This window comes from Deferribacter desulfuricans SSM1 (assembly GCF_000010985.1).
Classification (GTDB): Bacteria; Chrysiogenota; Deferribacteres; order Deferribacterales; family Deferribacteraceae; genus Deferribacter; species Deferribacter desulfuricans.
The window spans coordinates 760515-818185 of record NC_013939.1 but is presented as its reverse complement, the minus strand read 5'-3'; the positions used below and the strand labels follow the sequence as shown (position 1 = coordinate 818185).

General features: G+C 30.7%; 52 protein-coding genes, 1 tRNA gene and 1 other RNA gene (2 of these 54 cut by a window edge). 25 read left to right on the top strand and 29 right to left on the bottom strand.

Annotated elements, in window-relative coordinates:
* On the bottom strand, positions 1-362 hold the 5' portion of the coding sequence (locus DEFDS_RS04125) for a hypothetical protein (RefSeq protein WP_013007544.1). It extends 124 nt beyond the left edge of the window; 362 of the gene's 486 nt are visible here — the first part of the coding sequence; it begins with the start codon at positions 360-362; its stop codon lies beyond the left edge, outside the window.
* Between the two features lie 45 nt (positions 363-407).
* On the opposite strand from DEFDS_RS04125, the gene DEFDS_RS04120 reads away from it, so the two are divergent.
* A complete protein-coding gene (locus tag DEFDS_RS04120; RefSeq protein WP_013007543.1) occupies positions 408-1313 on the top strand; it encodes a lytic murein transglycosylase in 906 nt (301 codons plus the stop codon).
* On the opposite strand, the gene rnpB is transcribed toward DEFDS_RS04120, so the two are convergent.
* Positions 1307-1710, bottom strand: an RNA gene (gene rnpB, locus DEFDS_RS12765) — RNase P RNA component class A. The genes DEFDS_RS04120 and rnpB overlap by 7 nt on opposite strands.
* A 16-nt stretch (positions 1711-1726) precedes the next feature.
* On the bottom strand, positions 1727-2368 hold the full coding sequence (locus DEFDS_RS04115) for an endonuclease III domain-containing protein (RefSeq protein ID WP_013007542.1): 642 nt from the start codon (positions 2366-2368) through the stop codon (positions 1727-1729).
* A gap of 37 nt (positions 2369-2405) precedes the next feature.
* Between DEFDS_RS04115 and DEFDS_RS04110 the strand changes: the two genes are divergently transcribed.
* Both DEFDS_RS04110 and DEFDS_RS04105 read left to right on the top strand, forming a co-directional pair.
* On the top strand, positions 2406-2762 hold the full coding sequence (locus tag DEFDS_RS04110; RefSeq protein ID WP_041223606.1) for a hypothetical protein: 357 nt from the start codon (positions 2406-2408) through the stop codon (positions 2760-2762).
* 35 nt (positions 2763-2797) lie between these two features.
* Positions 2798-3025 (top strand): hypothetical protein, encoded by a 228-nt coding sequence (locus DEFDS_RS04105; RefSeq protein WP_041223605.1) that lies wholly within the window; start codon positions 2798-2800, stop codon positions 3023-3025.
* Positions 3026-3109: 84 nt separating this feature from the next.
* Here the strand turns inward: DEFDS_RS04105 and DEFDS_RS04100 are convergent, their stop codons facing one another.
* Positions 3110-3952 carry a DMT family transporter gene (locus tag DEFDS_RS04100; protein ID WP_013007541.1) on the bottom strand — a complete coding sequence of 281 codons (843 nt, stop codon included), beginning with the start codon at positions 3950-3952 and terminating at the stop codon, positions 3110-3112.
* A gap of 244 nt (positions 3953-4196) precedes the next feature.
* Here DEFDS_RS04100 and DEFDS_RS04095 point away from each other — a divergent pair, with 244 nt between their 5' ends.
* Positions 4197-5507: a citrate (Si)-synthase gene (locus tag DEFDS_RS04095; RefSeq protein ID WP_013007540.1), complete on the top strand. Its 1311-nt coding sequence runs from the start codon at positions 4197-4199 to the stop codon at positions 5505-5507.
* A 261-nt stretch (positions 5508-5768) separates the two neighbouring features.
* Here DEFDS_RS04095 and DEFDS_RS04090 read toward each other — a convergent pair whose 3' ends face one another.
* Genes DEFDS_RS04090 through ccsA form a run of 6 tightly spaced genes read right to left on the bottom strand, consistent with a single transcriptional unit; the run spans position 5769 to position 11178 of the window.
* Complete coding sequence (locus DEFDS_RS04090; protein WP_013007539.1) at positions 5769-6521, bottom strand: DUF815 domain-containing protein; 753 nt, start codon at positions 6519-6521, stop codon at positions 5769-5771.
* Entirely contained in the window at positions 6521-7486 is a 966-nt protein-coding gene (gene hemB / locus DEFDS_RS04085) for a porphobilinogen synthase (protein WP_013007538.1), read from the bottom strand. Before hemB ends, DEFDS_RS04090 begins: the two co-directional genes overlap by 1 nt.
* A gap of 1 nt (position 7487) precedes the next feature.
* Positions 7488-8210, bottom strand: coding sequence for a uroporphyrinogen-III synthase (locus DEFDS_RS04080; protein ID WP_013007537.1), 723 nt, complete (start codon positions 8208-8210; stop codon positions 7488-7490).
* Positions 8203-9120, bottom strand: a complete 918-nt coding sequence (gene hemC, locus DEFDS_RS04075; protein WP_013007536.1) for a hydroxymethylbilane synthase — start codon at positions 9118-9120, stop codon at positions 8203-8205. The genes DEFDS_RS04080 and hemC overlap by 8 nt, the downstream gene beginning before the upstream one ends.
* Before the next feature lie 2 nt (positions 9121-9122).
* Positions 9123-10388 carry a glutamyl-tRNA reductase gene (hemA, locus tag DEFDS_RS04070; protein WP_013007535.1) on the bottom strand — a complete coding sequence of 422 codons (1266 nt, stop codon included), beginning with the start codon at positions 10386-10388 and terminating at the stop codon, positions 9123-9125.
* Between the two features lies 1 nt (position 10389).
* Entirely contained in the window at positions 10390-11178 is a 789-nt protein-coding gene (gene ccsA, locus DEFDS_RS04065) for a cytochrome c biogenesis protein CcsA (protein WP_013007534.1), read from the bottom strand.
* A gap of 85 nt (positions 11179-11263) precedes the next feature.
* On the opposite strand from ccsA, the gene DEFDS_RS04060 reads away from it, so the two are divergent.
* The 12 genes from DEFDS_RS04060 to DEFDS_RS12570 all read left to right on the top strand — a co-directional run bounded on the left by DEFDS_RS04060 (position 11264) and on the right by DEFDS_RS12570 (position 24345).
* A complete protein-coding gene (locus DEFDS_RS04060; RefSeq protein ID WP_013007533.1) occupies positions 11264-12565 on the top strand; it encodes an MATE family efflux transporter in 1302 nt (433 codons plus the stop codon).
* Entirely contained in the window at positions 12555-13415 is an 861-nt protein-coding gene (locus DEFDS_RS04055; RefSeq protein ID WP_013007532.1) for a DUF2156 domain-containing protein, read from the top strand. The genes DEFDS_RS04060 and DEFDS_RS04055 overlap by 11 nt, the downstream gene beginning before the upstream one ends.
* 28 nt (positions 13416-13443) lie before the next feature.
* Entirely contained in the window at positions 13444-15123 is a 1680-nt protein-coding gene (locus DEFDS_RS04050; RefSeq protein ID WP_013007531.1) for a 2-oxoacid:acceptor oxidoreductase subunit alpha, read from the top strand.
* A gap of 3 nt (positions 15124-15126) precedes the next feature.
* Positions 15127-15978: a thiamine pyrophosphate-dependent enzyme gene (locus DEFDS_RS04045; protein ID WP_013007530.1), complete on the top strand. Its 852-nt coding sequence runs from the start codon at positions 15127-15129 to the stop codon at positions 15976-15978.
* A 190-nt stretch (positions 15979-16168) separates the two neighbouring features.
* Positions 16169-16372, top strand: coding sequence for a DUF1858 domain-containing protein (locus tag DEFDS_RS04040; RefSeq protein ID WP_013007529.1), 204 nt, complete (start codon positions 16169-16171; stop codon positions 16370-16372).
* Positions 16359-17234 carry an MBL fold metallo-hydrolase gene (locus DEFDS_RS04035; protein WP_013007528.1) on the top strand — a complete coding sequence of 292 codons (876 nt, stop codon included), beginning with the start codon at positions 16359-16361 and terminating at the stop codon, positions 17232-17234. The genes DEFDS_RS04040 and DEFDS_RS04035 overlap by 14 nt, the downstream gene beginning before the upstream one ends.
* Positions 17219-17884, top strand: coding sequence for a tRNA (guanosine(46)-N7)-methyltransferase TrmB (gene trmB / locus DEFDS_RS04030; protein ID WP_013007527.1), 666 nt, complete (start codon positions 17219-17221; stop codon positions 17882-17884). Before DEFDS_RS04035 ends, trmB begins: the two co-directional genes overlap by 16 nt.
* Positions 17874-19115 carry an NfeD family protein gene (locus DEFDS_RS04025; RefSeq protein WP_041223604.1) on the top strand — a complete coding sequence of 414 codons (1242 nt, stop codon included), beginning with the start codon at positions 17874-17876 and terminating at the stop codon, positions 19113-19115. The genes trmB and DEFDS_RS04025 overlap by 11 nt, the downstream gene beginning before the upstream one ends.
* On the top strand, positions 19112-20287 hold the full coding sequence (locus DEFDS_RS04020) for a TIGR04013 family B12-binding domain/radical SAM domain-containing protein (RefSeq protein WP_013007525.1): 1176 nt from the start codon (positions 19112-19114) through the stop codon (positions 20285-20287). The genes DEFDS_RS04025 and DEFDS_RS04020 overlap by 4 nt, the downstream gene beginning before the upstream one ends.
* Positions 20288-20297: 10 nt before the next feature.
* Positions 20298-20555 carry an HP0495 family protein gene (locus tag DEFDS_RS04015; RefSeq protein WP_013007524.1) on the top strand — a complete coding sequence of 86 codons (258 nt, stop codon included), beginning with the start codon at positions 20298-20300 and terminating at the stop codon, positions 20553-20555.
* Positions 20556-20569: 14 nt separating this feature from the next.
* A complete protein-coding gene (locus tag DEFDS_RS04010) occupies positions 20570-22357 on the top strand; it encodes a methyl-accepting chemotaxis protein (RefSeq protein WP_013007523.1) in 1788 nt (595 codons plus the stop codon).
* Positions 22358-22620: 263 nt separating this feature from the next.
* Entirely contained in the window at positions 22621-24345 is a 1725-nt protein-coding gene (locus DEFDS_RS12570; protein WP_013007522.1) for a S8 family serine peptidase, read from the top strand.
* A gap of 9 nt (positions 24346-24354) precedes the next feature.
* Here DEFDS_RS12570 and DEFDS_RS04000 read toward each other — a convergent pair whose 3' ends face one another.
* From DEFDS_RS04000 to DEFDS_RS03970, 7 genes are all read right to left on the bottom strand, one after another.
* The gene (locus DEFDS_RS04000) at positions 24355-25074 is read right to left on the bottom strand and encodes a hypothetical protein (RefSeq protein ID WP_013007521.1); all 720 of its coding nucleotides are present in this window, start codon (positions 25072-25074) and stop codon (positions 24355-24357) included.
* Between the two features lie 9 nt (positions 25075-25083).
* On the bottom strand, positions 25084-25890 hold the full coding sequence (locus tag DEFDS_RS03995; protein WP_013007520.1) for a hypothetical protein: 807 nt from the start codon (positions 25888-25890) through the stop codon (positions 25084-25086).
* 4 nt (positions 25891-25894) lie between these two features.
* Positions 25895-29353, bottom strand: coding sequence for a hypothetical protein (locus tag DEFDS_RS03990; protein WP_013007519.1), 3459 nt, complete (start codon positions 29351-29353; stop codon positions 25895-25897).
* Positions 29354-29579: 226 nt separating this feature from the next.
* Positions 29580-30458, bottom strand: coding sequence for a DNA polymerase III subunit delta (holA, locus tag DEFDS_RS03985; RefSeq protein ID WP_013007518.1), 879 nt, complete (start codon positions 30456-30458; stop codon positions 29580-29582).
* On the bottom strand, positions 30421-30924 hold the full coding sequence (locus DEFDS_RS03980) for a hypothetical protein (protein WP_013007517.1): 504 nt from the start codon (positions 30922-30924) through the stop codon (positions 30421-30423). The genes holA and DEFDS_RS03980 overlap by 38 nt, the downstream gene beginning before the upstream one ends.
* A complete protein-coding gene (gene leuS / locus DEFDS_RS03975) occupies positions 30921-33482 on the bottom strand; it encodes a leucine--tRNA ligase (protein WP_013007516.1) in 2562 nt (853 codons plus the stop codon). The genes DEFDS_RS03980 and leuS overlap by 4 nt, the downstream gene beginning before the upstream one ends.
* A 61-nt stretch (positions 33483-33543) precedes the next feature.
* Positions 33544-33867, bottom strand: a complete 324-nt coding sequence (locus tag DEFDS_RS03970) for a hypothetical protein (RefSeq protein WP_013007515.1) — start codon at positions 33865-33867, stop codon at positions 33544-33546.
* A gap of 130 nt (positions 33868-33997) precedes the next feature.
* Between DEFDS_RS03970 and DEFDS_RS03965 the strand changes: the two genes are divergently transcribed.
* From DEFDS_RS03965 to DEFDS_RS03945, 5 genes are all read left to right on the top strand, one after another.
* Positions 33998-34285, top strand: a complete 288-nt coding sequence (locus DEFDS_RS03965; protein WP_013007514.1) for an ArsR/SmtB family transcription factor — start codon at positions 33998-34000, stop codon at positions 34283-34285.
* Entirely contained in the window at positions 34278-36386 is a 2109-nt protein-coding gene (locus DEFDS_RS03960; RefSeq protein ID WP_013007513.1) for a heavy metal translocating P-type ATPase, read from the top strand. The genes DEFDS_RS03965 and DEFDS_RS03960 overlap by 8 nt, the downstream gene beginning before the upstream one ends.
* 176 nt (positions 36387-36562) lie before the next feature.
* Positions 36563-37348, top strand: coding sequence for an IclR family transcriptional regulator (locus DEFDS_RS03955; protein ID WP_013007512.1), 786 nt, complete (start codon positions 36563-36565; stop codon positions 37346-37348).
* 66 nt (positions 37349-37414) lie between these two features.
* Positions 37415-37490 (top strand) — tRNA-Phe (locus DEFDS_RS03950).
* Positions 37491-37827: 337 nt separating this feature from the next.
* A complete protein-coding gene (locus tag DEFDS_RS03945; protein ID WP_013007511.1) occupies positions 37828-39138 on the top strand; it encodes a serine dehydratase subunit alpha family protein in 1311 nt (436 codons plus the stop codon).
* A 183-nt stretch (positions 39139-39321) separates the two neighbouring features.
* Here the strand turns inward: DEFDS_RS03945 and DEFDS_RS03940 are convergent, their stop codons facing one another.
* The 7 genes from DEFDS_RS03940 to DEFDS_RS03910 all read right to left on the bottom strand — a co-directional run bounded on the left by DEFDS_RS03940 (position 39322) and on the right by DEFDS_RS03910 (position 47309).
* Positions 39322-41622, bottom strand: a complete 2301-nt coding sequence (locus DEFDS_RS03940; RefSeq protein WP_013007510.1) for a hybrid sensor histidine kinase/response regulator — start codon at positions 41620-41622, stop codon at positions 39322-39324.
* Positions 41623-41711: 89 nt separating this feature from the next.
* Positions 41712-42572 (bottom strand): PHP domain-containing protein, encoded by an 861-nt coding sequence (locus tag DEFDS_RS03935; protein ID WP_013007509.1) that lies wholly within the window; start codon positions 42570-42572, stop codon positions 41712-41714.
* Positions 42562-43131, bottom strand: a complete 570-nt coding sequence (locus tag DEFDS_RS03930) for an indolepyruvate oxidoreductase subunit beta (protein WP_013007508.1) — start codon at positions 43129-43131, stop codon at positions 42562-42564. The genes DEFDS_RS03935 and DEFDS_RS03930 overlap by 11 nt, the downstream gene beginning before the upstream one ends.
* Entirely contained in the window at positions 43128-44864 is a 1737-nt protein-coding gene (gene iorA / locus DEFDS_RS03925; RefSeq protein ID WP_013007507.1) for an indolepyruvate ferredoxin oxidoreductase subunit alpha, read from the bottom strand. Before iorA ends, DEFDS_RS03930 begins: the two co-directional genes overlap by 4 nt.
* Positions 44861-45445 (bottom strand): hypothetical protein, encoded by a 585-nt coding sequence (locus DEFDS_RS03920; RefSeq protein ID WP_013007506.1) that lies wholly within the window; start codon positions 45443-45445, stop codon positions 44861-44863. The genes iorA and DEFDS_RS03920 overlap by 4 nt, the downstream gene beginning before the upstream one ends.
* Entirely contained in the window at positions 45446-46108 is a 663-nt protein-coding gene (locus DEFDS_RS03915; protein WP_013007505.1) for a histidinol phosphate phosphatase domain-containing protein, read from the bottom strand.
* 331 nt (positions 46109-46439) lie between these two features.
* On the bottom strand, positions 46440-47309 hold the full coding sequence (locus DEFDS_RS03910; RefSeq protein ID WP_013007504.1) for an MBL fold metallo-hydrolase: 870 nt from the start codon (positions 47307-47309) through the stop codon (positions 46440-46442).
* 102 nt (positions 47310-47411) lie between these two features.
* On the opposite strand from DEFDS_RS03910, the gene DEFDS_RS03905 reads away from it, so the two are divergent.
* Complete coding sequence (locus DEFDS_RS03905) at positions 47412-48779, top strand: TIGR01777 family oxidoreductase (protein WP_041223602.1); 1368 nt, start codon at positions 47412-47414, stop codon at positions 48777-48779.
* Between the two features lie 157 nt (positions 48780-48936).
* On the opposite strand, the gene hcp is transcribed toward DEFDS_RS03905, so the two are convergent.
* Positions 48937-50568 (bottom strand): hydroxylamine reductase, encoded by a 1632-nt coding sequence (hcp, locus tag DEFDS_RS03900; protein WP_013007502.1) that lies wholly within the window; start codon positions 50566-50568, stop codon positions 48937-48939.
* 123 nt (positions 50569-50691) lie between these two features.
* On the opposite strand from hcp, the gene DEFDS_RS03895 reads away from it, so the two are divergent.
* The 3 genes from DEFDS_RS03895 to DEFDS_RS03885 are packed head-to-tail and all read left to right on the top strand — an operon-like array spanning position 50692 to position 53924.
* Positions 50692-51306 carry a LysE/ArgO family amino acid transporter gene (locus tag DEFDS_RS03895; RefSeq protein WP_013007501.1) on the top strand — a complete coding sequence of 205 codons (615 nt, stop codon included), beginning with the start codon at positions 50692-50694 and terminating at the stop codon, positions 51304-51306.
* Between the two features lie 33 nt (positions 51307-51339).
* The gene (locus DEFDS_RS03890; protein ID WP_013007500.1) at positions 51340-52407 is read left to right on the top strand and encodes a carboxylate-amine ligase; all 1068 of its coding nucleotides are present in this window, start codon (positions 51340-51342) and stop codon (positions 52405-52407) included.
* The gene (locus DEFDS_RS03885) at positions 52404-53924 is read left to right on the top strand and encodes a gamma-glutamyltransferase (RefSeq protein WP_013007499.1); all 1521 of its coding nucleotides are present in this window, start codon (positions 52404-52406) and stop codon (positions 53922-53924) included. Before DEFDS_RS03890 ends, DEFDS_RS03885 begins: the two co-directional genes overlap by 4 nt.
* Positions 53925-53927: 3 nt before the next feature.
* Here the strand turns inward: DEFDS_RS03885 and DEFDS_RS03880 are convergent, their stop codons facing one another.
* The 4 genes in view from DEFDS_RS03880 to DEFDS_RS03865 are tightly spaced (at most 49 nt apart) and all read right to left on the bottom strand, a layout consistent with a single transcriptional unit that may run on beyond the window.
* Positions 53928-55262, bottom strand: coding sequence for a TRAP transporter large permease (locus tag DEFDS_RS03880; RefSeq protein ID WP_013007498.1), 1335 nt, complete (start codon positions 55260-55262; stop codon positions 53928-53930).
* Positions 55259-55750, bottom strand: coding sequence for a TRAP transporter small permease subunit (locus tag DEFDS_RS03875; RefSeq protein ID WP_013007497.1), 492 nt, complete (start codon positions 55748-55750; stop codon positions 55259-55261). The genes DEFDS_RS03880 and DEFDS_RS03875 overlap by 4 nt, the downstream gene beginning before the upstream one ends.
* Positions 55747-56724, bottom strand: coding sequence for a TRAP transporter substrate-binding protein (locus tag DEFDS_RS03870; RefSeq protein ID WP_013007496.1), 978 nt, complete (start codon positions 56722-56724; stop codon positions 55747-55749). Before DEFDS_RS03870 ends, DEFDS_RS03875 begins: the two co-directional genes overlap by 4 nt.
* A 49-nt stretch (positions 56725-56773) precedes the next feature.
* Positions 56774-57671 carry the 3' portion of a hydantoinase B/oxoprolinase family protein gene (locus DEFDS_RS03865; protein ID WP_013007495.1) on the bottom strand. 668 nt of this gene lie beyond the right edge of the window, so 898 of the gene's 1566 nt are visible here — the last part of the coding sequence; its start codon lies beyond the right edge, outside the window; it ends in the stop codon at positions 56774-56776.

Below are 57671 nucleotides of genomic sequence, written 5' to 3'. Positions count from 1 at the left end.
CTTTTATTGAATTCCTTTAAAAAATTTAACCCTCTTAATACTAAATGAGACGAAAAACTTCTTATTTGTCTTGCCTTGTCTATCTTTACAGCAAGCCTCATAATAAAAGCTACAAAAATACCAAAAGGTATCCAAATATAAAGTTTAAAAGGAAACTGGATTAAATAAAACAGTAATCCCGCGACCAAGGTGGCACTCACTGCCACAGCCAGACCAGGAGTCCCTATAAAAAAAACTGGGACATTTTTTCCATCAACATATTTATAATACTTAAAAGGATTGAAGCTACTCCCCTTATTATATTTTTTATTTATTTTTTGATAATGCTCCTCTAAGCCTTCTACTATTTCCAATTTTTTCATTAGCCTACCCTTGTAATAATATTTTAAAATAGTAAATTAGTTGTCATGAAAATTATTATAATTATTTTACTTTGTTTTTTATTAAGCTTTCCTACAGTTTATTCATCAAATATCACCCATATTATAAAAAAGAAATACAATATTCCAGATGAGTATATAATAAAAGTTTTATCAAAAGCAAGTGTAGATGAAAATGTTTTAAAGCTCATAAATAATCCAAAAGAAAAACTCCCTTTTTATAAATATAAAAAGCTATTAATAAATAGAGATAAAATCATACAGGGTAGGAATTTTATTAAAAAATATAAATACTGGCTACGAAAATCTTCCAAGACATACAATGTAGATTATCGTATAATTGCAGCTATTATAGGTATAGAATCGTTTTATGGTAAACACAAATTTAGATTTAAAGCATTAAATAGCTTATATACTCTAGCCACAAAATACAAACGTCGGGAAAACTACTTTACAAATGAGTTAGCAAGTTTTCTTTTTTTCTGCTACAAAAACAAGCTAAACACTACCAAAATTTATTCTTCTTATGCTGGAGCCATAGGTATACCACAATTTATGCCATCTAATATATTGAAATATGCAGTAGATTTTAACAAAAACGGTAAAACTGACATAATAAAAGAGATACCTGATGCTATTGGAAGTGTGGCAAACTATCTCCAAAAGGCAGGCTTCAAAAAAGGGGAACCCACTGCAATAAAAATCAAAATAAAAAATATCAATAAAATCAATCTCAATAAAACTGTAAAACTATACAAAATAAAAAGATATATACAAATACCATATAATCTTAGAAAAAATTATGTTGTTAAGATTATTAAAGTCGATAACAGCTATTGGTTAACTTTTCAAAACTTTAGAGCAATACTCAAATATAACAACAGTATCAATTATGCTCTCACCATTTTAATATTGTCAAAAAAAATAGGGTGAGATGGTCTATAAGCCGGATTCTGTACCCATAAATGGGCGGTGATCATTTCTCTAGACTTGCTGTTACCAGCAAGCTCAAGCGGCTTACCCGTGAGCATCGGGCGGGCCACCCTCAAGCGCTCACCTATTTAGCCTTGCACCGGGTAGGGTTTGCCATGCCTTCATCTGTCACCAGATGAAGCGGTGGGCTCTTACCCCACCTTTTCACCCTTACCGAGCACCTCATTTTAGGTGTTTTATTGTTACTATTAAAATACTTACAATGAGGTGCTCGGCGGTCTGTTTTCTGTGGCACTTTCCCTGCCTCACGGCAGGTCGGTGTTACCGACTACCCTGCCCTGTGGTGTCCGGACTTTCCTCCTAACCCTATTGGTTAGGCGATCACCCGACCATCTCACCCATTCATTATATTATTACTCCAATACTTTTTTACAATATTTTTTCAACAAGCATATATTACATAGAGGTTTCTTTTTACAATAAGTTTTACAAATTTCAACAATACAAGCATGAAAATTTTTGTAATCATAAAGCTCGCCATGAAAATCTTTATGAACAAAATCTTGACATTTATCATAGTTATCAAAATAACCAATCCCATACCTTCTAAAAAGCCTCATAGTATAAGCATCAACAACAAATATTTTAAAATCCAATGCATATAAAAGAATTGAGTCAGCAGTCTCTTTCCCAACCCCTTTTAAAGATAACAGTTTATCTCTCGCTTCATGAATACTGTATTTTTTTAAATTTAAAATGTCACCATTTAGCTGATTCATAATAAAGTTACAAAATATTTGTAATCTTTCTGCTTTTTGATTATAAAAGCCAGCTGGTTTTATTAAATCCTTTAGCACATTTAAGTCTGTATTTAAAATCTCTTTTGGAGATAAGACACCTTTTATTTTCATATTGTTAATTGCTTTTTCAACATTCTTCCAGTTTGTGTTTTGTGTTAGAATAGCACCAATACAAACTTCAAATGGGGTTTCAGCAGGCCACCAATTTAGATCTCCATAATTAGCAAATAATATATTGTACAATCTATTTAACATACTTGAACCATAGCCAAAAATAGCTTATAAATAACTTATGGACGAATTATCATATTTAAAACAGGAAATAAATCAACTAAAGAGTGAAACTTATTTAAATTACTCAAAAAAAGTAGAAATTGCACATAAAATGCTTCTTGAGGAAAAGAATAAACTAAATAGATTAAAAAATATAAAAAAAAGAATCTCCTTAAAATATAACAACAGTAAAAAAAAGAAGAAAATAATTTTAAACAAATTAAATCAGCGTATTGATAATAAAATAAAAGAATCTAACAAAGGAATTCTAAAATTAAACAATTTATTTAACAAGTATCTAAATGAATTTAAACAACATAGAGAGTTTTTAGGACTCTATGATCACTCTTTTTTAAACGAATTCTATAAAGATTAAATCAAAATATCCGATAATAATAACAGAGGTTAAATATGGATATTAAAATATTACCAGCAATAACTTTTCCGATTGTAAATGATAGAGCTAAAAAGAATAAAACAACTGTTCCAATAAAAAAACGCATTAAAGCAAAAGTAATCGATATTAGACCAGCAAGAAAAAATGAAAACGGAAAAACCATAATAACTTTGATAACAGATGAACATTACAACATTATCCAACATTTAAACAAAAAAGAAGTAATTATTTCGACAGAATAAAAAAGAGGGGGCCCCCTCAACCCCAATTTTTATCTGGCGTGGTTGTTCCACTACCTAAAATTTTAAATAGCAAAACACGTGCCATTAAGTGTTTAATTTTATAATAACAACTCCAACAGCTATTAGTATAGCTCCAACTACTTTGTATCTATGAATTTTCTCTCTAAATATTAAATATCCAAATAATAGTCCAAATAAAATATTTGCTTGTCTAATAAAAACTGCATAGGAAACATTTACCATTGTCAAACCATACCTATAGGAAAAAACTGAACTAAAAAGTATAAAACCACCCAGTAAAATTTTCCAAAAGTAATTTTTAAGATAAAAGGAATAACCCCTACCAATAAATTTGTAATTAAAAATATACATGTATATTGTCATAAACAGCGTTAATAGATAAATATAAAGGATAAAGTTTTTTCGACTAACCCCAATTTTATCTATAATAGCTCCAAAAGAATAGAACAGAGCAGCTAATAAAGAAAAATAAACCCCTTTAATACTTTCAGCCTTACTATATTTCACTAAACCGACAAAGAAAACTCCAGCAATAATTAGAAATATAGCTATAGAGCCAGAAATTGTAAGTTTCTCTTTTAAAAAAACAATTGCCCAAATAAGTACAAATACAGGTGAACTACTAACAATTGGGTAATAACTACTTATCTCACCATATCTATAAGCAGTGGATAAACAAATATGATAACCAGAAAAAAAAGTTGCAGCAATAAAAGAATAGATAAAAATATTTTTATCAAAATATAAAAAATCTTTAAAAAACAACAGGTACATTATTGAAAATATAACAAGGTTTGTAAGATGCATTAGAAAATTAAAAAAATATTTATTTTCAGAATCTTTAAGTAACACATTCCAGAAAGAATGAAACAGTGCACTTAATAAAATTAAAAAATAACCATACATAATAAATTATTACAACCTAATCTTACTCTAGTCAAATAGTATTTTATCTTTAATTTAGCAAATAGTAATTATTATAATTTTGAATAGATTAAATATAACATACTGATAATTCTAAAAATAATACTGTATAATAAAAACATCATTTTGCATATTGTATACAATTTTTTATTGACATATGTTGTAAAGAATGATAAAAATAAAAAGTGTTTTATAATAAAATATGATTAAACCTGAGGAGGTATCTATGAGTAAGTTGAAAGAAAAATTAGCCAAGAAGATTGAAGAGCACAGACCAAGAACTACTAGACTTGTAAAAGAGTATGGTGATGTGAAGGTTTGTGATGTAACAATTTCTCAAGTTATTGGCGGTATGAGAGGGATTAAGTGTTTAGTAACTGATATTTCTTATCTTGACCCATATGAAGGGATTAGATTTCGTGGATATACAATCCCAGAAGTAATGGAAAAACTTCCTAAACCAGCTGGCTGCGAAATGCCTTATGTTGAAGGTCATTTCTACCTATTATTAACTGGTGAAATACCTACAGAAGAAGAAGTGCAAGAAGTTATTGAAGAATTCAAAAAAAGAAAACAAGTACCTCAATACGTATATGATCTTTTAAGATCTATGCCAAGAGATACTCATCCTATGACTATGTTCTCTGCTGCAGTTCTCTCTATGCAAAGAGAATCTAAATTTGCAAAAGCTTATGCAGAAGGAAAAATGAATAAATTTAACTACTGGGAATATATGTATGAAGATGTAATGGACTTATTAGCTAAATTGCCAGAAATAGGTGCTTATATCTATAGAATGAAATATAAAGGTGATACTCCAATCCCATCAAACCCTGACTTAGATTTTGGTGGTGATTTCGCTCACATGATGGGTATTGATAAACCTTATGATGATGTTATGAGAATGTATTTCATTCTTCACTCAGATCATGAAAGTGGAAACGTTTCTGCTCACACTACACATCTTGTTGCATCAGCACTTTCTGATGCTTACTATTCACTTTCTGCTGGTCTTAATGGTCTTGCTGGTCCATTACATGGTTTAGCAAACCAAGAAGTTCTTAAGTGGATTCAAGATCTTCGTGCAAAATACGGTGACAAAATGCCTACTAAAGAAGATCTTGAAAAATTCTGCTGGGATACACTTAACAGCGGTCAGGTTATCCCTGGTTATGGTCACGCAGTTCTTAGAAAAACTGACCCAAGATATACAGCTCAGAGAGAGTTTGCTCTTAAACACTTACCAGATGATGAACTGTTCCAAATCGTTAGCATGCTTTATGAAGTTGTACCTGGTGTACTTGAAAAACATGGTAAAGCTAAAAACCCATGGCCAAACGTTGACGCTCACTCTGGTGTTATTCAGTGGTACTATGGCGTTAGAGAATACGACTTCTATACTGTATTGTTTGGTATTGGTAGAGCTCTTGGCGTTCTTGCTAACATCACTTGGGATAGAGCTCTTGGTTATCCAATTGAAAGACCAAAATCAGTTACTACTGATATGCTTGAAGAAATCGCTGGTATCAAAAAGTAATTCTAAAAATAAAATTTTAAAAATTAAAGGGTGCTCATTTGCGAGCACCCTTTTTTTATTATACAATTAATCAAAATTAATCTTCTTAAAAGAACCAGCACAAATCAAGTTAGTCAAATAAATTTGATATTGCTTCGTCGCATTCGCTCCTCGCAATAACTTGGAAATTGATCATTTCGACCCCGCCATTCAGTGTGGGAGATGTTGAGTTTAAAATTTTTATATATTATGTTTAAATGTATATCTATCAAAGTTTAAATGTTAATTGCCAAAAATCTTTTTATAAATAGCAAACTGCTTCGCTACCCTACCGGTTCTTCCACCTCTATTTATGGCAAAACTTTCCGCTTCCTTCTCCCAACCTTCCCATTCTTCAATACCATATTCTTTCATATATTTTTTGCATATATCCAAATAAGTATTTCTCTTGATAGGATAAAATCCAATAACCAAACCAAACCTAGCATACAAAGAAATTGCCTCGTTAATTTCATCCCTATCATAATGAGATACAGATTCTGTATCAAAAACTTTATCTGTAATAAGGTGTCTTTTATTTGATGTTGCCACATAAATTATATTAGTTGGCTTGGATTCTAAGCCACCTTCCATAATAGATTTAAACTTACGATAAAAAATATCCTGATCGTCAAAAGAGATATCATCAAAAAACAATATAAATCTGTGTTTTTCTTGAGGCCTTAAGATTTTAAATAATTGATAAATAGTTTCTATTTTTTCCTGAGAAAACTCTATAATTCTAAGACCTTTATTGTGATATTCATTCAAAAGCATATTTACCAAGGAAGATTTACCACACCCCCTTTCTCCCCACAAAAGCATATTTAAAGCAATACCCTCATTTATAAATGATTCTATATTTTTTATAACCAATTTTTTTTGCTCATCAATACCAATCAAATCACTTGATTTCACCTTTTCATAAAAATGTATCTCTTCTAAATGAGATCCATCCCATCTAAATGCATAACAGTCTTTAAATAAGTCTTCCATTATAATTTCTCCGCTATCTCTTTTGCGAAATAGGTTAATATTAAATCTGCTCCAGCTCTTTTTATAGAAATCAGTGATTCAAAAATTACCTTCTCATCAAGCCACCCTTTCTCTATAGCAGCTTTTATCATAGAATATTCTCCACTTACATTATATGCAGCAACAGGAACATTAAAATTATCTTTTACTTCACGAATTATATCCAAATAAGGCAAAGCAGGTTTTACCATAATTATATCTGCACCTTCCATAATATCCATTTCAGCTTCTCTCAAAGCCTCAAGCCTGTTAGGAGGATCCATTTGATATGATCTTCTGTCTCCAAAAGCAGGGGTACTTTCAGCAGCTTCTCTAAAAGGACCATAAAATGATGAAGCATATTTAACCGCATAACTCATTATTGGAATATTATAATAACCATGTTCATCCAAAATATCACGTATAGCTGCTACCCTACCATCCATCATATCGCTTGGTGCCACCATATCTGCGCCGGCTTTAGCATGGCTCAAAGCTTCAAGGGCAAGATATTTTAGAGTTTCATCATTATCCACATCACCATCTCTAATTATTCCACAATGTCCATGACTCGTATATTCGCACATACAAACATCGGTAATCACATAAAGTTTACTTGTATTTTCTTTTATTGCTTTAATTGCTTTTTGAATAATACCTTCATCATTATATGCTTCACTTCCCAATTCATCTTTAAGTTCTGGTATCCCAAAGAGAATAACGGCAGGTATCCCTAATTTTTCTATCTCTATACACTCCTTTACAATATTATCTATACTCATTTGATAATTTCCAGGCATAGATTTAATCTCATTTTTGATATTTTCACCTTCTACTACAAATAATGGATATATCAAATCATCTACTGATAATTTTGTTTCTCTTACCATTCTGCGAATGGTTTCATTTCTCCTCAACCTTCTACCTCTAATTAATGGAAAAGACATATCAACCTCCATTTTCCCTTATTTTTTTTAACAAACCAATAACATCTAAAATCGTATATTTTTCTGGAAATACACAAGACACACCACTTGCTTCTAACTTTCTTGCAGTAACTTTCCCTATTGCAACGAAAGTATAACAATTTTTATCTAAATTATTAATTTGGCTAAAAAATGACTCAACAGCACTAGGCGAAGCAAATGTTAATGTATCGATATTATTTTCTACCAAAAATCCATCAATATAATGTTCAGGGTATTTTTTTAAAGTTGTATCATAGATAAAACACTTTTCAAAGATACCGCCCTTACTCTCAATGTATTCTTTCAAGTCATCTTTAGATTTTTTCGTTGTGGGAGCCAAAAAAGTTTTTCCCTCTAAATCTTTATTTTCATAAAGTTTAATTAACCCGTCAGCACTAAATTCATTAGGGACAAAATCCACAACAATATTTAAATCTTCCAATCTTTTTTTAGTTTTTTCACCAACAGCCACAACATATTTAAAATCCACACTATCCATTAATGGATAAAAATATCTAACAGAATTCTCACTTGTAAAGATGATATAATCATAACTTTTTCGAATAGGTTTATTATTTAAAGGTATTGTTTCAATTAACGGCAGTAAAAAAGGGTAAAAACCATTCTTTGATAATAAGTTAATAAATTCAACTGATTGATCAGGCTGTCTTGTTACTAATACATTAGATATTTTTTTATTCATAAATTTCTTTTATAATCTCCTTACCACCTTGTCCAAGTATATTTTTCGCTAATTTAAGTCCAAGTTTAACGGCATCAGTTTTATCACCTTCTATCTCCTCGTAAATATACTTTGAACCATCTAAGTTAGCTAAAAACCCTTTTAAGATTAATCTATCACCAACCAGGTTTGCAATACAGCCAAGAGGAACCTGACATCCACCTTCTAATCTTTTTAAAAATGCTCTTTCAGCTTTTGTCCTAAAAACTGTTTCTTCGTGATTAAGAAAACCTATGACCTTTTGAACATCTTGATCATCTTCTCTATACTCTATACCAAGGGTTCCCTGGCATACTGCTGGAATCATAAGAGTATCATCAATTGTCTGTTTCACATGTTCTAAAAGCCCAAGCCTCTTTAGTCCAGCTTTAGCTAAAATAATTGCATCATACTGACCTTCTGTAAGTTTTCTAATCCTTGTATCAACATTTCCTCTTAAATCTTTAATAACTAAATGAGGATATTTACGCATCAGCTGAATCTTTCTCCTTAAGCTACTTGTACCGATTACTGCACCATCTGGCAATTCATCAAGACTATTATATTTTACAGATAAAAAAGCGTCATAAGGCTCTTCTCTAACCGGAAAAACTCCTACTTCCAAACCATCTGGCAACTCAACAGGCACATCCTTCATAGAATGAACCGCTATATCGACATTTTTATTTAAAAGCTCTTCTTCAATCTCTTTAACAAATAATCCTTTCCCCCCAATTTTTGCTAAAGGTGTATCAAGTATTTTGTCACCAGTAGTTTTAATTATTTTTAATTCAACATCAATATGATGAGTACTTTCAATCAAACTCTTAATATGGTTTGCCTGCCAGAGAGCAAGCTTACTCCCTCTTGTCCCAATAACCAACTTATTCATTTTCACTCCTTTAATTTAAATAATATTTCAGCCGCTTCAGCGATAGTATATTTTGCATTATCTGCACTTTTACTCTTCAAAACATTAAGAGGATTGTGTAAAACTTTATTCATATATGAAGTCAAAAGGTAAGAAATCTGCTTTTTAAGCGCCTCATCTTCTATCTTATTTTTCTTAAAAAATCTCTCAAGTTCACTCTCTTTTAAGTCCTCAAATGTTGATCTGATAAGCTTTATAACCGGAACAATATTTAGAGATTTTAGCCACCTATTAAAATCTTCTACTGATTGCTCAATATATTTTAACGCTTTCGCTGCTTCTTTTTGTCTTTCCCTTTTATTAGCTTCCACAACCTCTTTTAAATCGTCAATATCATAAACATAAACATTATCAAGCCGTTCTATTTCTGGGTCAATATCTCTTGGAACTGCTATATCTATAAAAAACATTGGTGAATATTTTCTCTGCTTCATAACTGACTTAACTTGCTCATAGGTCAAAATATAAGTTGGCGCTCCAGTAGAACTTATAACTATATCCACCTCGTTCAATTTGTTATAAAAATTATCAAATGGAATAGCTTCCCCATTAATTTCTTCAGCTAATATCTCAGCTCGAGAAAATGTCCTATTTGTAACATATATCTTTTTAATATTTGAAGTCACTAAGTGTTTAGCTGCCAATTCACACATTTCACCTGCACCAATAATCAAAGCTATATTATTTTTTAAATCACCAAAAATTTTCTTTGCTAATTCAACTGCAGCATAACTTACAGAAACTGGATTTTCTGAAATACCGGTGTGAGTTCTCACCTTTTTCGCTGTTTTTAAAGTATATTGTTCTAACTGTTTTAAATACGTATCATATCTGCCATACATTTTCGCTTTATCAAAAGCATCTTTTACCTGCCCCAATATTTGAGGCTCACCTAAAACTAAAGAATCAAGACCGCAAGCTACTTTAAATAAGTGTTTTAATGCTTCATTACCACAATAAATATAAATATATTTTTTAATCTCATACACATCTTCACCAATCCGTTCAGCAAAGCGGTTTATAACACTCTCTACATTACATAAAAAGTCATCAGTTACAATATAGTACTCCACCCTATTGCATGTAGATATAATAAGTGCTTCATAAATTCTCTCATTACCAAGGATCAATTCATATTCATCTTTTAATTGAGAATCATCCAATGATAATTTTTCTCTAATTTCTACAGGAGCAGTATTGTGATTTATCCCTACAACAGCTAATTGCATATCAGCCTCTCATCAATAAAAAAACAATAAAATATGTTATACAAATAGATATAAAACCTAAAATACTCAACAACGCGATATTTTTTGGACTCAACCCACGAATAAATTTTAACATTATAATAATCCCAAAAATAATCCAGCTAATCAAAGCAAATAAGATTTTAGGGTTAGAAAATAGTGAAAAGCTTGTCATATAAAATGACCATATAAAACCACTTATAACACCAACAGTATAAAATGAAAAACCTGTTAATAAAGTAAAGTTATTAAGCTTATTTATTGTTTCTAAAGGAGGAAAGCGATTAAATAAAATGCCAAAGTTTTTCTTTTTTAACTGTCTTTCTTGCAAAAAATATATAAAACCGGTTATTGCCGACATTAAAAATAAACTTGTACCAAAAATTACAAACGGTAAATGAATATACAGCCAAAAATTTTTATTAGAAGATGTGGCATAAACATTATCTAATGTAAAAATCGAAACTATAGAGAGAATCAAAATTATTGGTGAGATTATTATGTATAAAAGTGGCCTTTTGTAAATCCAATACAAAATCAGATAAACAATATTTATTGAAAATACCAAAAAAGTAAATATTTCACCAATAGTGTCAAAAGGGGAATTCCCACTTAATGTAAAAATCTTAACCAAAAACATAGTATTTAAAACCAATCCTAAAAAAACAAAAATATTGATTACTTTAATTAAGTTTTTATACCCCAAGAAAAAATATAACATACTGTGAAGTAAAGCCAAAAGATAAAAAACAAAAGCTATATCAAAAAACATTATGGTCCTCCGAAATAAAATAAATACATTGAGTAATTTACATATAAACGCTATACTTGTCTATAAAAATATGATGGTTTAATTGGTGAAAAGTTTAATTAAAAAAAGTTGGCAAGTTAGCTGGCCAATGATTTTGATTATGTTTGCCGAGTTTATTATCTCTATCACTGATGTATATATTGCAGGTAAACTCGGCAAAGAATATCAAGCCTCTGTTGGTTTTGTCTCTCAAATATATTTTGTTTTAATTGTTGTAATAAACGCTGTAACAATGGGAACTGTTGCTCTAATTTCCAGAAAATGGAGTGAAAAAAATGAAAAAAATTTAAAAATCTCAATAAGCACGGTATATTATTTTGCTCTTTTAATCGGATTCATCACAACAATTTTTGGAGTTTTATTCGCAAAAAAAATTACTCTTCTAATGCCCATTCATAAAGAGATAAGAAACATAGCTGCTGAACTCGCTTATATTTACACATTTGGAGTGCTTTTTCATTATATTCTTATATTAACCAATGGAGTGCTAAGATCTATCAACAAAGTTAAACTTTCACTCTTAACAATGATAATTATTTGTTTATCTAACGTGGGATTAAATTTTTATTTTGTTTTTCATACCAATTTATATTTTAAAGGGATAGCACTTTCTACTGTATTTAGCGTAATCATTGGAGCTATATTAAATACCATTTACCTCAGTAAATACATTATATTTATTGTACCAAAAATAGAAATAATAACAAAAGTTTTAAAAGTTGGTGTACCTAGTGGCATTCTACAAATTGGGTGGCAGTTAGGATCTACTGTTCTCTTCTTTATCATCAATAAATTAAAAACCAATCCTGTTGAAGTAATGGCAGCATTTACAAATGGTATAAGAATTGAATCTGCAATATTTTTACCAGCTTTTGCTTTTAATATGGCAAATGCGGTAATAGTTGGTAATCTCTTAGGTGAAAAGAAAAAGAATGAAGCTTACAAAAATGGGATTGTAACTGCAATTATGGGAGCAATTATAGTTACCTTTATGACAATAATTATTATCTTAAATGCGAACAAAATTGCAAACATACTCTCAAACAACCAAGTTGTCATAAAGGAAACTGTTAAATATCTTATCATTAGTATGATAAGTGAACCTTTTATGGCTTTTGGAGTAATTTTAGGAGGTGGAATATCTGGCGCAGGTGATACAAAAAGTGTCATGAAAATTGTGTTGTCATCTTTATGGCTAATTAGAATCCCATTAGCTTTTATTGGGGTTGTTTTTTTAAAATTTGATGCTACATTTATTTGGTGGTGTATGAACTTATCAATTTTTATTCAGTGTTTTTTGATTTTTCGTCATTACAAATCAAAGAGGTGGCAGAAGGATGAACTGTGAAAAGTTAGAACTATCACACAAAGATATTCTGTTTCATAAACTTAAAAGCATAAACACGATGATTTCTGAATACAATTTTGCAAATTTGTACCTTTTTAGGAAGAAACATCAATACCATGTCTGTAAAACCAAATTTAAAAATAATGATTATTTATTAGTAAAAGGTAAAACATATGATAATAAAGTCTATTTTATGCCAATATTCGAAATAAATGAAAACACAGTAGATTTTTTTAAGAATTTGCAAGATGAAGTAGACTACATATTCCCTATTGATGAAAAATGGTTGCCATTCTTTCAAGAATTTAATCACTACTATTATGATGGTGATTCAGATTATATTTATACGGTTGAAAAAATATCATCTTATAGTGGGAGAAAACTGCATAAAAAGCGAAATCTCGTAAAACAATTTAAGACTTTATATGAAGTAGAGGTAAAACCTTTATTAAAAAATGATACTGAAAATGCAAAAAAAATTCTTGAAGAATGGATTAATGAAAATTCATTTACTAAAGAAGAAACTGATTTCTTTGAATGCCTTGAAGCTCTTGACCTTTTAGAAGAATTAGTTCTTTGTGGATTGATTTATTATGTAAACGGGAAACCAGCAGGTTTCATTATCGGAGAAGAACACAACCAAGATTTATTTTTGATACATTTTGCAAAAGGTTTAAAAAAATATAAAGGGATTTATCAATTTATTTATAACGATTTTGCAAAAAAACTACCTAATAAATATAAATATCTCAACTTTGAACAGGACTTAGGGCAAATGGCATTAAGAAAAGCAAAATCTTCTTATCATCCAGATATTCTGTTGAAAAAATATAGAATTAAATTAAAATAATACTAAATATTTAATTGAGAGGTAACGTATGAACCTTATTTCATTAAAAATAGCTGCACCAGCAGGATTTGGTGTTATGAGTATGGGCCCCATGTTTGCAAAAGTATTAAAAAGAAGCGGTTTTTATGTCATGGGTTACCCGGAATACCCTTCATTAATACGTGGTGGATATAACTCTTATCAGCTTTTAATATCTGACGAGCCTGTATATAACCCTTATATCAAAACAGATATTTTACTCACATTTACAAAACTTTCATTCGAAAAAGAAAAAATAGAAGAAAATGTCACTGTTATTGCAGATTTTGAAAAATTAAAAGTGGATAAAGAAAAAATTAATGCAAAAATAATAGACATCCCTTTAAGTAAAATCTTAAAAGAGAACAACTTAAAAGATATTGTAAAAAATACTCTTGCATTAGGATATGTCGCTAAACTGTTAAAGATTGATTACAAAATATTCGAAGATGTAATAAAAGAAACAATGCCTGAAAAACATCATGAAATTAACTTAAGTGCATTAAAAATAGGTTATGATATTTGCAAAAATACCTTCAACTTTAATTTTGAAAAGAAAGATTACCAAAATCATATAATTGTTACAGGAAATGAATCTACAGCTCTCTCAGCAATAGCCTCTGGTGTAAACTTTTACAGCACCTATCCAATGACACCAGCTTCCACAGTACTCCATTTTTTAGCTAAATACGCAAAAGATTATGGGATTATTGTTAAGCATACCGAAGATGAAATAGCCGGAGTAACGATGGCTATAGGTGCAGCCTACGCTGGTGCAAGAGCTATGACAGGAACATCTGGTGGTGGTTTCTCATTAATGGTTGAAGGGTTGGGTCTTGCCGCAATTACCGAAACTCCAATACTTTTTTTTATAAGTCAAAGACCAGGACCAGCTACAGGGATGCCCACTTGGCAAGAACAAGCTGATTTAAAATTTGTTTTAAATGCTTCTCAAGATGAATTTGTAAGAGCTGTTTTTACTCCTGGAGATATAACAGAGCTTTTTTATGCAGTAAATGAAGCTTTAAACATTGCTGAAAAATATCAAATCCCTACCTTTGTCCTTTCCGACAAATATTTGTCAGAATCGCTCTTTATGGATACAGAGTTTAATCTCAATGCATTAAAAATTGATAGAGGTTATGTCTTCGAAGGGGATAAAGACAAACCGTTAGAATTTTTCCCAAGATACAAAGAAGTTAAAGATGGAATCCCTCAAAGAGCTTTTCCTGGAACAATAGGTGGTATTCATAAAACTCCAAGTAATGAGCATGATGAATACGGTTTTGTAAGTGATGATGCAAAAGTAAGAAAATTAATGCAAGATAGAAGGTTTAAAAAATTAAATTCTCTTGCAAATGATATGCCACAACCTAAGTTATATGGTGACCAAACTGCTGAAACCACATTTGTTTGCTGGGGCTCAACAAAAACTGTTTTACTTGAAGCTATGAAATATAACAAAGATTTTAATTTTATACACTTTCCTGCAATATATCCAATAAATTGGGATGAAACTAAAGCTTTATTACAAAGTGCAAACAAACTTGTATTAATAGAAAACAATTTCTTAGGTCAATTAGGACAGGTTATAGCTGAAAATACCGGGATAATTATTGAAGACAAATTTTTAAAATATGACGGAAGACCATTTTTTACAGAAGAAATTTTAGAATATTTAGGGGAGTAAACTATGAAGGCACATGAATTGAATACAGGTAAAACTCCAGTATGGTGTCCAGGTTGCGGAAACTATGCTATCTGGAATGCTTTGAAAGGTGCAATTGCTGATCTTAATCTAAATCCTTGGGAAGTGGTAACAGTCTCAGGTATAGGTTGTTCAGGTAAAATGGTAAATCATATTAGATGCTACGGGTTTCACTCATTGCATGGAAGAGTTCTACCTGTAGCAACTGGCGTGAAACTTGCAAACCATAAATTAACAGTCATTGCAAATGGTGGCGATGGTGATGGCTATGGGATGGGTATGGGACACTTTGTGCATGCTATGAGGAGAAATATAGACTTAACATATATAGTGCATGATAATAGGACTTACGGCCTCACAACTGGTCAAGCATCTCCAACTGCTAAAAGAGGTACCGTTACTAAATCAACTCCAGAGGGAGTTTTTGAGGAACCAGTTAACCCTATTGCATTTGCATTATCTGCAGGAGCCACTTTCATTGCAAGAGGTTACTCTGGAGAAAGTGAACATTTAAAAGAATTGATTAAAAAAGCAATCAATCACAAAGGATTTGCACTAATAGATGTATTACAGCCTTGTGTATCTTTTGCAAGGGATTACTCATATGATTATTATGATAGTCGTATATATTTCTTAGACGAAAACTATAATTCAAATAACAAGGAAAGCGCTTTTAAATTGGCTTTTGAAAAAGATAAATATGCTCTAGGTATTATTTATGAAGATAAATCAAAACCTACATATGAAGAACAGCATGGTGTTTTAAAAGAAAAAACGCTATGTGAACAAGGTGTAAAATTAAAAGACATATCCCCATTGTTAAAATTATACAAATAAAAGATTTGTATTAAACAGTAATAACTGTTCAAATTCCCAGATTACTTCGCTAACGCTCGCAATGACAAATTTTGTGGTCATTGCGAGGCAACGTAAGCTGCCGAAGCAATCTCATAAATATCAATTTGCTAATTTTAAATTGTCAATAATTATTTTTAATGTTATATTTGCTAATCATAGGGGGTGAGTTATGAAAATAAGTAAAGATATGATTATAGTAGACGTTTTGAGAAAATATCCTAAGGTTGTTGAAGTATTTGAAAAATTTAATATGGGTTGTGTTAGCTGTCTTGGAGTACAAAATGAATCTATTGAAAAAGGGTGTATGATGCATGGTATAAATCCTGATGAGCTAATAAATGAATTAGAGAAATTTATAAATGAAAATTATTGAAATAACGGATAATCTTTTTGTAATTGATCAAAAAGCATCTTATACTTGCGGTTTGGTTTTAAATGATGAAGTAATTTTGTTTGACAGCTGTCTTGATGCGTCCAACGCTAAAAAGATTGATAAACTATTAGGAAAAAGTGTTAAAGCGATTTTTCATACACATTCTCATGCAGATCACGTAGGTGGGGACTTTTTCTTTCACAACAAATATAGGTGTGAAGTCTATATACATAAAAATGAATTATCCTTTTTAACCTATCCATATTTAGAACCATCACTTCTTTATGGTGGTGCTGCTTATACTGCTATTACTAGCAAATTTCTTAAGGCCGAAAAAGTTGAATCAGCAAAGCCTATAGATTTGGCTACTCAAATCTTAGATGATCTTAACATAGAAATAATTGATCTACCTGGCCATTCACCTGCACAGATAGGATTTAAAATTGAAAATATTCTTTTTGTAGGTGATGCACTGTTTTCTGAGGAATTGATAGAAAAATATAAGCTCCTCTATTTATTCAATCCAAAAGAATACTACAAATCCTTAGAAAAATTAGAAAAACTCAATTTTGAAAAAATAATTTTTTGTCACAAAGGGATTTTATCAAAAAACAAATCTACAAATGTGATCAAAATTAATAAAGAACACCTATTAGATATTTATAATAAAATTTATAAATATGCAGATGGAAATACTGCAGAGGAGATTACAGATATTTTGATAAATGAGCTTGATATCCATATCAATTTAGATTTAATCAGCCTAATAAATTCAACTGTAAAAGGTTATTTAAGCTGGTTAGAATCAGATAACAAATTAAAAGTTTATTACGATAAAGGAGTTAGATGGAAGCAGATGTAGTAAATAAAATAAATTTAAAATTGGATTTCGAAAGTAAAGTTTATGTTTTTTCTGAGGAAATAAAACCTCAACTAAAACCATTTGCAAACTATGAATCTATTAGTTTTAAAGATATTTTCAAAAATGATAACCTTGTAAATGTAGAAATAGGAATAGGAAATGGAGAATTTATAGCTCATTACGCTCAAAAATGGCAAAATGAAAACTTTTTAGGTTTTGAAGTTGTAAAAAAGGTTATCAGAAAAGCCATTCATCGTGTAGAAAAAAATAATCTCCAAAATGTTAGACTAATCCATTTTGATGCCAAATTTTTTGTAGCACTTTTTGAAAATAATAGTGTTAAAAGATTTTTTGTAAACTTTCCAGATCCATGGCCGAAGAAAAAACATCATAAACGCAGATTATTAAAACCAGAATTTTTGCAGTTGTTATCAGATAAGCTCGTAAAAGACGGGGAGCTTTTTATTGCAACTGACCATGAAGATTATAAAAATGAAATCGTTGAAAACTTAATATTGTGTGGTAAATTTAAATCTATATGGAACACCTGGTATAAAGAAGAGCTTATAGATTATTTCCCAACCAAATATTATAGAAAGTTTGCATCAAAAACTGGTGTTTACTTTTTCCATCTTAAAAATGAAAAATAAATTTATCTTAACCCTATTTATATTTTTTATTTTAGTTAGATACGGAATATCAGCCAACCTCTGTGCAATAAAAATAGATGGTGTAATTTCACCAGTAACATCTAAATTTATAGAACAAACGATAAAAAAATGTGAAAATAAAGATGGGCTAATATTATACTTAAACACACCAGGTGGACTACTAACATCTACAAGAGAAATTGTTCAATCCATATTTACTTCTCAAATCCCTGTGATAACAGTTGTTTCTCCACCTGGAGCAAGAGCTGGCTCAGCTGGTTCGTTTATTGTGCTGGCTTCTCATTATGCCATCATGTTTGAAGGAACAAATATCGGTGCTGCTCATCCTGTGTCAATTTTTGGTAAAGATATTGATGGAGATATGCGTAAAAAGATAGAAAACGATACTATTGCTTTTATGAAATCCATTGCAGAAAAAAGAAATAGAAATATTGAAAAAGCAATATCAATGGTTAAAGATTCTAAAAGTTATACTGCACAGGAAGCTTTAAAATTTAAGCTTATAGACAAAGTCGTAAAAAATAATCAAGAACTAAATATGTATTTAAAAAATATATTTAATGATAATATCCAGATTGAAGAGATTGAGCCTACTCAATTTGAAAAACTTAAATTTTTTCTTAGCAACCCAGATATTTTGGTATTACTTTTATTTATCACACTTTTATCAATATATCTTGAAATTAAATTTGGTGGAACTTTTATTTTTGCAGGATTAGGGATAATTTCATTCATACTTTTTTTACTAGGATTAAATATTATACCAATAAATCTATTAGCTCTCCTGATATTTTTATCAGGTATTCTCTTATTAATTTTAGAAATTTTTATTCCAAGCTATGGTTTGCTCACAATATCTGCTATTATTTTAATAACAATTGGTCTTAACATGTTGTTTAAAGTAAAAGGTAGTATGGGGATAGGTGTGTCTATTTATATGATTCTCACTATCATTGGATTGATAGGACTAATCGCTTTTATTTTAGGAAAAGTTATATTTAAGGATTTCAAAAGAAAACCTGAAACAGGCTCTGAAAAACTAATAGGGATGACAGCAGAAGTTATGCAATGGGATGGAAAAAAAGGGAAAATTTTTATAAACGGAGAATACTGGGATATAATTTCTGAAGACGATATCAATGTTAATGATAAAGTATTAGTTGTTGATGTCAAAGGGCTAACTTTAGTAGTGAAAAAAGTTGCTGCATGAATTTTATTTTTATAAAAGATAAATACAACAAATATTCAATAAGAGCAATTGCTGCGAGTTTTGAGAAATATTTCGACTTTCCATATGAAATAATTTCCAATGAAAGTGCATCACAAAAACAGATTAAAAACTCAGTAATATTTTGCTCATTTAATTCATTAAATAAAGATTTCTATTTCAAACTATCTAAGAAACTAATAGATAAGAATGTCTTAATCTGTGGTGGGCCTCACCCATCTGCTAAAAGCGATGAATGTTTAAATTACTTTCATTCTGTTTGTGTAGGTGAAGGTGAAATTGCCGTAAAAGAAATTGTAAACGATTTATTAGAAAACAGCCTAAAAAGAATATACAGACAAACAATTTCGACTAATCTAAATGAGTTTAGTTCCTATCCAAAAAAACACCATATCTTTGGACCAATTGAAATTACAAGGGGCTGTTTGTTTAATTGCCACTATTGCCAAACTCCAAAACTATTTAAAGGGAAAATAAGACATAGAAATATAGAATCTATAGCAATTGATGTTGATTTTGCATACAAAAATAAAAAAACAGATTTTCGTTTTATAACTCCTGATGCTGGCATATATAACTATAAAAATGGAATTAACTTACAAGCCATCGAAGAACTTTTTAAAACCATAAAATCTATTACAAAGAATAATGGAAGAATATTTTTTGGCTCTTTTCCATCTGAGCTAAACCCTTTTCATGTAAATGAAGATTTAATAAAACTGATGAACCATTACTGTTCAAACAAAAAAGTAGTTATTGGTCTTCAAACTGCCAGTGAACGATTATTAAAAATTATAAATAGACCAACTGATTTGATACAGGTAGAAAAAACAATAAACCTATTCTTAAAATACGGATTTGGTGTGGACGTGGACTTTATTTTTGGATTACCAGATGAAACAGATAAAGATATAGAACAGAGTATAAAATGGATTGAAAAATGGGAGTCAAAAGTAAGGGTGCACGCTCACTACTTCATGCCACTTCCTGGAAGTTTTTTTGAAAATAAAACACCAACACCAATCAGCGACAAATCATTAAAAAAACTTAAATCACTAGAAGGTAAAGGGAAAATTTTTGGAATGTGGATTAAACAAATGGAATACAGTAAAAATTTCTTGAATAAAAAAACATTGTGTGATTATATAACATAAAGAGGTGTATATGAATATTAACATTGATGAGGTAATAGAATTTCCCACATTATACACTTTTAAGATTATTGGTATCAATACCGAAATTTTTAAAAATAAAGTAATCTTACTTTTTCAAAACAAAAAAAACAAAAACCTAAAGTTTAATCTAAGTAAGTCGAATAAATACCTATCAGTAACAGTTGAGGTGGAAGTTATTAATAAAGATGAATTATTCGAAATCTATAAAAAGATCAAAAACATACAAGGGGTAACTTATTTTCTATAAGATGGAGGTCTTTAATGAAAAAACTCTATTTATTTTTTGAAAAAACATTTTTTAATTCTATAACCAAAAAATTAATCGGAAATATTTTCTTTTTGTTTTTATTTCAAATAATAACATACATAATTTTCTTAAATTCAAAATCTAAAATAATAAATTTTATCTCAAATAATAATTTTGAAAAAGTAGCTAAAGTTTTATCTACCACAAATACATACTATTTAGCTATACTTATCTTGTCATTTTTATCCTCATGTTTTATCTTATATTTTTTAAGATATTTAACATTAATACCTGTAAAAAAAATCATTGAAATATTTAATGAAATTGGAAGTGGCGAAGGTGATCTATCAAAAGACCTTCCTGTAACAACATATGACGAGTTTCGTGAATTATCAAACAGTTACAACAGCTTTTTGAAAAAATTAAGAGAAATAATCGATTCCGTAAGATCTCACGGTATCCTCATAGCAATAAGTTCTGCAAAAGTAAAAGCAAAAATAAGTAAAGCAACTCTCAATTCAAAAAAACAAGGGGAGTTGGCAGAGCAAGTTTTCAATGCAAGTAATGAAGCAAATGTTGCAATTACTGAAATTACAGAGAATACCCAGTATGTGACTTCATCAACTCAAAATAATATAAATTCAGCAAAAGATTCTCTAGAGAAAATGAATGAAGTTGCAGATAAAATTCAAAAGGTAAATGATCAGTTTATGCAATTTCTAAATGTTGTTGATATTTTGAGTAATAGCTCTGAGCAGATAAAAGGGGTTTTAGGTTTGATTCAAGATATTGCAGATCAAACAAATTTGCTAGCATTAAACGCTGCAATAGAGGCAGCAAGAGCGGGTGAGCATGGTAGAAGTTTTGCGGTTGTAGCTGATGAGGTAAGAAAGCTTGCAGAAAAAGTAAAATCAGCAACAGATGATATAAACGAAAATATAAAAAATATGATAACAAATGTTAAAACAACAAAAGAAGAAAGCGAGCAGATAGTTGATGATGTTAAAGACACTACAGAAATTATTGGTGAAACGGCAAATCAGTTTCAACAAATGATACAAGAATTTGAAGTTAACGGAGAACAGTTATTAAAGATTGCATCAGCTATAGAAGAATTATCTATCACAAATAACGAAATTCATCAAAGTGTGGAAGAAATCTACAACCTAAGTCAAGATGTTTTAACAAGCATGGATGAAGCAAATAGTGCTACGGAAGAGCTCAACAAAGAAACACAACTTATGCAGGTACTTGTTTCAAAATTTAAAACAGGTGCTGGTGAGTGTAAATTTGAAACAATAACTGAGTTAGCAAATAAATATAAAGAGCTATGTGTTGAAAAAATTAACAACATTAAAAATAGTGGTGTAAATATTTTTGATACAAATTACAGACCAATTCCTAACACTAACCCACAAAAATACTCCACTGTTTATGATAAGCATTTTGAAAAGGAGTTACAGAGGATTTATGATGAAGCAGTAAATGAGATACCAGGTGCTATATTTACACTTTGTGTGGATAAAAACGGTTATGCACCAACGCATAATTCTAAATACTCAAAACCATTGACAGGCAATTATGAACAAGACCTTATTAGCAGTAGAGATAAAAGGATTTTTAATGACCTTACTGGTATTGCAGCAGCAAGGAATCAAGAAAAATTTTTACTTCAAACATATATGAGAGATACTGGAGAGATTATTTGTGATCTATCAATGCCCATTTTTATAGATGGCAAGCATTGGGGTGCTATAAGGGTTGGTTTCGATCCTGTAGTGGCTTTTTGTTTAAATAAATAGAGGGTGTTGCACAGTAAAATATACTCAAGTTCCAGATTGCTTCGCTAACGCTCGCAATGACAGTATCTTGTGTCATTGCAAGGCAGCATAAGCTGCCGAAGCAATCTCGAGTAAAACGTTGAAGCAGAAGATTGCTTCACTTTGTTCGCAATGACAAGTTTCCCTGTCATTGCGAGGAGCAAATGCGACGAAGCAATCTCATGATTATATTAACTAACAAGAGGTAAGCATGTTGTGCAACATATCTAAAAAGGATAATAATTATGAAATTAATCATTAAAATTTTATTTATAATTCTGATAATAAGTAGTTTTGCTCATAGTGAGCTTTTTAAACTCAAAAATCCAAACTTTAAAAAATTTATTCAAATTTATGACAAAAAAATTAAACAGTTTTCAATAGGAAACCGAACGTATGTAAAAGGGGATAAAAATGAAATCTTGAAATACTATAATGAAGATGAATTGGAATATGTAAAACCTGTTAAAAGAGAGCTTTTTTATATACCAAATGATGAATTTTTTGATAAACAGTGGTATTTAAACAACGAAAATGATACCGATATCAACTGGCCAGAAGCAATTGATTTAGTCAATAGTAATGATGAACTTATTGTTGCTGTAGTGGATTCAGGTATTGCATACAATCATGTAGATTTAGAAGGGAAAATTTTAAACGGTGGAGATTTTGGTAATTATGGCTTTTCATTTTGCAACTCTGATAACTCCACTTACGATATAGTGGGACACGGGACACATGTTGCAGGTATAATAGCAGCAAATACGGACAACAGTTTTGGTATTGCGGGTATTACAAATAACAAAATTAAAATTTTAAATTTAAAAATCGCTTGTGGAACAGATGCAAGTATTACAATTGATGATGAATTAGAATCTATCGCAAAAATTTTAGACTTAATAGATAAAGGCTATCCTATAAAAGTTGTAAATATGAGTTTAGGTGGTATCGATTATAGTGATGAAGAATATAATGCAATAAATCAACTAATTAATAAAGGAGTTATCGTAGTTTCTGCAGCTGGTAATGATGGTGATGATATTAAAAATTATCCTGCTGCTTACAATGGTGTAATAAGTGTGGGAGCCACAAAAGAGGATGATTATCTTGCATCCTATTCAAATTATGGGGCCTGGGTAGATATTTACGCTCCAGGAGATTATATTATCAGCACCTACAATGAATCTCTTTTAAAAAACATATCTAATCCATATTTAATAATAAATGAAGACTTTTCAGGGAGTATTGATAACCTTAGTTATAATGGTTGGCAGGTAGAAAATAATTATTTAACTTTTTCAACAAATAGTTCTGTCAATTGTGATAATAACTCTATTGAAACAACATTATTGAACACATTTCAACTACAAAATTTTACTTATAAAAAGTTTGTTGCATTAGCTAATATTAATACTGATAATGGCTCAATAGTGGTCTATAATTCTTTTGATAACGGCTCTACATGGGTAAAGCTAACAAGTCAAAGTGGCATACAAAATAATGAATTTTACTATATTGTATCAAATATTACTACATCTCAAAATGTGAAATACAAAATATGCTATGAAGGTGGTGCTGGAGCTGTAAAAATTGATTTCTTAAAGATTGGAGGGAGTAACAAATCTGATGCTTTCGCATATGAATCTGGCACTTCTATGGCTACACCTGTTGTTTCTGCAGCCGTGGCATTAGCACTCTTAGAAAAGCCTTCACTAACTGAATCAGAAATAGTAAATTTCCTTTACTCAACAGGTGAAGATTTAAAAAATTATTCTGGGAAAAGATTAAATTTATATGATTTTTTATATACAATAAAACATGAACAACAAAATACAGTTAATAATGAAAGTAGTCAAAGTAGTAGTGGCGGTGGAGGAGGTTGCTCCACTGGAACTTCAAATAATTTTATACTACTAATTCTATTTATACTTTACAGAGCAAAACTACGCTTTCTTAACAAAAAAAAGTAATGTTAATATCTACTCAAAATAGCCCATTAGTCCTATTGAAAATGTAAATTGTGCTTCTTTCAAATTTATCGATTCACCCAACTTAGGTGTATTTGATAATATCACAAATCCTCCTGGTACCTTATTATAATAAACATCTATGTAACCTTTAGGAAAATAGATACCTATTATATCCCCTTGATCTAAAACAATTTTATTTTCAAGTTGTATATATTGTTTCCCCGCTTTTACTGAATATAGTTTAGACTCTCCAACCAAAACATATTTATTTTCAAACTTTCTAAATATTTTCAATTGAATTTTGGTATCTCTTGCAAAGAACCCCCTTACCCCTCTTATCTCATCTCCACTTGAAAAAACTTTCCCTTTATAGACTAACAACTTACCTTCAAGATTTTTCCCTTCCCTTTTTATTACCTCTCCCCCTACATAATCCATTAAAACAGTTTTATTTGTTAATTTCTCAATCTGCATTATTTGTTGTTTTAAAAATGTTCTTAATTCATTTCTTAAATTTGCTAATTCAGTATAGTTATAGCTTTTTTCCTCTTTTAAAATTTTATTTAATTTATTACATTTCTTTAACTCAGTACTTAATTCATCATTTTTATTTTGTAAATTACTCATCTGAATTAATAAACGCTTATTCTCCTCTTTGAGTTTTTGCATATCTTGAGTACATGCAGCAATTAAAATCATCAACATAACCAGTATCAAACTTTTCTTCATAGCCCACCTCTATTTAATTATAAATTTAAATGTTGAAACTAAATTATATCTACTATCAACAACATTAGCCACATATTCACCACTAGAAAAAGGTTTTATCTGAGATTTTATAACAATATTTTTAACCATGCCTTTTTTTAATAGCAAAGGTACCTTATGAACCTCCTTCTCATTACCAACCATTTTTACAATAAAATAACCAAAAAACATTGAATCCCCATCATAAGAAACTTTAAAATTCAAAGAAGAATCGTTATTATTTAATATATTATCATCTTTACTTGTAGCTAATAAATCTATTTTAACAAGATTATTATAAGCTTTTAAATTTTTAATAGAACTATTATCTTCTACACTGGCATCCTGATTAGCAAACAATTGCTTTAAAAAATATGAATAAATAGCAGCTTTCTTATATAATTTAAAATTAACATCATTTATTATTTTGATTATCTTAACATTGCTTTTTCTGAAAACAAAAATATAGTTATCTTTTTTATTAAATACCTCTTTACCAGATTTAAGATCGATATCAGTAACAACTGTAACAATATCTATATCACTATAACTTTTTTTATCTATCACTTTAACATTGTTAAATTTTAAATCCATACTATCAAAAATAGCTTTATGTAAAGCCAGAACTTTTTGGTAAAAACTTTTATTAGAATTATCTATAAGATTTGCAATCTTATCTAAATCTTTAGACTGACAAGCTTCCACATACTCATTAATAATAGATTCATAATTATCATAAGCATAAATCAATGAATAAACTAGAACAAAAAATACTAAAATAATTATTCTTTTTAACATATCATTACCAATTATTTAATTTATTAATTTTTACACCAACTTTTCTAATAACAGACGTACCATAACCAGATTCATCTGTAACACTAATTGCAACAGGAACGAAAATTATATCCTGATATGATTCTGCTATCTGTTTATATTGATTAAAAATCTCGTAAGTTGTCTTTGCATTTGCCCACAATGCTTTTGCCAACTCCACAGATAGTGCTCCACTTAAACCACTATTTTCTCCTAAAATTTTACTTAACTTATCAATTTTCAAAACTTTTATTAATTTATTTAAAGAGCCAGATTTTGAAAACTTCTTTAAAGTAGCTCCCCCCAATTTTTCTAATGACTTCACCTTAAAAGCTTTACTATGAGTTATCGAATTAGAAAAAGAACCGCCTATTAAATCCACAAAACCTATACTCCAATCAGTAATACTAACAATATCCGGAGTAGTTACGCCCTCCTTCATATCTCCCAAAGTTAGTCCCATCATAGAAGCAGACATACCTTTAGTTGAAGAATCATATAAATATTTTAAAAATGTCTCTTTGTTACTTATATTAATATTAGCTTTATTCAAAATAGATGTCTTAATAACCAGATTTTTAATCTTAAAATCAGGAATATTAGTTAATGCTTTTGTTCCACCTTCCGCTAAAACACTACCTCCTACTCCAACAAAACCTAATAAAACATTCAAGTTTGTATCTAAATACATTTTCAAAACGTTTGGTAAATTTCCAGCTAAATCGTCTCCAAATTTTAAAGGTTCATAGTAAAACTCAATAAATTTTTTATCAGTTTTATATATAAGAGGCTCATTTTTCTTGGTTATAGTATCTCTACCCACTGTTTTTAATCTGCCATATGCTCTAATCTGAATTGTAAAATTTTTACTGTCTGGATCTTCAATCTTTATAGTAGAAGGTTTTAATTGCCAAACCCCTTCCTCAATACCCGATGGGATTCTTACTTCTATTTTAGGAGCAGGATCATCTATTATTACTTTAAAAGAATCACAATAATGATTTATAGTTTCACAAACTTTTATTTCAGCAAATATTGGAAAAAGAATATTGTGAAATTTCTTTATACCATCACCTTTAAAATCGGGAGATTTAAAGCTAAAAGTCAATATACCTTTATCATCTGTTTCTTCTTTTTTTCCAATAAACATACCATTTTCAAAACCTGAAGGGAAAATCTGTTTACCATCTTTCCTATAAAAAGAAGTTATTTTTTCTATTGAAATTTCCGTATTTTTAAGAGGCTTTTTGTCATTCAAAGCGCTTATTTTAATCTTATAATAACCACCATTAGGATAAATTTTCTCTTGAGATAAAAGCTCAATATTTAAACCACTTATTTTCTTATATAAAGTATACTCCAAATCATATTCTTTTACTTCTGATCCTTTATTGATATCAAAAATAATTTCAAATCTTCCATCACTATCAGTTTTAACACTTTTTCCATTTATAGAAACTGTCGAATCAACAATAGGTTTTCCATCCTTGCTTATTACACGACCATGAAAAACCAATCTTTTTGCATTTTTAGTTGAAACAAAGAAGTTATCTTCTTTTTCATTATATTTTACTTTGTTTACTTTAACTTTTATATTCATTTGATTCTGATCTTCAAAAGTTATCCACCCAGAATGATGAATCTCCTTACTTTTGATAACTCCATTGTCACAATATCTTATCTCATCATAAGGACCTTCATACTTATTCATAATACATTTGTTAAGTCCACAAAATTTTATTTTAACACCAAAGTTCACAGGTACAAAAAGATTACCTTCACAATTCACAGGCAAATCTCTTGCCTCTATACACTCCATTCGATAATCATCAGTTGTCATATCTACATCAGCAACTTTTATTCCATTAAAATAATCTTTAAAAGAATTGCACTGATACTCTATTGATGTTACTTCTTCGCTACAAGTATCAGTTTTTCTTTTACTTAATATTTCAGTTCTTGGTTTTTTCTTAAGGTCTCCTTTTACTTCAAATCTTCCTTTCCAATAAACATAAACTTGAGCCGAATTTTCAAACTTCAAATTTTTAGCCAAAACTTCTTTTTTCAACGTATTATAACCACATGATACTACTTTTAGTTTATCACAAAAATAATCCCTCACATAACTATAATTAGAATACGGAGGAATAATATTTATCTGATTATAAGAACTATAGTAAGGGACCAACCATTCCCCTTCTCTAATCAATTCGCCTTTAAAAAGGTAATATTTGTATGGATCAAAATCAAAATTTTTCTCACCTATAATATTTGGCTTTGCAATAGGCTCTAATTCATTATCGATTATTGTATATAGCTCATCTTTATAGCCATGTATTACAACAATATCCCCCTTATCATCAAGAATCAACTTAGGACTTTTAACTTTATATTTGTTATTAATTAATCGTATTTTGCTAATTCCGCTCTTTTTATCGTATTCTGCAATAGTTATATAATCTGTTCTTGAATTAACTAACCAAAAATATTTACCAAGCTTTCTATTAAACAATACTGATTCATCTATATGACCGTTTTTACTACAATAAACAGGTTCTTTAAAAAGATCCATACTCAAAGAAGAATCATGCCTATACTCTATATGATCTGATAATAAATAAAAATCCTGCTTATCTAAATTTATAATCAAAGGTTTATATCCAGAAATAGATAATACAAAAAAACTACCACCATTCAATTTATCCAAAATATCTAAAAACTTTCTATTTACAGGATATTTAACCGTTACATTAAAACTATTTAACTCTTGCTTTAAATTTAATTCACAATCTTTAACAGAAGAATAAACTTCCTTATAATTATTTAACAACTGAATTCCTACTTTAATCTTTTTAACACCAGCCTTGTTTATAATATTGGATTTGGGAAGATAAAGCTCATTTATCAGTAAATACTTTATCTTAGCCAAATTTACATTGTTAGAATTTTTTTTATTAACAATTTTATCTAAAATCCATACAAGTGCCTTCTTCCCATCAAAAACATTAGTACAATTTACTCTAATCAAAAAATTACCATATTTTACTCCATATACCCCCATATCTCCTGGCATAAAGAAGCCCTTATCACCAATGTTTAATTTTTCTGCTTTTTTATTTTTACCGCTCGCAGCAAATGCCCTCTCTAAATTTTGAAAAAACGTTGTAAGAGCTGAATCTGCATCTTTGGTATAATTTATTAAAATATAAATGAAATTATTAGTACCTTTTTCTACAAAAAGCTTAGAAGATTTTAATCCATCATAATCCACTTTGTTCTTATAAATAGGTAAAAAATCCACATTACTTTCAACAAAATCCTTACCATATAATTTCGTAACTTCTTCTGAAGAAGGGAGATATACATAAGTATCACTGATTTCAAATGAATAAACATTTGTAAGAATAATTATTAAAATAGCAACAGCTATTAATAACTTTTTCATTATCTCACTCGTTAATGAATTATAACACAGATATATAAATTGTAAAGTAAACTTGTTCTTTATATTCTATTAAATAATACAAACAATGTTATTAAAAATAAAACAAGAGAGTTATACAATAATAGCAATTATAGCTACTAAAATTGCTTTTCAATGCATTTTACTTGTAAGTATCAAGTCAAGCATATATTGATGTGTATTCAACTACAAAAATGAAATTTAATTTTTACAATGAATTGATTAATGAAATTAATTCATTTTCCAAAGAAATAGTAGATATTTTTAATTTCTTATCAATAAAATATAAATTTTCTATTAGTTGAGAAAGTTCATCAAGTTTCCACTTACTTACTGCTGACTTTATTTGCGAAATTTTATAAGCATGACCGCTAACAAGTTCTGGATTAATTTTATAATAAAACATCTCATTAGCTCTTTTTGCAAGCATGTAAAACACCATCATTAGATTTTCATGAGCCGAAATCATTTCATTTAAGTATTCTAATGTTTTTCTTTTATCTCTCACATAAAATGAATCCAAAAATTTGAATACAAGATTAACATTTGAGGAGCTTATAAGTTTCAAAATTTCATCAAAGCTCTCAATTTTCTGATTATAAAAAAAGATTGATATCTTTTCTGCTTCCTGCTTTATCAAGTCAATATTTCGTCCACATAGCTCATAAATCTCTTTAGCCTCATTAAACTCAATATCAACCCCTTTTGACTTAAAAATTTCCATAACCTGCACTACAAAATCTTTATATGAATGTTTTGTTTCTTTTATAATTTCAAAATGATCTTTAAATAATTTAATAAGATTATTGTTTTCAGATGTAAACACAATATGTGCTTCTGACTCACCTGAAAAATAATTCAAACTGTCTTCTAACTCTTTAATTTTATGAATATTTTTAACAATTAAGTATTTATCTTCATAAAAGAGTGATATTGTAGAAATAAAATCAACTACTTCTTCAATATTAAAATTTTCCTCATTGTACCTCTTAATTTCAATATTTTCATCATCAGGAATTAACTCATCTAACCTATCAGAAATAAAACTATCACTTCCCGCTATTAATATTTTTTTCTTTGTAGTCATTTATAAAATCCATCAAAATATTGTTTATACTTTTTACAAAAGCTTCATTCCTATTGTTTAAGGTTTCTGTAATGTTAGTACTGATTATGTAAGAGTTTGAATCAGTAAATGTGTTTTTGTAAATACTCTTCCCATCTTTTTTAACTTCTATATCAACAATGATATTTAAATCAGAAGATGTGGCCCTTGAATAAGACTGCAAAATTTTACTTTCATAATTTACTTTTTTTAACCTTACCACAAGTTGAGCTGAATTTTCTTTGCTCTTGCTTAGTAAATTATGTTTACTAAAAAAATCATATATTTCAGAAGTTAAAACAGATGTATATTCAGATTCAGATGTTAAGTTTAAAATATCAGAAACAAAAAATCTTTCTTTTACATTAACATCATCAAGTCCAGCTATCCTATATCCGCAGGACAGCTGGACAAATATCACCAGCAACAATACAAAATATTTTTTCATTTAACTACCAAACTAACGAGCTTATTTGGCACATAGATCTCTTTTATCAACTGCTTACCATCAATATAGTTCTTAACCTTTTCGTTTTCTTTAGCAAGCCTTATAGCTTCATCCTTTTCAATATCTCTTGGCACATTAATCTGAGCCCTAACTTTTCCATTTATTTGCACAGCAATAGTTATTTCATCTTTTACAGTAAATTTATCATCATAAGCTGGCCAGTCAGCTTTTGATACATACCCTTCAAACCCACACCTATTCCATAACTCTTCAGCAACATGAGGTATAAACGGTGAAATAATCTTTATTAGCTTTACAAGTGCATCAGCAAACAGAGCTTTTTCTGACTCCGATGCTAATTTTGGTTCTATTAGATATAAATTGTTTGTAAATTCCATAATAGCTGCAACTGCAGTGTTAAGCTGGAAACGCTCAATGTCATTTGTAACCTTTTTAACAGTCAAATGAGTATGGTATAAAATCTCTTTTTCAAGCTTTCCATCCACATTATAACTTTTACCATAATACTCTTTAATCAAATCTATATGATTAACTACCAATCTCCAAACCCTATTTATAAAACGAAAAGCACCTTCTACACCTTGCTCACTCCACTCCAAATCTTTTTCAGGTGGCGCTGCAAAAAGTGAAAATAGTCTTGCTGTGTCAGCACCATACTGATCAATCAAGGCTTCAGGATCCACCACATTCTTTTTAGACTTACTCATCTTTTCAATTCTACCGATAATTACATCTCTACCACAATGTTTACATTTTCCATCGATAACTTCTTCAGGGAATAACCAGTTGTGTTCTTCACATCTATAAGATTCCTTACAAACCATACCTTGAGTCAAAAGTCTTTCAAAAGGCTCATCAAAATTTATATAGCCTAAATCACGCAACACCTTGGTGTAAAACCTTGAATATAATAGGTGAAGGATAGCATGCTCTATTCCACCAATGTATTGATCAACTGGCATCCAATATTCTGTTTCATCTTTATCAAAAATATTCGTGTCACAATGAGGTGAACAATACCTTAAGAAGTACCAGCTTGACTCAACAAAAGTATCCATTGTATCAGTTTCTCTTCTTGCATCTTTGCCACATTTTGGACATTTTACTTTTACAAACTCCTCACACTGCTCTAAAGGATTGCCTGCACCAGTTATTTCCACATCGGTAGGCAACTTAACAGGCAAATCTTCAAAAGGAACAGGTACAGCTCCACAATCATCACAATAAATTATAGGGATTGGCGTACCCCAATATCTCTGTCTTGATATCCCCCAATCTTTCAATCTATAATTCACAGTTTTTTTACCAACTCCAAGCTCTTCTAAATATTTAATGACCTCCTCTTTCCCCTTTTCATTATCCAAACCATCAAATTTTCCTGAATTTACCATTTTTCCTGGGCCGGTATAAGCTTCTGTCATCTTCTCAGGATCTAACTGTTCACCATCAGGTTGAATTACCACAATAATGTCTAACCCGTACTTTTTAGCAAACTCAAAATCTCTCTGGTCATGAGCAGGAACAGCCATAACAGCACCAGTACCATAATCCATCAATACAAAATTTGCTATATAAATAGGTATTTTCATCCCATTTACAGGGTTTATAGCGTATCTACCCGTAAAAAATCCTTTTTTCTCCTTATCTTCTGCTGTTCTACTAATTTTATCCTCTTTCAATATCTCATTTATAAAAGCTAACCCATCCTTTTCAACTTCAGTACCAGACAACAGTTTTTTAGCAATAGGGTGCTCTGGTGCAATAGACATAAATGTGGCACCATACAAGGTATCAGGCCTTGTTGTAAAAACAGTAATTTTTTCATCAATACCATCAACTTTAAAATCTATCTCAGCTCCCACTGATTTGCCAATCCAGTTTCTTTGCATTGTAAGAACTCTTTCTGGCCAACCAGAAAGTTTATAGGTATATTCAAGTAATTCCTCAGCATAATCAGTAATTTTGAAAAACCATCCTTCAATCTCTTTTATCTCCACTTCATTTGAACATCTCCAGCATTTACCATCTTCGACCTGCTCATTAGCCAAAACTGTATTACAATCAGGGCACCAGTTTACCAACGATGTCTTTTTATAAGCCAACCCTTTATTAAACATCTCAATAAATATTTTTTGCTCCCATTTGTAATATTCAGGATCACAAGTTGCAATTTCTCTATCCCAGTCATAGCTCAAACCAAGCATTTTAAGCTGTTTTTTCATATATTCGATATTTGAATAAGTCCATTTAGCAGGATGAACTTTATTTTTTATAGCAGCATTTTCTGCAGGCAAACCAAAAGCGTCCCACCCCATTGGATGCAAAACATTATAATCTTGCATCAACTTATAACGAGCTATCACATCACCAATTGCATAATTTCTAACATGCCCCATGTGGATTTTCCCTGATGGATAAGGGAACATTTCTAAACAATAATATTTCTTTTTGCTGTTATCAGCTTCACATTTAAAAACCTTTTCAGATTCCCATTTACTTTGCCATTTTTGCTCTATCTCCGCAGGGTTGTATTTCATACGTATTTCCTCCTGATATTTTTACAGTAATAATAAGATTTATAAAAATAAAACGAATAAATCAACGATTAATTTTTTTTGGATAAAATAATAAAGTAACTATATTTAAAATAATAACTACTCCCAAAATTATGATTACTCTAATAAACGGCTCATGAAATGCAATTCGAATTTTTACAATTTGATACATAGTAAATAACCATACAAGAATATTGATTATAGAAAGAGTTTTAATAAGGTTGTTTTTAATCTTTTCATTAAAAAAAATTATAATGATAGAAATCATAAAAAAAGCCGTTAAAACAATATTTGAATGCCTTAAAAAGTGTGCAGACACCATCAGCTGATTTATTATAAAAATTATATTGAAAAAAATCACATTCATAAAAAATCTCCCATATTTTCTTACTATTTAACTAATAATTCTTTTTTATCGAAAAATAAAGGAAATTTTTCTTGACAAATCATTTTATCAATCATAAATTTGAACAAATGAACAAATATAGGAGTTTTATATGTTAAAGGATTATGAAATCGAACGACTGTCGTATCTTTTTAAGATATTGGGTGATCCAACCAGAATCAAAATTTTAAGTATCTTAGACAAAAAAGAGTTATGCGTAAATGATATAGCTGATAAGTTAAATATCTCCGTTTCTGCTGTCTCTCACCAGCTAAATAACCTTAAAGTTGCAAAACTTGTGAAAAGCAGAAGAGACGGCAAAAACATCTATTACACTTTAGATGATGACCACGTGGAAAAGCTTTTTGAAAACGCATTGGAGCATATAAGACATGGATAAGAGAAGATATATTCTAAAAAATTTAGATTGTCCAAGTTGTGCTGCAAAAATCGAAACAGCTCTTCAAAAAGGGCTCAATGACAATACTATTAATGTTAATTTTACAAATAAAACAGTTCTCCTAAAAAAAGACTACTTCAACACAGCAAATGAAATAGTAAAAAGCACTGATCCAGGTGTTGAATTAATCGATTTTAGTAAAATAAATAATGATAACGAACAATTTAACAAAAAATTTATGCTTACAAAAATATTTTTATCTCTCTTTTTCTACATAATCGCATTAATTTATAAAAACATCTCTGTCCCAAACTTAACTGTAGAATATATTTTATTCCTTATACCCTACTTTTTAATTGGATACCCTGTAATTTTAAAATCATTGAACAACTTAAAAAATAGACAGCTTTTTGATGAAAATTTTCTAATTGTTGTTGCTACAATTGGTGCTATTTTTATCAAAGAGTTACCAGAAGCTGTTGCGGTAATGCTTTTTTACATCATTGGAGAATTTTTACAAGATCTGGCTGTAGATAGATCTAAAAAATCGATTACCAATTTACTTTCCCTAAAAGCAGAATACGCAACAGTAATTAAAAGTGGAAAATATATCACTAAAAAACCAGACGAAGTTAATGCTGGTGAAATAATAGTAGTAAAACCAGGTGAAAAAATTCCATTAGATGGGGTAGTTATAGAAGGTGAGAGTTTTATAGACACATCAGCACTAACTGGAGAGTCCAAATTAAAAAAAGTAAAAAAAGGCGATGAAATATTATCAGGGATGATTAATGATAGTAACCTCCTAAAAATAAAAGTTACAAAACCTTATTCAGACTCTACAATATCTAAAATTTTAGATTTAGTGGAAAATGCCACAGAAAATAAGTCAAAAACCGAAAAATTTATTACAAAATTTGCTAAAATCTACACTCCTATAGTTGTTTATACTGCAGTCTTTATAGCTTTTATACCTCCATTAGTTTTACAGGAAAGCTATACTTTATGGATTTATCGTGCATTGATATTACTTGTTATTTCCTGCCCTTGCGCGCTCGTAATCTCGATACCACTTTCTTATTTTGCAGGGATAGGCAAAACAGCTAAAAATGGAATTATAGTAAAAGGTAGTAATCATTTAGAAGCTTTAACAGATACAGGAGCTGTGGCTTTTGATAAAACAGGAACTTTAACAGAAGGTGTATTCAAAATAAATAAAATTGTAACTAAAAACGGAGCTACGGAAAAAGAAATCTTGAAATTTGCTGCTTATACAGAGTTTAACTCTAACCACCCAATATCAAAAGCAATACTCAATGAATACAAAGGTGAAATAGATATAAATAAAATAGAAGAATATGAAGAAATTAAAGGTTATGGAATAAAAACAAAGGTATTTGGAAAAACTGTTTTCGTTGGTAATGATGGACTTATGCATCTTATGAATATAGAACATGATGATTGTGATGTTGACCACTCTGTAGTTTATGTTGCAGTAGATAACAAATTCTTGGGATACATTTTAATCGATGACATAGTGAAAAGCGAATCAAAGTTAGCTTTAGATAAACTTAAAAAACTCGGTATCCAAAATATAATTATGCTGACTGGGGATAATTACAGTGCTGCCTCAAAAATTGCAAATCAAATAGGGATTAAAGAGTTTTATGCAAACCTACTCCCACAAGATAAAATAAAAAAAGTAAATGAAATTAAAGAAAAGTTATCAGCCCAAAATAAAAAGAAAAGAGTAGTTTTCGTTGGTGACGGGATCAATGATGCCCCAGTGATTGCCGTTAGTGATGTAGGTGTAGCTATGGGTGGTATTGGAAGTAGTATCACAATAGAAGCAGCAGATATAATTATAATGGATGACAGCCCTATATCTGTGCCAAAAGCTATCGAAATTGCTAAACTTACCAAAAAAAATGCTAAGGAAAATATCATATTCTCTTTAGCTGTAAAAGTTATTTTTATTACTTTGGGTATAGCTGGGGCTGCTACAATGTGGCAGGCAGTATTTGCGGATGTGGGTGTGGCACTAATAGCTGTTCTAAACTCAATGAGGATATTTATTAAAAAACTAAAAAATTATGAATAATTTTAGAACAAGAGAATTAAAAAGTTGATTATTTGCTTTTTAACAGAAAATAAAAATTGACAACATATATTTTGTTAAATAAATTAACTGTCATATTTAATTTTATTTATATGTTTAGTTGATTTTTCAATTAAACAGTGTTATATTTTATTAGAAATATTAATGAGAGGTGAGATGTGACTTACAAATCAAATGTAAAACTTGTTCAATCAGTTTTACACGCGCTACAACTATTTGAAGTATTTAGAACCAGTGAAAATAAAGATGAGTTTGGAGTAACAGAGCTCAGCAAAGCACTTGGCTTACATAAAAACAATGTTTTTAGGCTTCTTGCAACACTTGAGTCAAGAGGTTATATCGAGCAAAACCCTGAAACAGAAAACTACAGATTAGGTATAGAAATTTTCAACCTTGGACAACAGTTTATCAATAAATTAAATATATTAAAACTTGCAAGACCTTTTATGGAAAAGATTGTAGCTGAAGTTAATGAATCAATTTATATAGGAATTTTAAGAAAAGGGTTTGTGGTTTATTTAGATATGGTTGAAGCAAATCAAAATGTTAGAGTTGTATCAAGGGTTGGAAAAGATGTTCCTGCTTATTGTACAGCTATTGGAAAAATACAACTTGCTTATGCGTCAGAAGAAGAAATCAATAGCATGTATATGGGTGCAAGACTAAAAAGATATACTAACAACACTATCACATCTTTGCCTGAATTGAAAAAACACCTAAAAGAGGTATTAGCAAACGATTATGCACTCGATAACGAAGAGTTCGAAGAAAGAGTCAGGTGCATAGCTGTCCCAATAAAAGACTATTTAGGTGTACCTGTTGCTGCTTTAAGTGTTACAGGTCCAGCATGCAGAATGACAGATGAAAAAATATTTGATGAGATTTATCCTACAGCTAAAAAATATGCTAGAGAAATTTCCAAACGATTAGGCTGGCAAGGATAATTTTTTAAAAAAGTGCTTGACTTTGTTAAATAATTTTTGTAAAAACACCCTGCTTTTGATGGATGAGCCCAGGTAGCTCAGTCGGTAGAGCAGAGGACTGAAAATCCTCGTGTCGGTGGTTCGATTCCGCCCCTGGGCACCATCGTTTTTTCTATCTATAAATCACTTACAAAGCCTAACAGAAAATTAACAAAAAAGACTGACGGTGATTTTGACGGGACTAATCCGACACACTATCGCCTGAAGAAAAAATATTTCACTAATTTATTCATAATTTATTTAATTTGTTCAGAAACTGAAAAATATAACTATTATAAGTACTTATAAAACAATATTAAAAAGTTAAATTTTTACTGTTAATTTCCACAACTTAAATAATAAATTTTCCAAGCTTCAAAAAGTCAATATTCAATATTACTGAATTTATATTTGAAAATATATTTATTTCTAATATAATGTACTTCTTTAAAGGAGGCTACATGTACACAGTTAAAGAAATACTAAGAATGGAAGTTGCTCCAGCTTTAGGTTGTACTGAACCAGTTGCTTTAGCCCTTTGCTCGGCAGCTGCGGCAAGCTTATTGTCAGATACATCAAATATTAAATCAATAAAGGTTGGATTAGACCCAAATTTATATAAGAATGCTCTAGCTGTAGCTATTCCAGGGACAAATGGAAAAAGTGGCCTACATCTTGCCATTGCTCTCGGTATTATTATTAAAAAGCCTGAATTAAAGTTAGAAATTTTATCACTAGCCAATGAAAATATTTTAAGTGAAGCAGAAAATTTAGTGAAAAAAAGTATAATAGAAATAAATATACTAAATGAAAAAAAAGGAATTTATATTGACACAAAAATTATTACAGACAGAGAAAATAGCCAGGCTATTATTGAAAATTATCATAATAACATCACTGCACTTTATAAAAATGGTGAAAGAATCATTAATGACTACTTACTTACTGAAGTAAAAAAGAATAAAGAATCTATAGCAGAAATGGAAAAATGGCTTTCATCTTTAAGTTTAGATAATTTAATAGATATGCTTGATGATTTAGATGATGAGGATTTTGTATTTATTAAAGAAGGTGTTGATACAAATATGGCATTGGCTGAATACGGGTTAAAACACGGCCCTGGCCTTGGAGTAGGACTAGCTATTGATAGGATGGTCAGACAAAAACTTATTACGAGAGATATGGAAACAGATGCTAGAATATACACATCTGCTGCTGCTGATGCACGAATGTCAGGAGTAAGTCTTCCGGCTATGAGTTCTGCAGGCAGTGGCAACCATGGTCTTACTGCAATATTACCTATTTGGATTGTAAAAAATTATGTGCAAGTTAGCGATAAAGAAGTTTATAAAGCTATTGCCTTGAGTCATATTGTAACTGCTTATATAAAATCATTTACAGGTAGACTCTCTGCAGTATGTGGTTGTTCAATTGCAGCAGGTGCAGGAGCAGCTGCAGGGATAGCATATCTCTTAGGTGGTAATCAAAAACATATAGGTGGAGCTATAAAAAATGTAGTTCAGGATCTTGCAGGTGTAATTTGTGATGGTGCAAAAGCTGGATGTGCGTTGAAACTTGCAACAGCCGGTGGCTCAGCTGTAAGATCTGCACTTTTATCACTACAAGGGATAATTGCTCAATCATCAGATGGGATTATAGGATCCACTACTGAGGACACTATCAAGAGTATGGGTAAAATTAGCAAAGAAGGTATGATTGATACTGATAGAACAATTCTAAATATTATGTTAGAAAAGCAATTTAATATTTAAATGTGGAAGTTGCTCAATAGAATAACATATTGATAATTAATATAATTATGAGATTGATTCGGCAACATTCCCTGCATCGTTGACCACAGAATGCCGTCGTTGCGAGCGTTAGCGAAGCAATCCAGTTAAAAAACATATCATCTTATTCTGTAAATCTCTTGTATACTTATTTAATTTATAATTTTAACTGTCTAAGAGTCGTCTGATTTTTTTGGCTAAATCCTCTATATGATAGGGTTTTTGGATAAATTCTATATTCTCACCGATTATCCCTTCAGCAGAGATTATACTTTCAGGATAGCCAGAGCAAAAAATTACTTTTGGCTCATGAATAACCTCTTTTACCTTATCAAAAAACTCTTTCCCACTCATTTTTGGCATAATCACATCCGTAATAATCAAATCAAAATCTATTTTTTTCTCTACTATATTTTCTAAGGCTTTTTCTGGATTATTAAAAGCGATCACTCTATATCCCAAACTTTCTAATTGCATTTTTATAGCATCTAAAAGATAATCTTCATCTTCTACCACCAAAATAGTTTCATTATTTTTGGCATAGATTAACCCTTTATTGCCCATATCAACCGACTTTTTAACTTTAGTTTCCTCTATCAATGGAAAATATATCTTAAATGTAGTACCGACCCCTTTTTCACTGTAAACATTAATAAAACCATTATTTTGTTTTACTATTCCATAAACAGTTGCAAGACCAAGCCCCGTCCCTTTTCCAAGCTCCTTTGTAGTAAAGAAAGGCTCAAAAATTTTGCTCAAATGCTCCTTTTCTATCCCTTCACCTGTATCTGAAATTGATATTAAAACATATTTTCCTGGAATTAATTCAACGAGCGATTTAGCTTCCTCTTCTACAATATATTTTTGTGTTTGAATTATAATTCTACCCTTATCTTTTATAGCATCCTTTGCATTTACACACAAATTTGTTATAATTTGCTCTAATTGAACTTCATCTATTTTAACAAAACAATTATTATCTACTGGCTCAAATTTCAATTCAATTGATTCTGGTATTACCCTCTTTAACATTTTCAGCATATTAAAAATAATTTCATTTACATTTATAATTTTTGGCTGAGCTGGCATCTTTCTTGCGAAAGCTAGAAGCTGTTTTACTAGATCTGTAGCTCTTTCAGAAGCCCTAAAAATTTCATTTATATAACTATAAACTTGGCTTTTTTCGTCAAGATGCATCTGTGCAAGTTGTATGTAGCTATAAATAATACTCAACATATTATTGAAATCGTGGGCAATACCACCAGCAAGACGTCCTATTGACTCTAATCTTTGTGCTTGAAATAATTGTTGTTGTAATTTCTCTTTTTCTTCAATAGCTTTTTTATAATCAGTTATGTCTCTTGTAATGCTTAAAATATATTTTTCACCACTAATCTCTATAATACATGCTGACATTAAACCATATTTAATAGATCCATCTTTAATTCTAAACCTTGACTCATAATTTCTTACAATTCCATTTTCTTTAAGTTGTTTTGTTAAATATTCTCTATCCTTATAATCATACCAGATATTTAGTTCCTTGCTTGTCTTACCTATCACCTCTTCTTCGGTATATCCAGTAATATCAGTAAAACCTTTGTTTAAAGAAACATATAAACCATCTTCCAATCTGTTTATATTAACAGCATCTGGACTAGTATAAAACGCCACTCTAAATTTCTCTTCACTCTTTCTGAGTTTCTCCTCAGCTTTTACTTTATCAGTGACATCAATACCAATTGCTAAACTGCCATAAAAATTATCTTCCACATCATACAGTTTATTTGAATACCAAGAGATATATCTTGCTTCACCAGATTTGGTTCTTATCTTTGTAACAAAATCAATGACATTCAGTTTCCCTTCAAGTATCTCTTTTGCTTTTTGAAAAATTTCATTTCTATAATTTTCATCTGGATAAAGCCACTCCCAAATTTTAGGATTACCTATTACCTCCTCTGAGCTATACCCAGAAATCCTTTCAGCAGCTTTATTCCACAGTACCACATTCCCTTCTTTATCAAGAATATCAATCCACACAAGAGCATTTTCCAATATTTCATTATTAATTGCTAATTGCTGGCTTAGATGCAACTCTTTAGCTTTATTAGCCGTCACATCCATGATAATATGGACTGAACCATCAAAATTACCATCATCATCAAAAACAGGATCAACAATCACCTTATAAAATCTACCATTAATCTTAGTTTCAAAAGCACTTCTTTTCTTATTTAATTTACATTTAGGTAATGGGCATTTCTCTCCAGGGCAAAAACCAACATTTAAAACTACAAAACACTTTTCTCCTAAAATATCTTTAATTTTAATGCCAAGAAGTTCTTCAGTTTTGATATTGGCATCATTAATATTATAGTTTTTATCTATTATTAAAACGGCATCATTGATTGCATCAAAATATCTTCTATATTTTCCAAAAATAGATTTTTCCTTTGGGCACATTTTTTATTTACCAGATTATTTATAATACAACAATTAATCAAAATATTCAACCTATGTTTTATCTTCAATCGTTTGAAAGTTTAATCTTTTTACAATATCTTTAATAAGTTTTTTATTTTTTGTTGTTTGTTGGTTTCTAATTCAAAATTGATAAAATCAACATCAGGCTTTATATTCGGACCGTGGAAATCACTACCAATTGTTGCAACAAGATTATTTTCTTCTGCAAACAAAAGAAACTCATTTTGAAACTTATCATTGTGATAAGAGCTATAAACCTCCACCCCCTTTATACCATCTATAATTAAATCTTTTATCATACTTTTAGGATAAAGCCCTGGATGAGCAATAACTAAAACTTCATCTTTTAGTAGATTTACCGTTTCAATATAATCAAGCAAATCTGCATCCACATAGGCATAACCACCCTTTCTAAAAAAATCAAAATAAAAATTTGTATATGGTGAATCTGATTTATCCCCTTCTAAATAGTCAAACAGCTTTTCTCTATTTTCTGGATATTTTTTTAAAACATTGAGAAATGTTACACCACTAATCCCTTTTTCGTTAGATTCTTTTAAAACTTCTTCAACATCAACTTTAAAACCCAACTCTTTTAGCTTATAAACCCTTTTTACTGCCTGCTCAATCTTTAATTCTTTAAACTTGTCTATTAGATAAGTTACTCTTTCATCATTTAAAGGAAAGTTATAAACTAAAAGATGTATCTCTTCCCCTTTAAATTTACAGGAAAATTCTACACCAGGGATAAAAGAAATATTATCAGCAATATCAACTTTTGAATAAAGATCTAATACACCATCAATACTGTTGTGATCGGTAATAGAAAAGAGGGAAACCCCTCTTTTTTTAATCTCTTTATAAATTTCTAAAGGAGAAAACTCACCATCAGAGCTAAAATTTGTATGGATATGCAAGTCAATCAGCATACCCTAATTCAAAAGCCTTGATATTTACATCTACAACTTTAGAAGGGACTCTATCTTTTATTACCTCTAACCAGCTCTCTTTTTTAAAATCAAGTATTTTAGCAAGTGCCCCAAGCATAACTGTGCTCACTGCTTTCACATTTCCTGCTTTTTCAGCAAGTTTTAAACCATCTTTTTCCACTAAAATGGCAAATTTTGTTTTGTAATTTTCAACTGTATCTTCAGGATAATCAGCCTCTGCCATAGCCACTGAAGGTGGATAGATTTTATTAGTATTTAATAATAATTTTGTATCTTCATTTTTATATTCTAAATACCTTAAAAACTCCATATATTCAAAAGATACGATAATATCAGCCTGACCAAAAGGGATAACAGGGGAATAAACTTTATCAGCTATTCTCACATGAGATACTACACTACCCCCTCTTTGAGCCATCCCATGTATCTCACTCTTTTTTACGTCATACCCTTCAAGAAGTGCAACATCACATACAATATCACTTGCAAGAACAATACCCTGTCCACCAACACCAACCATCAAAATATCAACTTTCATTTCTCACCTCTTTGATGAATAGCATCAAATCTACATACCCTTGGGCATAATCCACATCCAGTACATAAAGTCTCATCAATAAAAGCCTGTTTTTCATTGTCATCCCACAATATAGCAGGACACCCTATTCTTGTGCAGGCCTTACAACCCGTACATTTTTCTGTATCAACAAAATAAGGGCTTGAAATAACTGTCCTATCTGCAAAAATACATGGTCTGTTTGTAATAATTACGCTTGGCTCTTCTCTTTCCACTTCTCTTTTTAATACTTCTAAGCACTGGTTTATATCAAAAGGATCCACTGTATATACATGCTTTACACCTATTGCTCTTGCTAATATTTCAAAATCTATTTTTGGCGCAGGTTCACCTTTGATAGTAATACCAGTAGCAGGGTTTGGTTGATGACCTGTCATACCAGTAATCCTGTTATCCAGAATAATTACTGTTGAAAAACCTTTATTGTAAACAATATTCATCAAACCGTTTACGCCTGTATGTAAAAATGTAGAATCTCCAATTACTGCAACAGCCTTTTTCGCCAACTTCCCATCTGAAGCCTTATCAATACCATGAGTCATAGATACGCTAGCACCCATACAAACAGTGCTGTTTATTGCACTAAGAGGTGGCAGTAAACCGAGAGTATAACAGCCAATATCACCAACAGCAAAAAGTTTTAATCTGCTAATTGCATAAAACATCCCTCTGTGCGAACATCCTGGGCACATATTTGGTGGTCTATTTGGCAATTCAAGTTTTTCAACATTTATATCTTCTTTTATTCCAAATAGCTCTTTAACTTTATCAACAGAGAGCTCTCCACATACATCTCTATTTAAATTTTCTACTTTGATCCCTTGCGCTTTTATCTCTGTCTCTAAAAATCTATCTAACTCTTCCACAACATAAAGTTTTTCTACTTTTGATGCAAACTCTCTAACCATATCAAAACTTATAGGGTAAACCATACCAAGCTTTAAAATAGAAGCATCAGGCATCGCTTCCTTTACATACTGATAAACTACACCTGAACAAATAATACCAATTTTAGGTGAATTTATCTCTACTCTGTTTAAATCAGAACTTTTGGAAAACTCTGCGAGTTTTACAAGTCTTTCTTCTACAAATTTGCGCCTGTTTCTTGCGTTGGCAGGCACCATCACCCATTTTGGAATATTATTTTCTAGCCCAAAATCAACTTCTTCCCCTCTTTCCCCAAGCGCAACAACTGTTTTACTGTGAGACAATCTTGTACAGCTTCTAACCAAAACAGGTGTGCAAAATTTTTCAGAAATCTCATAGGCTTTTATCAAAAAATCTTTTGCTTCTTGAGAATCTGAAGGCTCAAGCATAGGAACTTTTGCAAATCTTGCATAATTTCTACTATCTTGCTCATTTTGTGAGCTATACATGTTTGGGTCATCAGCTACAACAACAGCAAGCCCACCATTTACACCGGTATAACTTGCCGTCATCAAAGGATCAGCAGCAACATTTAAACCCACATGCTTCATACAAGTCATCGCCCTTTTACCAGCAAGGCTTGCACCAAGTGCAACTTCAAAAGCCACCTTTTCATTAGGTGCCCATTCGGAATAAATTTCATCATAAAATTTAACATTTTCTGTTATCTCTGTACTTGGTGTACCAGGATACGAACTAACTACTTTTACTCCAGCCTCAAAAGCTCCTCTTGCAAACGCTTCATTTCCACTCAAAACCTTTTTCATGAACCAAGCTCCCAGTTTTCAATTAATTCTAACAATCTGCTGTCAGGAAATTTTGTTTTAAATTCAGTAATATACTTCTCAGCTTCATTTTTATCTTTAGCTGATAATATTGCTCTATAATACCATATAGGTGTTAAATAAGAATCTGCGAAATACTTTTTATAATCTACCTGTTTAATACCCAAATCACTCATAAGACTTTCGCCAAGCTCCAGATTTTTATCTGTAAGATCACCACTTACCTCTTTAACTTTATTATGATCACCAAGCACTGCATAAAGCTGCATAGCCTTTAAAACAACATAATTTTTCACATCAGATACCTTTTCCCCTTTTTCAAGGAACAAATCTACACTATTTTTATCAATTTTGCCTGACTTCAAAACTAATTCTAAATGTCCAAGCTCATTTATTTTATTAGCATAACTTTTTGCCATATAAGATTTTAATCCGTAACCACCTAAAACCAAAAGTATAACTATTGCTACACCAATCAAAATCTGCTTAAAATTTTTCTCTACAAAATTTTCCACTTTATCAATTGGCACTTCTTCCATAACAACTTGCTTTTTTTTGCTCATTTAACCCTCCAATTTATTCATAAACAATTTTTTGTTATTTTCAAAAACAGTTTTTATATGCTCTTCATCAAGTCCAGCACCTTTCAAACAGTTTTCAATCATTTTTAGTGAAAAATAATCACCTGGTGCATGAAAATCATTGTTTATTACCAAATTTGTCCCATATTTCAGAGCCAATCGTGCCACATGTGCATTTGTCAAAGAATGCCCTTTCCTCGTAGTAATTTCTAAATACACATTGTTATCTTTTGCTTTTTTTACAAGCTCATCTGAAATTAGTCCTGGATGCGCCAGTACATCAACACATGCATCAATGGCAGCAGCATTTGTACCCTCTTCTACCGGCTCCACAATAGTTTCTCCATGGACTACAACGATATCAGCTCCCTCTTTTCTAGATAAGAATGTTAGTTTTTCTATTTGAGATGGTAAAACATGCGTTAATTCTACACCTATAATAACCTTAAAATCTTCACTAAAGCTATTAAATTCTTCTTTAAACTTCAATAAATTAGATATTATAAGTTGGAAATTTGAAGAATCAGCATGGTCAGTAATAGCAATACCTGAATACCCTACCGTTTTAGCTCTTCTTGCAGATTCGGCAGGTATCAAAACTCCATCACTAAAAGTAGTATGAGTGTGAAGGTCTGCATAAAACATGAAGAAAATTTATATCTTTTTTTACAAATAAATCAACTGTTTATTAAAAGAGCACCCAAATTATTAGGTGCTCTATTAATTTTATTAGGAAGTTGTACAACAGACTAACTTGCTGAAAATTACCATAAACATCAGATTGCTCCGTCGCTTTTGTTCCTCTCAATGACTAGGAAATTGGTCATTGCGACCCCGCCATTTTGTAGTAAATTTTAAGCTTAAAACTTTTTATGTGCACAGAACTTACATTTTTAATTTTAAATATGTGAGGCTCAATGGCGGGGGAAGCAATCTGGGATTTAAGTAGCGATTAATGAGCAATATCATATTTCTATTAAAACTCTACGAAATCCCCGTTCCCAACATATAAATCACTCATAGAACCAAATTTAGCACTACCTCTTACCACAGGTATTCCAGCCTCTATCATCGCTTCTACAGCTATTTTTCCTGTGCAATGGTTTGCAGCAACTTTCTTTAACCCTTTACTTTTTAACCTTTCAATTTCATTTTTTTTATCATCATTCCAATCTTCTAAAAGTGAAATATGAAGTCCACCATAAAGGCCATAAAGGTTATCTCCCACAGTTTTAGATACCTTATCAAGCATATTGTTTACACCAGGATGACAACAACCAGTAACAGTAACAACCCCTTTATCCTTTACATCAAAAGCCAATACCTGCTCATTTTTCACATTAAGTATTATATCCAGCTCAAAAATCAATGAATACACTTCATCAAATTGATTATCATCACCTACTTCAATTAAATTCCCTTTAAATCCAGCTTCTTCTAACAATTTATATCCTTTTTCTGAAAAACCTTTTGGAATATAAAGATTAAAATCATTTCTAATTTTAGTTACGCTTCTTAACCCCCAATAATGATCCATATGCTCGTGACTAATGAAAACATCATTTAGAAGACCATCCTTTAATAATTTGTCTACACCTTCCCTGGCAAAACAGTAATCCATATACTTTTCATTCCATCCCACATCAAAAAGTAAATATTTCTTTTCATTATCCTTTTCGTATTCTATTAAAGCACTATACCCACCACTATTTTTATTATCCCAGTCGATAATATACTGGTCGGTGTCCATCCCGCCATGTTTTTTAATATCTTCCAGAAGTTTGTCAGTATCAAACCAGCTTGTTTCAGAGATACAAGTTATTTTTAGCTTATCAACCTTACTCATAACATCCTCCCATCACATTATAGACATATGTCTATAATAATATTTTAGTCAGTAAATGTAAATAACAATTGACTAAATAAAATGTTATATTACGTTACTAACATGAATTTATTTGTAAAAAGATATATAATAAATTATAATATTAAAAAAGTTTTTAGTTATTTTACACGACCAGGCATTTTAAATAGACTAATCCCCCCTTATAAAAATATTTTTGTATTAAAACAAGAGGGGATTGCAACTGACTCAATTACAGAATTACAAATAAAAGAATTCCTTTTTAAATTAAAATGGATATCAAAACATATTGATTACAAGGGATACGAATACTTTACCGATAAACAGATCAAAGGCCCATTTAAGGAATTTATACATTTTCACAAATTTAACAAAATAGATGAGAATAAAACAGAGCTTATTGATGAAATAAGATTTAGTCTGCCTTTTGAACCATTTTCTAAACCTTTTAAAAAGTATATTTTAGCAGATTTAGATAAAATGCTAAATTATAGGTATCAGGTTATTGAAAACGACCTTGATATAGAAGAAAAATACAAAATAACCAAAAAAAATATCGTTATTACTGGAAGCTCAGGTGTATTGGGAAACTACCTATTTAACTATTTATCATCCCTTGGTCACAATGTGGTTAGAATTAGACGTGATAAAAAAGACAAAAACTCCATTTTATGGGATCTGAATAATCACTACCTGAGTAGTTGTTTAAACTGTGCTGATATAGTCATACATCTTGCTGGTGAACCAATTTTAGAAGGGAAATGGACTGAAGAGAAAAAAAAGAGAATTATTGAGAGCAGAGTTGAAACAACAAAATTTTTAGCAGAAAAAATTTCGAAGATGAAAAATCCTCCAGAGTTATTCATTTCTGCATCAGCAATCGGATTTTATGGTAATAGAGGAGACGAAACTTTAACAGAAAACAGTGAAAGTGGTTCAGGTTTTCTACCCATTGTTTGCAAAAAATGGGAAGAAGCTACAGAACCCGCCATGAAAAAAGGGGTTAGAACAGCGATTTTAAGAATAGGCGTGACTCTGACTCCTACTGGTGGTGCTCTTAAAAACTTCTTAGATGTATTCAGATTTAAAATTTCACCTATCTTTAGCAAAGATGATGTATGGTTAAGTTGGATTTCGCCAGATGACATTGCTTATTCCATTATACATATTATAGCAAATGAAAATCTTTCTGGTCCGATAAATATAGTCTCCCCAAATCCTATTAAAATGAATCAGTTAATTATACAGCTAAAAACACTACTCAATCCAAAAATAAACTTAAAAGTCCCAGAAAAAATTATCAAACTTATTCTAAAAGAAAAAGCTGAAGAGATACTTTTTTCAAGCACAAGGGTTTATCCTGAAAAACTGATTAATTCTGGATTTGAGTTTAAATATCCAAATATTGACAATGCATTAAAACATGTACTTGGATTTGAGATAAAAGAGTAGTGCCAGAAGAATATCTGGCACTATATAATTTAAATTCTCAGATTGCTTCGCTAAAGCTCGCAATGACGGCAATTTCCGGTCATTGCGAGGCAACAAAAGTTGCCGAAGCAATCTCATAATTATTATCAATACATTAGCCTGTTACACAACATTTCAATTACTTACCTTGTAACATCAACTCAATATCAGTATCTGGATCACCGATAGGTTTGATGTCAAAGTTTTCAACAAGCACTTTTGCTACATTTGGTGAAAGAAAAGCTGGCAAAACTGGCCCAAGCCTTATCCCTTTTACACCAAGTGCGAGAAGAGCAAGCAACACTGCAACAGCTTTTTGCTCATACCATGCAATATCATAAGATATTGGCAACTCATTAATATCATTTAGCCCAAAAGCCTCTTTCAATTTGAGAGCAATATAAGCTAAAGAGTAGCTGTCGTTACACTGGCCAGCATCAAGAATTCTAGGGATTCCATCAATATCCCCAAGATCAAGCATATTGTATCTATACTTAGCACAACCTGCAGTCAAAATAACAGTATCCTTTGGTAATTTTTTAGCAACTTCAGTATAATATTCGCGAGCTTTTAATCTACCATCACAACCAGCCATTACGATAAATCTTTTAATTTTACCAGATTTAACAGCTTCAATAACTTTATCAGCTACCTGCATAACCTGCTCATGAGCAAAACCTATAGTTATGTATTTGCCCTCTTTAGGGGTTAATCCACCCATTGCTTTTGCTTTTTCGATTACAGGTGTAAAATCTTTTGGTTTTCCATCAACTCTATTTGGTATATGAGGTACACCAGGCCATCCAACTAAACCTGTTGTAAAAAGTCTATCAAAGTAAGAATCTTTTGGTGGCACAATACAGTTAGTAGTAAACAAAATTGGGCCATTAAATTCTGGAAATTCATGAATTTGGTTATACCAAGCAGTACCAAAATTACCCTTTAAATGTTTATACTTTTTCAACTCTGGATATGCATGAGCTGGAAGCATCTCACCATGAGTATAGACATTTACACCTGTACCTTCTGTCTGTTTTAAAAGCTCTTCTAAGTCAAGAAGGTCATGACCACTCACAAGGATACCTGGCCCTTCATATAATCCAGTGTAAACCTGAGTAATCTCTGGGTTGCCGTATCTTGAAGTATTTGCTTTATCAAGAAGTTCCATTGTCTTAACTGCAGTATTACCTGCCTCCATCACAAGATTAACAAGCTCATCAACTGTAATATCTTTTCTAAGTGTCTCACTTAATGCAAAATTTACAAAGTCAAAGATTTCATCACTTTTATGCTGCAACACATAAGCATGATCAGCATAAGCAGCAATCCCTTTTAGACCATAAACAAGTAATTCTTTCAATGACCTGATATCCTCATTTGCCTCAGCAAGCACACCAACCGCTGTTCCTTTTGCAAGCATATCATCTTTGCCGTTTACTTTAAAGGTTACTGCATCAGGCAGTGCACCTTCAGGCTTAACTTTTTCTAATAAATTATCTCTGATTTCAAGTGCACGATTTACATAATCCACAAACCTTTGTGGGTCAAAGTTTACATTTGTCACTGTTGCAAAAAGAGCCTCTAAAACAAACAAAGATGCTTCTTCATCTTTGATCCCTTTCTTTTTACCTTCATTGAGAAGATAACCTATCCCTTTAGTTGCATAAATGAGAAGATCTTGCAAAGTAGCAACTTCATCATTTTTACCACATACACCTTTTACTGTACAACCTTGTTGCTTTAAAGCTTCACTACACTGATAACAAAACATATAACCACCTCCATTTAGTGTTCTTGATTGCTAATATATTTATTATAACATAAAAATCTTTGATTACAGTCAAAAAAATAACTTTTTATAGAAAAAGAATAATTTCTATAATATAAAATAGATATGTCATTTGTTTTTTCAACTGCCCTGATTGATGGATTTAGTTTAGGATTTTCGTTGATTATGGCAATTGGGGCACAAAACGCCTTTTTAATAAAAAATGGTTTACTAAAAAATCATATATTTCTAATCTGTTTTATATGCGCCGTGTCAGATGCTTTACTTATATTTACAGGAATTTCTAGCATAGGATTTTTGATTGATAAACACCCTGTATTAATAACCTTTACTAAATATTTTGGGGTAATTTTTATTTCTTTTTATGGATTTATGAATCTATATTCTGCAATTGCCAAAAATGAAGCACTTTCTTTAAATAATTATAAAAATCAAACCTTTAAAAAAACTGTTTTTATGACATTGGCTTTTACCTTTTTAAACCCACATGTTTATTTAGACACTGTATTATTGTTAGGATCAATTTCTGCTCAATATGGAAAATATAAATATATTTTTGGTATTGGTGCTTCATTAGCATCTTTTATATTTTTCTATTCTCTTGGATACGGCTCCAAACTTTTGGCACCCATACTTACAAAACCAAAAATCTGGAAAATAATAGAATTTTCGATAGGTATCTTGATGCTGTTTATTGCAGCTAAAATTTATTTTATGTGATTGAATTTTTATTTAAAATTGTTATAATTTGGTATGGACTTTAGTTTTAAGAAATGTTCAAGTTTAAACATCGGGATAGAATTAGAACTTTTCATTGTTGATTCTACAACCTATAATCTCAAAAGAGTCAGAGACAAAATATTAGCAGAACTTCCACAAGAAGATAGGCAATATATTAAAAAAGAATACTTCCAATCAATTATAGAAATAGTCTCACCTGTTTTTAAGAGTCTTGATGAAATTGCCCCATTTTTTGATAACGTTTTTCAAAAACTCAAAACTGTAGCAAAAAAGCATGATGCAAAAATTATAGGTCTTGGGACTCACCCTTTTGCAAAAATCACAGATGCAAAACCTACACCTGATAAAAGATATGAAAAATTAAAAAACGAATTACAGATGGTATTAGATAGATTTTTGATATTTGGTATGCATATACATATTGGACTACCTGATGAGGCAGCAGCTGTGAATGTCCACAACCATACTTTAAAATATATGCCCTTAATGCTGGCACTTTCTACCTCATCGCCATTTTTTGAAGGCAAAAACACTGGATTACACTCTTATAGAAGTCTCATTTTTGAAAACTTACCCAGAGGTGGTGTTCCAGAGTACTTAGAAAATTATGAGGACTTCATCTATTCAACAAAACTTTTATACAATCACAGTTTCATAGAAAAATATAACGATTTATGGTGGGATGTGAGAATAAGACCTGATTATGGGACTGTTGAGCTTAGAATATGTGATAGTACAAATGATGTTAATCGAATAATTGCAATAACTGCACTCTATTATCTTATTGCCAAAAATTTTTACAATAAAAAGTGTGAAAAATTATTTTATCCAATCTTAAAGCAAAACAAATGGAATGCTATAAGATACTCATTAGATGGCAGTTTCATTTTGGAAGATAAAAAAGTAAAAATAAACACCTTAATCAAAACTCTTATTGAAAAATATAGTGATACTATTAATAACAAGTATTTACAACTTATTAATGATTATGCAGAAAATAATAGTATTTCATACAAATTGTTAGAAAATTACAATAAGTTTAATAACCTTTTAAATCTGTGCAAATTAGGTGAGATATGAAAAGATTTTTTTGTGCCGTTTCTGCTGGTGATTATCACACAATGCAATCTGCAATAAATACTTTAGAAAAAGGTGGGAATGCCTTTGATGCGGCAGTATCATCTTTTTTTACAGCTTGTTTAGCAGAATTACCCCTCACAAGCCCTGCTGGTGGAGGCTACCTCACATATTTTGACGCAAAAACAAAAGATGTCAAATATTATGATTTTTTCGTAAATGTTCCATCAAAAAATACAAAAGAGAAAAACTTTTACCCAGTAAATGTTGATTTTAAATCTGCTGTGCAAACCTTTCATGTAGGTTATGCTTCCACAGCTGTTCCTGGAAATCTTGCTGGTATTTTGACAGTTCATCAAGAAAAGGGGTGTTTACCTTTATCAGATTGTCTTGAATACCCCATAAAACTTGCTGAACAAGGGTTTTATATAAGCCCTTTTATCTCTTATGTGATAAATGACCTATTAGCCCCTATTTTTTTAGCAACCGAGGAAAGTAAAAAGCAATTTGTCATAAATGGAACATTACTAAATGATAAAACCTTTTTTAAAAACTTTGAATATGCAAATTTCCTTAAAACACTTATCAAAAAAGGGGTAGATGTTTTTTATAACGGGGAAATAGCTGATCAAATAGAATCGATTTACAATAAAAATGGGGGCTTGTTGCAAAAATCTGATTTAATGAATTATTCTGTTGAGCATAACACTCCTTTAACCATAAGTTTAGATGGCTATGAGCTACATCTTCCTTTTAAATCATCAATAGGAGGGATGTTATTATATTTTTCATTTAAGTTTTTAGAAAAGTATAATCATATTTCTAAAAATTCCCTTTCAGATTTAGTAGAAGTAATCAAAGAAACATCTCTGTATAGAAATTCTTTTTTCAAAGAAGAAAATTTGGATCTATTTATAAATATTTCAAAAGAAAAGTATATAGATTTTATTAACAGATATTTGTATAGTAAAAAGGACTTAGGGAATACAACACATTTTAGTATTGTTGACAAAGATCACAATGCTGTAAGCTGCACCACAAGTAATGGTGAAGGCTGTGGTGTTGTTATCTCAAACACTGGTTTTATGATGAACAATATGCTAGGAGAAGAAGATTTAAACTTTTTCGGCTTTTTCAACTGGCCAAAAAATAAAAGGTTATTTTCCATGATGAGCCCCACGATAATTACAAAAAATGGAGAATTTTATTTAGCACTTGGCAGTGCAGGAAGTAATAGAATTAGAAGCGCTATTTTAAATACTATTTACAACTTTATAATAAAAAAATTATCGCTGGATAAAAGTATAAATTCACCAAGAATCCATTTTGAAAACAATATAGTTTATTATGAGCAAGGTTTTCCAAGAGAATTTATAAAAGAGGTTGAAGAGCAGTATGATACAGTAAAATTTGATGAGTTTAATATGTATTTCGGCGGAGTTCACGCTGCAGGCAAAGACTTTGCTGCTTCTGATACAAGAAGGAATGGTCATCACAAAGTAATAAAACATTCATCATGAAACTTACCTAATCATATGATTAGGTAAATATTCAACTATCTGAGGAAACATAGTTATAAGTATAACCATAAGAATCATTATCATAAAAAATGGAAAAGTAGCTCTTAAAATAGTAGAAATATCCTCACCTGAAATCCCCTGTATTACAAAAAGACTAAAACCCACAGGAGGTGTAATTTGAGCTAATTCCACCATAAAAACTAAAAATATACCAAACCATAAAGGGTCAAACCCAGCCATAGTTACTATAGGTAAAACAATCGGTAAAGTCATGACTACCATAGAGATCCCATCCAATATCATACCGAGAAATATATACATCAATCCCACAACAAATATTAACACATAGGGGGATAGATTAAGACTTGCAATATATTCACTTAATGCCCTTGCTATGCCTACAAAACCCACCACTTGAGAAAGAAAAGCAGCACCCATAATTATAAAAGAGATCATACATGTAGTTTTTACTGCATTTAAAAGGGATGTTTTAAAATTTTCCCATGTTAAATTTTTAAACAAAATGGCAAGTAAATAAGACCCTATTACACCTATTGCAGCAGCTTCTGTTGGGGTTGTAAAACCTAAATAAATACCTCCCAATACTATAAATATCAAAAATATTACAGGTAAAATCTCCTTAGATTGCATTAACTTGTCTTTAAAGGAGTATTTTTCATCATCTTTTGGAACAACATTAGGTTTGATAAGTGTAACTATTATAATATAGGTAGAATACATCCCTGCAAGTAACAGCCCTGGCAAAATACCACCTATAAAAAGCTTCCCTATAGAAGTATCAGACAAGACACCATAAATAATCATAATCAAACTTGGTGGTATTAAAAAACCGAGTGTACCAGCTCCTGCAAGCGATCCTAAAGCTAATCTTTTATCATAACCTCTTTTTGTCAATTCATGTAATGTTATTTGACCAACTGTTGCAGTAGTAGCAGCACTAGATCCAGATACCGCAGCAAAAAGTGAACAAGCAAAAACATTTATGTGAAGCAATTTTCCTGGTACTTTAGTAAGCCAAGGTAAAAGCCCATTTAATAATTTTGTTGAAATAGCTGTTCTATAAAGGATTTCACCCATCAAAATAAAAAGGGGTAATGCAGTTAAAGACCAAGAATCTAAACTGTTCCAAACAGAATTGGCTATCAAATCCCCAATTTTACTCCAAATAGAAATTGTAGGAGGTAAATTAAATTTGTATAAAAGCATACCTGAAATTGCAGCAGCAAACAAAGAAAACCCTATCCACAAACCACTCAATAAAAATAAAAACATAATACCAAACATAACAATCGACAACAATAATGGATCAGAAATCATTCATCTTCCTCATACTTGAATTTTTTTATTATCTCTGCAATTACCTGTAAAATAAATATAAAATAGCCCAAAGGTAAGGCAATTTGAGGTAAATATAACGGTGTTTCTGCAATTGTATCAGCCCTCATATCTAAAGAGTAAGTATCATAAACCATCTTAAAAGAATAATATAACGAAAATATTAAAATAGCTAAAGCTATAAATAAGATAACAATTTCGAGATATCGTTGTGTTTTTTTCTTTAATCTTGAAGTTATAATTGTAATTTTAATATGCCCCTTTTCTTTGAAAGTATAAGACAACCCTAACATTACAACAAAAACAAACATATAAGCACTGTATTCATCAGTAATTAATGTAGATTTATTAAATATTGCACGCAAAAATATTTCTATAACAATAAGTAATACTATCAAAATCATAAATATGGCAGAGAATACGGCACCGATATTCGATGCCGTATCTATTATTTTTAGAACTTTCTTCATTTAATATATTTCTCCAAAACAGCTCTTTCTTTAGATTTTGCTTTACTCATAAACTCATCAATAATTTTCTTAGCTGCTTTATCCATAGCTTTTTCAAGCTCAGGTGTTGGATTGTTTATAATCATTCCATGCTCTTCTAAAACTTTTGCTGCAGAAAAATATCTATCTTTTGAGTTTTTCCACTGCATTTCTTCTATCTCTTTTGCAGCTTTAAGCATAGCTTTCTGCTGCTCTTTTGATAAAGCTTTCCAATAATCCAAATTGATTGTTACCATATTGAGAGGGAAAGCATAATAAATATTTGTAAAATATTTCAATACTTCCCAGAATTTACCATTTTTTGCAGATTCAGTGGAAGTTAACACTGAATCAATTACACCAGTTCTTAGAGATGAGTAAACCTCTCCCCATGGCATTGATACAGGGGACCCACCAAGCTCTCTCAAAAACTTTGCACCGTTCTTATCGTAAGTCCTTGTTTTAAGCCCTTTTAAATCAGCAACACTTTTTATTTCCTTTTTTGTAACCAAACCACTTGGTGGCCATGGCGCAGCATACAAAAACTTTTGATTCCATTTCAATGCTGCTTTCTCATAAAGCGGCTTACAGTCTTCATATAAAGCTCTTGCTTCTTTAAAGTTTGAAACAAGTCTTGGTAATGAACTAATTCCAAAAACATGTTCACTACCTGCAACAACACCCATCAGAATATCAGACATAGGCACTTGTGCGTCCTTAACTGCTTTTAAAAGCTCTGGGCCCTTAAATCCCAAACTTCCACCTGGATGAACAACTATTTTTACAGAACCATTGGTATACTTTTCCACCAGTTTTGCAAATTTCATTGCACCCTGAGTGTGAAAGCTAGTTGGGCCATAAATAGCATTAAGATTAAGTGTAAAGTTTTGAGCAAAAGCAAAAACTGACAAAGATAAAAATGCTAAAATTGACACTAAAAGTTTTCTTACTCCCATAGTAAACTCCCTTCTCTATTTTTTGTGGGCTCATCCACCCACTAATTCCCTATTTACTTTTACCAAAGCCGCCACCACCTGGCGTTTCTATCCTAATTATATCACCTTTTTTCAGGTTTATATTAAATTTGCCTGGAATTTCTCTTTTTTCACCATTAGAAATAACAATGTTTGCACCACACTTTCCAGGCTCTCCTCCATTTAAACCGTATGGGCTAAAAATTCTTCTCTCTGTAAGCATCGTCACTTCGGCATCATTTAACAACCTGATCTGCCTTATAATCCCATCACCACCTCTATACTTACCCTGTCCTCCAGAGTTTTTTCTAATACTATACTCTTCAACCATCATAGGATATGTAAATTCCAGAGCTTCAATCGGTGTATTTAAAGTATTTGTCATATGAGAATGCACTGCAGATTCTCCATTTGCAAAACTGCTTGCTCCCATACCACCACCAATGGTTTCGTAATAAGTAAATGGTTGGCCACTTTTCTCATCAATCCCACCAATTGTAATATTATTCATAGTCCCTTGGCTTGCTGCAGGTATTTCATTTGGTAACGCTCTTGATAATGCTCCCAACAGCACATCAACAATTCTTTGAGAAGTTTCCACATTACCGCCAGCGACACTGGCAGGAAATTTTGCATCGACTATGCTACCTTTACGAGTTTTTAGCTTTATCGGTCTTAAAAGCCCTGCATTTGTGGGGATATCATCCTTTATCAAAGACCTAAATACATACAAAACTGCAGACAAAGTAATTGAATAAACAGCATTGATGCTACCTTTTACCTGGTCATCACTTTCTGTAAAATCCACTACCACTTTGTCATTATCTACAATCAGCTTAACTGCAATTTTAATTTTCTCTTTTTCAATACCATCATCATCCATAAAATCTTCAAACTTATAAACTCCATCGGGGATAATTTTTATTCTA

Bases quoted from the DNA above. Each gene is read 5' to 3' on its own strand.
- DEFDS_RS04000 (WP_013007521.1), bottom strand. From the start codon at position 25,074: ATGAAGAAAAGTTTGATACTGGTTATGTTGATGATTTTAATTGCTGCA.
- DEFDS_RS03935 (WP_013007509.1), bottom strand. From the start codon at position 42,572: ATGCTGATTGACTTGCATATCCATACAAATTTTAGCTCTGATGGTGAG.
- DEFDS_RS04100 (WP_013007541.1), bottom strand. From the start codon at position 3,952: ATGTATGGTTATTTTTTAATTTTATTAAGTGCACTGTTTCATTCTTTC.
- DEFDS_RS03980 (WP_013007517.1), bottom strand. From the start codon at position 30,924: ATGAAAAAATATTTTGTATTGTTGCTGGTGATATTTGTCCAGCTGTCC.
- DEFDS_RS03905 (WP_041223602.1), top strand. From the start codon at position 47,412: ATGAATTTATTTGTAAAAAGATATATAATAAATTATAATATTAAAAAA.
- DEFDS_RS03915 (WP_013007505.1), bottom strand. From the start codon at position 46,108: ATGTTTTATGCAGACCTTCACACTCATACTACTTTTAGTGATGGAGTT.
- hemC (WP_013007536.1), bottom strand. From the start codon at position 9,120: ATGAATAAGTTGGTTATTGGGACAAGAGGGAGTAAGCTTGCTCTCTGG.
- DEFDS_RS04040 (WP_013007529.1), top strand. From the start codon at position 16,169: ATGAAAATAAGTAAAGATATGATTATAGTAGACGTTTTGAGAAAATAT.
- DEFDS_RS04090 (WP_013007539.1), bottom strand. From the start codon at position 6,521: ATGGAAGACTTATTTAAAGACTGTTATGCATTTAGATGGGATGGATCT.
- iorA (WP_013007507.1), bottom strand. From the start codon at position 44,864: ATGAAAAAGGTTTTGAGTGGAAATGAAGCGTTTGCAAGAGGAGCTTTT.
- DEFDS_RS04035 (WP_013007528.1), top strand. From the start codon at position 16,359: ATGAAAATTATTGAAATAACGGATAATCTTTTTGTAATTGATCAAAAA.
- DEFDS_RS03890 (WP_013007500.1), top strand. From the start codon at position 51,340: ATGGACTTTAGTTTTAAGAAATGTTCAAGTTTAAACATCGGGATAGAA.
- DEFDS_RS03970 (WP_013007515.1), bottom strand. From the start codon at position 33,867: ATGAATGTGATTTTTTTCAATATAATTTTTATAATAAATCAGCTGATG.
- DEFDS_RS03995 (WP_013007520.1), bottom strand. From the start codon at position 25,890: ATGTTAAAAAGAATAATTATTTTAGTATTTTTTGTTCTAGTTTATTCA.
- DEFDS_RS04095 (WP_013007540.1), top strand. From the start codon at position 4,197: ATGAGTAAGTTGAAAGAAAAATTAGCCAAGAAGATTGAAGAGCACAGA.
- DEFDS_RS04105 (WP_041223605.1), top strand. From the start codon at position 2,798: ATGGATATTAAAATATTACCAGCAATAACTTTTCCGATTGTAAATGAT.
- DEFDS_RS03875 (WP_013007497.1), bottom strand. From the start codon at position 55,750: ATGAAGAAAGTTCTAAAAATAATAGATACGGCATCGAATATCGGTGCC.
- DEFDS_RS04110 (WP_041223606.1), top strand. From the start codon at position 2,406: ATGGACGAATTATCATATTTAAAACAGGAAATAAATCAACTAAAGAGT.
- trmB (WP_013007527.1), top strand. From the start codon at position 17,219: ATGGAAGCAGATGTAGTAAATAAAATAAATTTAAAATTGGATTTCGAA.
- DEFDS_RS03895 (WP_013007501.1), top strand. From the start codon at position 50,692: ATGTCATTTGTTTTTTCAACTGCCCTGATTGATGGATTTAGTTTAGGA.
- hemA (WP_013007535.1), bottom strand. From the start codon at position 10,388: ATGCAATTAGCTGTTGTAGGGATAAATCACAATACTGCTCCTGTAGAA.
- DEFDS_RS03880 (WP_013007498.1), bottom strand. From the start codon at position 55,262: ATGATTTCTGATCCATTATTGTTGTCGATTGTTATGTTTGGTATTATG.
- DEFDS_RS03965 (WP_013007514.1), top strand. From the start codon at position 33,998: ATGTTAAAGGATTATGAAATCGAACGACTGTCGTATCTTTTTAAGATA.
- DEFDS_RS04015 (WP_013007524.1), top strand. From the start codon at position 20,298: ATGAATATTAACATTGATGAGGTAATAGAATTTCCCACATTATACACT.
- DEFDS_RS03870 (WP_013007496.1), bottom strand. From the start codon at position 56,724: ATGGGAGTAAGAAAACTTTTAGTGTCAATTTTAGCATTTTTATCTTTG.
- DEFDS_RS12570 (WP_013007522.1), top strand. From the start codon at position 22,621: ATGAAATTAATCATTAAAATTTTATTTATAATTCTGATAATAAGTAGT.
- hcp (WP_013007502.1), bottom strand. From the start codon at position 50,568: ATGTTTTGTTATCAGTGTAGTGAAGCTTTAAAGCAACAAGGTTGTACA.
- DEFDS_RS04120 (WP_013007543.1), top strand. From the start codon at position 408: ATGAAAATTATTATAATTATTTTACTTTGTTTTTTATTAAGCTTTCCT.
- DEFDS_RS04115 (WP_013007542.1), bottom strand. From the start codon at position 2,368: ATGTTAAATAGATTGTACAATATATTATTTGCTAATTATGGAGATCTA.
- DEFDS_RS03940 (WP_013007510.1), bottom strand. From the start codon at position 41,622: ATGTGCCCAAAGGAAAAATCTATTTTTGGAAAATATAGAAGATATTTT.
- ccsA (WP_013007534.1), bottom strand. From the start codon at position 11,178: ATGTTTTTTGATATAGCTTTTGTTTTTTATCTTTTGGCTTTACTTCAC.
- DEFDS_RS03930 (WP_013007508.1), bottom strand. From the start codon at position 43,131: ATGAAAGTTGATATTTTGATGGTTGGTGTTGGTGGACAGGGTATTGTT.
- holA (WP_013007518.1), bottom strand. From the start codon at position 30,458: ATGACTACAAAGAAAAAAATATTAATAGCGGGAAGTGATAGTTTTATT.
- DEFDS_RS03945 (WP_013007511.1), top strand. From the start codon at position 37,828: ATGTACACAGTTAAAGAAATACTAAGAATGGAAGTTGCTCCAGCTTTA.
- DEFDS_RS04020 (WP_013007525.1), top strand. From the start codon at position 19,112: ATGAATTTTATTTTTATAAAAGATAAATACAACAAATATTCAATAAGA.
- DEFDS_RS04050 (WP_013007531.1), top strand. From the start codon at position 13,444: ATGAACCTTATTTCATTAAAAATAGCTGCACCAGCAGGATTTGGTGTT.
- DEFDS_RS04045 (WP_013007530.1), top strand. From the start codon at position 15,127: ATGAAGGCACATGAATTGAATACAGGTAAAACTCCAGTATGGTGTCCA.
- DEFDS_RS04010 (WP_013007523.1), top strand. From the start codon at position 20,570: ATGAAAAAACTCTATTTATTTTTTGAAAAAACATTTTTTAATTCTATA.
- DEFDS_RS03910 (WP_013007504.1), bottom strand. From the start codon at position 47,309: ATGAGTAAGGTTGATAAGCTAAAAATAACTTGTATCTCTGAAACAAGC.
- leuS (WP_013007516.1), bottom strand. From the start codon at position 33,482: ATGAAATACAACCCTGCGGAGATAGAGCAAAAATGGCAAAGTAAATGG.
- DEFDS_RS03885 (WP_013007499.1), top strand. From the start codon at position 52,404: ATGAAAAGATTTTTTTGTGCCGTTTCTGCTGGTGATTATCACACAATG.
- DEFDS_RS03960 (WP_013007513.1), top strand. From the start codon at position 34,278: ATGGATAAGAGAAGATATATTCTAAAAAATTTAGATTGTCCAAGTTGT.
- DEFDS_RS04025 (WP_041223604.1), top strand. From the start codon at position 17,874: ATGAAAAATAAATTTATCTTAACCCTATTTATATTTTTTATTTTAGTT.
- DEFDS_RS04055 (WP_013007532.1), top strand. From the start codon at position 12,555: ATGAACTGTGAAAAGTTAGAACTATCACACAAAGATATTCTGTTTCAT.
- DEFDS_RS04080 (WP_013007537.1), bottom strand. From the start codon at position 8,210: ATGAATAAAAAAATATCTAATGTATTAGTAACAAGACAGCCTGATCAA.
- DEFDS_RS03920 (WP_013007506.1), bottom strand. From the start codon at position 45,445: ATGAGCAAAAAAAAGCAAGTTGTTATGGAAGAAGTGCCAATTGATAAA.
- hemB (WP_013007538.1), bottom strand. From the start codon at position 7,486: ATGTCTTTTCCATTAATTAGAGGTAGAAGGTTGAGGAGAAATGAAACC.
- DEFDS_RS03990 (WP_013007519.1), bottom strand. From the start codon at position 29,353: ATGAAAAAGTTATTAATAGCTGTTGCTATTTTAATAATTATTCTTACA.